This is a genomic window from Sorangiineae bacterium MSr12523, assembly GCA_037157775.1.
In the GTDB taxonomy this organism is placed as follows: domain Bacteria; phylum Myxococcota_A; class Polyangia; order Polyangiales; family Polyangiaceae; genus Pendulispora; species Pendulispora brunnea.
Window position 1 is genome coordinate 10,483,935 of sequence record CP089982.1, and the last position, 57,671, is coordinate 10,541,605.

At 62.8% G+C, this 57,671-nt stretch carries 50 protein-coding genes and 1 tRNA gene (2 of these 51 cut by a window edge); 31 read left to right on the top strand and 20 right to left on the bottom strand.

All coding sequences use genetic code 11. The features are described 5' to 3' along the window. Nucleotides 1-457 carry the 3' portion of a sulfurtransferase gene (locus tag LZC95_41190; protein ID WXA92852.1) on the top strand. 392 nt of this gene lie to the left of the window's left edge, so 457 of the gene's 849 nt are visible here — the last part of the coding sequence; its start codon lies beyond the left edge, outside the window; it ends in the stop codon at nt 455-457. Between the two features lie 176 nt (nt 458-633). On the opposite strand, the gene LZC95_41195 is transcribed toward LZC95_41190, so the two are convergent. The 4 genes from LZC95_41195 to LZC95_41210 form a co-directional block, all read right to left on the bottom strand. After that, on the bottom strand, nt 634-1,023 hold the full coding sequence (locus tag LZC95_41195) for a hypothetical protein (protein ID WXA92853.1): 390 nt from the start codon (nt 1,021-1,023) through the stop codon (nt 634-636). A gap of 78 nt (nt 1,024-1,101) precedes the next feature. Further along, nucleotides 1,102-3,915 (bottom strand): aconitate hydratase AcnA, encoded by a 2,814-nt coding sequence (gene acnA / locus LZC95_41200; GenBank protein ID WXA92854.1) that lies wholly within the window; start codon nt 3,913-3,915, stop codon nt 1,102-1,104. A gap of 111 nt (nt 3,916-4,026) precedes the next feature. Further along, nucleotides 4,027-5,421: a class II fumarate hydratase gene (fumC, locus tag LZC95_41205; protein WXA92855.1), complete on the bottom strand. Its 1,395-nt coding sequence runs from the start codon at nt 5,419-5,421 to the stop codon at nt 4,027-4,029. Nucleotides 5,422-5,808: 387 nt separating this feature from the next. Beyond that, nucleotides 5,809-6,099, bottom strand: coding sequence for a hypothetical protein (locus tag LZC95_41210; GenBank protein ID WXA92856.1), 291 nt, complete (start codon nt 6,097-6,099; stop codon nt 5,809-5,811). Nucleotides 6,100-6,653: 554 nt separating this feature from the next. Between LZC95_41210 and LZC95_41215 the strand changes: the two genes are divergently transcribed. The 6 genes from LZC95_41215 (at nt 6,654) to LZC95_41240 (ending at nt 13,188) form a co-directional block, all read left to right on the top strand. Continuing rightward, a complete protein-coding gene (locus LZC95_41215) occupies nt 6,654-7,238 on the top strand; it encodes a phosphatase PAP2 family protein (protein ID WXA92857.1) in 585 nt (194 codons plus the stop codon). Nucleotides 7,239-7,268: 30 nt separating this feature from the next. Next, nucleotides 7,269-7,670 (top strand): hypothetical protein, encoded by a 402-nt coding sequence (locus tag LZC95_41220; GenBank protein ID WXA92858.1) that lies wholly within the window; start codon nt 7,269-7,271, stop codon nt 7,668-7,670. Nucleotides 7,671-7,942: 272 nt separating this feature from the next. Continuing rightward, nucleotides 7,943-9,958: a thioredoxin domain-containing protein gene (locus LZC95_41225; protein WXA92859.1), complete on the top strand. Its 2,016-nt coding sequence runs from the start codon at nt 7,943-7,945 to the stop codon at nt 9,956-9,958. 130 nt (nt 9,959-10,088) lie between these two features. Then, nucleotides 10,089-12,077, top strand: a complete 1,989-nt coding sequence (locus tag LZC95_41230) for a thioredoxin domain-containing protein (protein WXA92860.1) — start codon at nt 10,089-10,091, stop codon at nt 12,075-12,077. Continuing rightward, nucleotides 12,074-12,634: a porin family protein gene (locus LZC95_41235; protein WXA92861.1), complete on the top strand. Its 561-nt coding sequence runs from the start codon at nt 12,074-12,076 to the stop codon at nt 12,632-12,634. Before LZC95_41230 ends, LZC95_41235 begins: the two co-directional genes overlap by 4 nt. Beyond that, the gene (locus tag LZC95_41240) at nt 12,631-13,188 is read left to right on the top strand and encodes a hypothetical protein (GenBank protein ID WXA92862.1); all 558 of its coding nucleotides are present in this window, start codon (nt 12,631-12,633) and stop codon (nt 13,186-13,188) included. Before LZC95_41235 ends, LZC95_41240 begins: the two co-directional genes overlap by 4 nt. Before the next feature lie 246 nt (nt 13,189-13,434). Here LZC95_41240 and LZC95_41245 read toward each other — a convergent pair whose 3' ends face one another. Then, a complete protein-coding gene (locus LZC95_41245) occupies nt 13,435-13,743 on the bottom strand; it encodes a biopolymer transporter ExbD (GenBank protein WXA92863.1) in 309 nt (102 codons plus the stop codon). A gap of 162 nt (nt 13,744-13,905) precedes the next feature. Here LZC95_41245 and LZC95_41250 point away from each other — a divergent pair, with 162 nt between their 5' ends. Both LZC95_41250 and LZC95_41255 read left to right on the top strand, forming a co-directional pair. After that, complete coding sequence (locus LZC95_41250) at nt 13,906-14,928, top strand: AraC family transcriptional regulator (protein WXA92864.1); 1,023 nt, start codon at nt 13,906-13,908, stop codon at nt 14,926-14,928. A gap of 61 nt (nt 14,929-14,989) precedes the next feature. Further along, nucleotides 14,990-16,027: an AraC family transcriptional regulator gene (locus LZC95_41255; protein ID WXA92865.1), complete on the top strand. Its 1,038-nt coding sequence runs from the start codon at nt 14,990-14,992 to the stop codon at nt 16,025-16,027. Nucleotides 16,028-16,033: 6 nt separating this feature from the next. On the opposite strand, the gene LZC95_41260 is transcribed toward LZC95_41255, so the two are convergent. Further along, a complete protein-coding gene (locus LZC95_41260; protein WXA92866.1) occupies nt 16,034-17,266 on the bottom strand; it encodes an aspartate kinase in 1,233 nt (410 codons plus the stop codon). A 127-nt stretch (nt 17,267-17,393) separates the two neighbouring features. Here LZC95_41260 and LZC95_41265 point away from each other — a divergent pair, with 127 nt between their 5' ends. The 4 genes from LZC95_41265 to LZC95_41280 all read left to right on the top strand — a co-directional run bounded on the left by LZC95_41265 (nt 17,394) and on the right by LZC95_41280 (nt 20,067). Next, the gene (locus tag LZC95_41265; protein ID WXA92867.1) at nt 17,394-17,753 is read left to right on the top strand and encodes a flagellar biosynthetic protein FliO; all 360 of its coding nucleotides are present in this window, start codon (nt 17,394-17,396) and stop codon (nt 17,751-17,753) included. Next, a complete protein-coding gene (gene sctR, locus LZC95_41270; protein WXA92868.1) occupies nt 17,750-18,424 on the top strand; it encodes a type III secretion system export apparatus subunit SctR in 675 nt (224 codons plus the stop codon). Before LZC95_41265 ends, sctR begins: the two co-directional genes overlap by 4 nt. A 120-nt stretch (nt 18,425-18,544) precedes the next feature. Then, a tRNA-Ala gene (locus tag LZC95_41275) sits at nt 18,545-18,617 on the top strand. 337 nt (nt 18,618-18,954) lie between these two features. Continuing rightward, nucleotides 18,955-20,067 carry a hypothetical protein gene (locus LZC95_41280; protein WXA92869.1) on the top strand — a complete coding sequence of 371 codons (1,113 nt, stop codon included), beginning with the start codon at nt 18,955-18,957 and terminating at the stop codon, nt 20,065-20,067. A gap of 719 nt (nt 20,068-20,786) precedes the next feature. On the opposite strand, the gene ppsA is transcribed toward LZC95_41280, so the two are convergent. Further along, nucleotides 20,787-23,396, bottom strand: a complete 2,610-nt coding sequence (gene ppsA, locus LZC95_41285; GenBank protein ID WXA92870.1) for a phosphoenolpyruvate synthase — start codon at nt 23,394-23,396, stop codon at nt 20,787-20,789. 262 nt (nt 23,397-23,658) lie between these two features. On the opposite strand from ppsA, the gene LZC95_41290 reads away from it, so the two are divergent. Further along, nucleotides 23,659-25,668, top strand: coding sequence for a hypothetical protein (locus LZC95_41290; GenBank protein ID WXA92871.1), 2,010 nt, complete (start codon nt 23,659-23,661; stop codon nt 25,666-25,668). Nucleotides 25,669-25,681: 13 nt separating this feature from the next. On the opposite strand, the gene LZC95_41295 is transcribed toward LZC95_41290, so the two are convergent. After that, complete coding sequence (locus LZC95_41295) at nt 25,682-26,308, bottom strand: hypothetical protein (GenBank protein ID WXA92872.1); 627 nt, start codon at nt 26,306-26,308, stop codon at nt 25,682-25,684. Nucleotides 26,309-26,543: 235 nt separating this feature from the next. On the opposite strand from LZC95_41295, the gene LZC95_41300 reads away from it, so the two are divergent. Continuing rightward, a complete protein-coding gene (locus LZC95_41300; protein WXA92873.1) occupies nt 26,544-26,885 on the top strand; it encodes a nuclear transport factor 2 family protein in 342 nt (113 codons plus the stop codon). Nucleotides 26,886-26,906: 21 nt separating this feature from the next. Here LZC95_41300 and LZC95_41305 read toward each other — a convergent pair whose 3' ends face one another. Genes LZC95_41305 through LZC95_41315 form a run of 3 tightly spaced genes read right to left on the bottom strand, consistent with a single transcriptional unit; the run spans nt 26,907 to nt 28,385 of the window. Next, nucleotides 26,907-27,452, bottom strand: coding sequence for a hypothetical protein (locus LZC95_41305; GenBank protein WXA92874.1), 546 nt, complete (start codon nt 27,450-27,452; stop codon nt 26,907-26,909). Further along, a complete protein-coding gene (locus tag LZC95_41310) occupies nt 27,439-27,963 on the bottom strand; it encodes a sigma-70 family RNA polymerase sigma factor (protein WXA92875.1) in 525 nt (174 codons plus the stop codon). The genes LZC95_41305 and LZC95_41310 overlap by 14 nt, the downstream gene beginning before the upstream one ends. Nucleotides 27,964-27,971: 8 nt before the next feature. Next, nucleotides 27,972-28,385: a hypothetical protein gene (locus LZC95_41315; protein ID WXA92876.1), complete on the bottom strand. Its 414-nt coding sequence runs from the start codon at nt 28,383-28,385 to the stop codon at nt 27,972-27,974. Nucleotides 28,386-28,491: 106 nt separating this feature from the next. Here LZC95_41315 and LZC95_41320 point away from each other — a divergent pair, with 106 nt between their 5' ends. Then, nucleotides 28,492-28,686, top strand: coding sequence for a hypothetical protein (locus LZC95_41320; GenBank protein ID WXA92877.1), 195 nt, complete (start codon nt 28,492-28,494; stop codon nt 28,684-28,686). Here LZC95_41320 and LZC95_41325 read toward each other — a convergent pair. The 3 genes from LZC95_41325 to LZC95_41335 all read right to left on the bottom strand — a co-directional run bounded on the left by LZC95_41325 (nt 28,655) and on the right by LZC95_41335 (nt 31,675). Further along, nucleotides 28,655-29,206: a hypothetical protein gene (locus LZC95_41325; GenBank protein WXA92878.1), complete on the bottom strand. Its 552-nt coding sequence runs from the start codon at nt 29,204-29,206 to the stop codon at nt 28,655-28,657. The two genes, LZC95_41320 and LZC95_41325, sit on opposite strands and share 32 nt — an antisense overlap. A 280-nt stretch (nt 29,207-29,486) precedes the next feature. After that, nucleotides 29,487-29,900, bottom strand: coding sequence for a hypothetical protein (locus LZC95_41330; protein WXA92879.1), 414 nt, complete (start codon nt 29,898-29,900; stop codon nt 29,487-29,489). An 86-nt stretch (nt 29,901-29,986) separates the two neighbouring features. Next, nucleotides 29,987-31,675 (bottom strand): ATP-binding protein, encoded by a 1,689-nt coding sequence (locus LZC95_41335; GenBank protein ID WXA92880.1) that lies wholly within the window; start codon nt 31,673-31,675, stop codon nt 29,987-29,989. 191 nt (nt 31,676-31,866) lie between these two features. Between LZC95_41335 and LZC95_41340 the strand changes: the two genes are divergently transcribed. Next, the gene (locus LZC95_41340) at nt 31,867-32,829 is read left to right on the top strand and encodes a VanW family protein (GenBank protein WXA92881.1); all 963 of its coding nucleotides are present in this window, start codon (nt 31,867-31,869) and stop codon (nt 32,827-32,829) included. Next, nucleotides 32,796-33,749: a hypothetical protein gene (locus LZC95_41345; protein ID WXA92882.1), complete on the top strand. Its 954-nt coding sequence runs from the start codon at nt 32,796-32,798 to the stop codon at nt 33,747-33,749. The genes LZC95_41340 and LZC95_41345 overlap by 34 nt, the downstream gene beginning before the upstream one ends. Here the strand turns inward: LZC95_41345 and LZC95_41350 are convergent. After that, nucleotides 33,702-34,406 carry a haloacid dehalogenase-like hydrolase gene (locus LZC95_41350; protein ID WXA92883.1) on the bottom strand — a complete coding sequence of 235 codons (705 nt, stop codon included), beginning with the start codon at nt 34,404-34,406 and terminating at the stop codon, nt 33,702-33,704. The genes LZC95_41345 and LZC95_41350 overlap by 48 nt on opposite strands. A 358-nt stretch (nt 34,407-34,764) precedes the next feature. Between LZC95_41350 and LZC95_41355 the strand changes: the two genes are divergently transcribed. Both LZC95_41355 and LZC95_41360 read left to right on the top strand, forming a co-directional pair. After that, on the top strand, nt 34,765-36,207 hold the full coding sequence (locus LZC95_41355; protein ID WXA92884.1) for a S8 family serine peptidase: 1,443 nt from the start codon (nt 34,765-34,767) through the stop codon (nt 36,205-36,207). 13 nt (nt 36,208-36,220) lie between these two features. Then, nucleotides 36,221-37,318, top strand: a complete 1,098-nt coding sequence (locus LZC95_41360) for a trypsin-like serine protease (protein WXA92885.1) — start codon at nt 36,221-36,223, stop codon at nt 37,316-37,318. 11 nt (nt 37,319-37,329) lie between these two features. On the opposite strand, the gene LZC95_41365 is transcribed toward LZC95_41360, so the two are convergent. Together LZC95_41365 and LZC95_41370 are read right to left on the bottom strand one after the other, a co-directional pair. Then, nucleotides 37,330-38,193, bottom strand: a complete 864-nt coding sequence (locus LZC95_41365) for an alpha/beta hydrolase (protein WXA92886.1) — start codon at nt 38,191-38,193, stop codon at nt 37,330-37,332. A gap of 30 nt (nt 38,194-38,223) precedes the next feature. Next, a complete protein-coding gene (locus LZC95_41370) occupies nt 38,224-39,042 on the bottom strand; it encodes a methyltransferase domain-containing protein (protein ID WXA92887.1) in 819 nt (272 codons plus the stop codon). Between the two features lie 417 nt (nt 39,043-39,459). Between LZC95_41370 and LZC95_41375 the strand changes: the two genes are divergently transcribed. From LZC95_41375 to LZC95_41385, 3 genes are all read left to right on the top strand, one after another. After that, nucleotides 39,460-40,992 carry a M4 family metallopeptidase gene (locus tag LZC95_41375; GenBank protein WXA92888.1) on the top strand — a complete coding sequence of 511 codons (1,533 nt, stop codon included), beginning with the start codon at nt 39,460-39,462 and terminating at the stop codon, nt 40,990-40,992. A gap of 4 nt (nt 40,993-40,996) precedes the next feature. Further along, entirely contained in the window at nt 40,997-42,193 is a 1,197-nt protein-coding gene (locus LZC95_41380) for a M28 family peptidase (GenBank protein ID WXA92889.1), read from the top strand. Between the two features lie 614 nt (nt 42,194-42,807). Then, nucleotides 42,808-44,379: a M4 family metallopeptidase gene (locus LZC95_41385; GenBank protein WXA92890.1), complete on the top strand. Its 1,572-nt coding sequence runs from the start codon at nt 42,808-42,810 to the stop codon at nt 44,377-44,379. An 8-nt stretch (nt 44,380-44,387) separates the two neighbouring features. On the opposite strand, the gene LZC95_41390 is transcribed toward LZC95_41385, so the two are convergent. Continuing rightward, entirely contained in the window at nt 44,388-46,277 is a 1,890-nt protein-coding gene (locus LZC95_41390) for an acyl-CoA synthetase (GenBank protein WXA92891.1), read from the bottom strand. Nucleotides 46,278-46,334: 57 nt separating this feature from the next. Next, the gene (locus LZC95_41395) at nt 46,335-46,733 is read right to left on the bottom strand and encodes a response regulator (protein WXA92892.1); all 399 of its coding nucleotides are present in this window, start codon (nt 46,731-46,733) and stop codon (nt 46,335-46,337) included. Nucleotides 46,734-47,347: 614 nt separating this feature from the next. Between LZC95_41395 and LZC95_41400 the strand changes: the two genes are divergently transcribed. The 4 genes from LZC95_41400 (at nt 47,348) to LZC95_41415 (ending at nt 53,598) form a co-directional block, all read left to right on the top strand. Continuing rightward, on the top strand, nt 47,348-48,673 hold the full coding sequence (locus tag LZC95_41400) for a DUF1906 domain-containing protein (GenBank protein WXA92893.1): 1,326 nt from the start codon (nt 47,348-47,350) through the stop codon (nt 48,671-48,673). A 305-nt stretch (nt 48,674-48,978) separates the two neighbouring features. Beyond that, nucleotides 48,979-51,177 carry a hypothetical protein gene (locus LZC95_41405; protein WXA92894.1) on the top strand — a complete coding sequence of 733 codons (2,199 nt, stop codon included), beginning with the start codon at nt 48,979-48,981 and terminating at the stop codon, nt 51,175-51,177. A gap of 109 nt (nt 51,178-51,286) precedes the next feature. Further along, nucleotides 51,287-52,600 carry a serine/threonine protein kinase gene (locus LZC95_41410; GenBank protein WXA92895.1) on the top strand — a complete coding sequence of 438 codons (1,314 nt, stop codon included), beginning with the start codon at nt 51,287-51,289 and terminating at the stop codon, nt 52,598-52,600. Between the two features lie 2 nt (nt 52,601-52,602). Continuing rightward, on the top strand, nt 52,603-53,598 hold the full coding sequence (locus LZC95_41415) for a tetratricopeptide repeat protein (protein ID WXA92896.1): 996 nt from the start codon (nt 52,603-52,605) through the stop codon (nt 53,596-53,598). Here LZC95_41415 and LZC95_41420 read toward each other — a convergent pair whose 3' ends face one another. Continuing rightward, the gene (locus tag LZC95_41420; protein WXA92897.1) at nt 53,599-54,573 is read right to left on the bottom strand and encodes a hypothetical protein; all 975 of its coding nucleotides are present in this window, start codon (nt 54,571-54,573) and stop codon (nt 53,599-53,601) included. 99 nt (nt 54,574-54,672) lie between these two features. On the opposite strand from LZC95_41420, the gene LZC95_41425 reads away from it, so the two are divergent. The 4 genes from LZC95_41425 to LZC95_41440 all read left to right on the top strand — a co-directional run. After that, nucleotides 54,673-55,950: a hypothetical protein gene (locus tag LZC95_41425; protein ID WXA92898.1), complete on the top strand. Its 1,278-nt coding sequence runs from the start codon at nt 54,673-54,675 to the stop codon at nt 55,948-55,950. Between the two features lie 121 nt (nt 55,951-56,071). After that, entirely contained in the window at nt 56,072-56,362 is a 291-nt protein-coding gene (locus LZC95_41430; GenBank protein ID WXA92899.1) for a hypothetical protein, read from the top strand. 61 nt (nt 56,363-56,423) lie between these two features. Next, a complete protein-coding gene (locus LZC95_41435; GenBank protein ID WXA92900.1) occupies nt 56,424-57,038 on the top strand; it encodes a TetR/AcrR family transcriptional regulator in 615 nt (204 codons plus the stop codon). A 220-nt stretch (nt 57,039-57,258) separates the two neighbouring features. Further along, nucleotides 57,259-57,671: the 5' end (the start) of a glycosyl hydrolase family 18 protein gene (locus LZC95_41440; protein ID WXA92901.1), read on the top strand. The gene runs 517 nt beyond the window's last position; the window shows 413 of its 930 coding nt (coding positions 1-413); its start codon is at nt 57,259-57,261; the stop codon falls past the right edge of the window.

Sequence of the window (57,671 nt, forward strand, 5' to 3'; positions counted from 1 at the left end):
GCATTCGCTGACCACCGAGGTGCCATCCATCGCGCGCGGTGACTTCGAAGCGAAGCCCGATCCGCGCATCGTGTCCGTGAACAAGTCGCACGTGGACGCGGCGCGTGAGCGTGGGGATTCGCTCATTCTGGATGCCCGCGCGGCCGAGCGTTACCGCGGCGACCTCGAGCCGATCGATGCGCGCCCCGGGCACATTCCGGGCGCGAAGAGCGCGCCGTGGTCGCTCAACGTGCGCGACGGTCGCTTCCGCAGCAATGCGGAATTGCGATCGCACTACGAGGCATTGGGCGCGGACCGCGCAAAAGAGATCATCGTGTATTGCGGCTCCGGCGTCACCGCATGCCACGATTGGCTTGCGCTCGAATTGGCGGGATTCGATCGGGTGAAGCTCTACGAAGGAAGCTGGAGCGACTGGGCCCGCGACCCGAGCTTGCCGGCGCAAAAGGGCGACGGCTGAAGCACCGTCGAGTCCGCTGGGATATGTCACTTGCACACTGCAAGTGACATATCTACATCGGGTTTCTCCACAGGAAGCGCATATCCTGTGGATAACTAGTGTGGAGAATTGCCACGCATGGACTTACTTGAAGCGTATTAATCAACGAAAATCGCAACCGGAGTGGAAAAAGCTACTCAGCGGCACTGCGTAGGGGGCGGACTCCAGCTGCAGGAGCTGTCGTCGTAGCAGTGGCCAACGCCGCTCGCGTCGCGGCAGCACGCCTCCCCGCGGAATCCACATGCAAATTCGCACGTCCGTGTAGATGGGTGGCATCGCGCGCCGGAGTCGGCATCGCATGACCAATCGCAGCAGGGCTGGCCAAGCTGCCCGCAGGTCGGATCAGGGTCTTCCGCCGCCGTAGCCTGAGCACCCGGCGTGGGGCTCTCGTGCGACGGCTCCTCGCTGCGCAGCGAGTCGCTCGCGCGATCCTCCGGTGCTGCACCCGACTCGCCCGAACTACACGCGACGGTCCCGGCGACGCCGATGAGGATCAGCGTCGCGGTCCATTTGAATCCATGTTGCATCTCGACCTCCTTGCTCTCCTTCGAATTGGGAGCAAGGAGGTCCATCCATCACACGCGCCGTCGATTGGCGCGATGGGCTTAGTTCTTCGTCGCGAGAAGCTGCCGCAGCACGAACGGGAGGATGCCGCCGTGTTGGTAGTAGTGGATCTCTTGCGGCGTATCGATGCGCACCGTGGCGACGAACTCGCGGACGATGCCGTCGGCGCGCTTGGCCTTCACGGTGAGCTCGCGGCCGTTCGCGAAGCCCGTGGCCAATAGGGCGGCGAGGCCGTCGATGTCGAAGACCTCTTCGCCGGTGAGGCCGAGGGACTGCGCGCTGTCGCCTGCGCCGAACTGCAGCGGCAGGATGCCCATGCCCACCAGGTTGCTGCGGTGGATGCGCTCGTAGCTCTCGGCAATGACCGCGCGAACGCCGAGGAGCTTCGGCCCCTTGGCGGCCCAGTCACGCGAGGAGCCCGACCCGTATTCCTTGCCCGCGAGGACGATGAGCGGGGTGCCCTCTTTCTGGTAGCGCACCGAGGCATCGTAGATGCTCATCGGCTCGCCGTCGGGCAGGTGACGCGTCACGCCGCCTTCGGTGCCGGGCGCCAATTGATTGCGCAGACGGATGTTCGCGAAGGTGCCGCGCACCATGACCTCGTGGTTGCCGCGGCGGGCGCCGTACGAGTTGAAGTCCTTCGGGGCGACGCCGTGCTCGATGAGGTACTTGCCCGCAGGGCCATCCTTGCGGATGCTGCCGGCGGGGGAGATGTGGTCCGTCGTGATGCTGTCGCCGAGGAGCGCCAGCACGCGCGCGCCGCGGATGTCGATCACCGGTGCCGGCTTCTCCGGCAGGTCGACGAAGTACGGCGGGTGCTTCACGTAGGTCGACTTGTCGTCCCAGCCATAGAGATCACCCTCGGGGATCTTGAGGCCCTGCCAATGCTCGTCGCCGGCGAAGACCTCGGCGTACACCTTCTGGAACGATCCCGACTTCACGGCGCCGAGCACCGTGTCCTGAATCTCCTTCTGCGACGGCCAGATGTCCGCGAGGAACACCGGCTTGCCCTGCAGATCTTCGCCGATGGGCTCGTGCGTCAGGTCGATGTCCATGCGGCCGGCCAAGGCGTAGGCCACGACGAGGGGCGGCGATGCGAGGTAGTTCGCGCGGACCTCCGGGTGCACGCGGCCCTCGAAGTTGCGGTTGCCGCTGAGGACCGCCGCCACCATGAGATTCCCCTCCTCGATGGCCTTGGAGACCGGAGGCGGGAGCGGACCGCTGTTGCCGATGCACGTGGTGCAGCCGTAGCCGACGACGTTGAAGCGCAGCTTCTCCAGGTACGGAAGCAAACCGGCCTGCGTCAGGTATTCGGTGACGACCTTGGAGCCTGGCGCGAGGCTCGACTTGACCCACGGCTGCACGGTGAGGCCGCGTTCGACGGCCTTTTTCGCGAGCAGACCCGCGGCCATGAGCACCGACGGGTTCGAGGTGTTCGTGCAGCTCGTGATGGCCGCGATGACCACCGCGCCGTGCTGCAGCTCCTGCACCGCCTGCTCGATTTCCGTCTTGCTCTCGGGCGGCAAGGGAATGGCCGGTTCGGTGGCCGAGACCTTCGCACCGACCGCGGCACCACCGCCACCTTCCGTCTTGAGCGCGGCCATCTGCTTGTCCGGCACCGTCGGCTGCGTGCGGGCGAGCATGACCTTGAGCGCGTCGTCGAACGACTTTTTGGCGTCGCTCAGGCGCACGCGATCCTGCGGGCGCGTGGGGCCGGCGAGGCTGGCTTCCACCGTGCGCAAGTCGAGCTCCAACGTGTCCGTGTACTGCGCGGCGGGGGTGTCCTTCGTGTGAAAGAGCCCCTGCTCCTTGGTGTACGCCTCGACGAGCGCGATGAGCGACTCGGGGCGGCCCGAGAGGCGCAGGTAGCGCAGCGTCTCTTCATCGACGGGGAAGATGCCGCAGGTGGCGCCGTACTCGGGCGCCATGTTGGCGATGGTCGCGCGATCGGCGAGCGGCAGTGCCGCCAGGCCTTCGCCGTAGAACTCGACGAACTTGCCGACGACGCCTTTGCGGCGGAGCATCTGCGTGACGGTGAGCACCAGGTCGGTCGCCGTCGTTCCCTCGGGCAGCTGGCCATGGAGGCGGAAGCCGATGACCTGCGGAATGAGCATCGACACGGGCTGGCCGAGCATCGCGGCTTCGGCCTCGATACCGCCGACGCCCCACCCGAGCACGCCCAGGCCGTTGATCATCGTGGTGTGCGAGTCGGTGCCGACGAGCGTATCCGGATAGGCCGCGGGGCGCTTGCTGCCGTCCTTGCCTACGTCCTTCGTGGTGAACACCACGCGGGCGAGGTACTCGAGGTTCACTTGGTGCACGATGCCGGTGTCCGGCGGCACCACGCGGAAGTTCGAGAACGCCGTCTGGCCCCAACGCAAAAACTGATAGCGCTCGTGGTTGCGATCGAACTCCAAGTCGGCATTCTGCTTGAGCGCCAGGTTCGTACCGAACGAGTCGACCTGCACGGAGTGGTCGATGACCAACTCGACGGCCTGGAGCGGGTTGATCTTCTTGGGATCGCCGCCCATCTTGCGCATGGCATCGCGCATGGCCGCGAGGTCGACGATGGCGGGAACGCCGGTGAAGTCCTGAAGGAGCACGCGGCTCGGGGTGAAGGCAATCTCCCGATTGGGTTCGGCCTTCGCCTTCCACGTGGCCAGCGCCTCGATGTCCTCGGCCCGGACGGCGATTCCATCTTCCGTGCGGAGCAGGTTCTCGAGGAGGATCTTGAGCGCGTACGGGAGCTGTTGCCACGACGGGAATTTCGCGTCGAGTGCGCTCAAACGGTAAATCGTGAATTCCTCGTCGTGGACCTTGAGTATCGATTGACTGCCAAAGCTGTTCGCTGACATCGCCTGCTCCTTCAAATCCGTAATTTGTAAGGTACGCTCCCGTGATTCGTTCTTAGGGCCACTTCGTGTCTTTGTCGGGTGGTGGCCCTGCGGAAATGACCATTGCGCGGCTTATGGAGAAACCATCTTCTCCGGGCGCACCTTTTCGTCGAACTCGGCGGCCGTGAGCAATTTCAGCTCGACCACGGCCTCGCGCAGCGTGGTTCCCTTTTGGTGCGCCAGCTTGGCAACCTTGGCGGCATTGTCGTAGCCGATATGCTGGTTGAGCGCGGTCACCAGCATGAGCGAATTGGACAGATGGCGCGCAATCGCCTCGCGGTTCGGTTCGATGCCAATCGCGCAATTGTCGTTGAAGCTATGGAGCGCATCGGAGATCAAACGGATCGATTCGAGCAAGTTGTGAATCATCACCGGCTTGAAGACGTTCAACTCGAAGTGCCCCTGGCTGCCCGCGAAGGCCACCGCGGCGTCGTTGCCGAAGACCTGCGTGCACACCATGGTCATGGCCTCGGCCTGCGTCGGATTGACCTTGCCCGGCATGATGCTGCTTCCCGGCTCGTTCTCGGGGATGCGGATCTCGCCGATGCCACAGCGCGGGCCGCTCGCGAGGAGGCGCACGTCGTTGGCGATCTTGAAGCATGCGACGGCCAGGTTGCGCGTGGCGGCACTGGCCGCGACAATCGCATCGTGGGCCGCGAGGCCCGCGAACTTGTTCGGCGCCGTACGGAACGGAAGGCCGGTCAGCGTCGCGATTTCCTGCGCAACAGTGACGGCGTAATCCGGGTGCGTGTTGAGGCCCGTACCGACCGCGCTCCCACCCAGGGCCAGTTCGAAGAGGCCATCCTCGGCGAGCGTGATGACCTTTTCGGCATACGCGAGTTGCGCGGCGTAACCCGAGAGCTCCTGCCCCAGGGTGAGCGGCGTGGCATCCATCAAGTGCGTACGGCCAATCTTGACGATGTCCGAGAAGGCCTTCGACTTGGCCTCCAACGTGGCGCGCAGCTTCTGCACGGCCGGTAGAAGTGTGTTGCGCACCTCCCACGCGGCGGCGACGTGCATCACCGTCGGAAAGACATCGTTCGACGACTGCGACTTGTTGACATCATCGTTTGGGTGAATGGGCTTCTTCGATCCAATGACGCCCCCCGCCAACTCGATGGCGCGGTTCGAGATAACCTCGTTGGCGTTCATGTTGGACTGGGTGCCGCTGCCCGTCTGCCAGACGACGAGCGGGAAGTGGTCATCGAACTTGCCGTCGATCACTTCATCGCAAGCCCGCACAATCAGTGATGTTTTCTCGTCATCGAGCTTTTTCAGCTTTCGATTGGCGAGCGCAGCGCCTTTCTTCACGATCCCGAAGGCGCGAATGACGGCGCGCGGAAATTTGTGTCCGCCGATCTTGAAGTTTTGCAAGGATCGCTGGGTTTGCGCGCCCCAGTAACGATCGGCCTGCACTTCGATGGGCCCCATGCTGTCGGTTTCGACGCGAACACCGCTGTCTTGCATGCTTTTCCTCCGATTGGCGCCCCGGACATACCACCGATGACGCGTGCGCGCATCCCGGCTAGTACGCGGGTGGTACGTGGGTGGTACGAGCAGGGTCCGAGGGCGGTGATGTGGGGTCCGCATAGCGGCGTCGGGGCCGCCTAAGCCGCGGCGTCTCGGCCGCTTCGCACACGCACCGACCTTGGTCGGCGGGGCGTCTTCGGCGACGACCGGGTGCCCGGAGATGCCGCTCCACGAGGGAGCGGTGGGCGTTTTCGGGCACCTTAAATGCCAGCGGGGCGTGATGGCTTGCACCACGCCCCGCGACGTTTTCGCACGTTCCGCCGCTCGCTCACTAATCTGGAGAGCGGGCGGGCAGCGGAGACACGCGAGGAAGATTAGATGGCGTTAGTTGCTCCCAGCCGCCTTGGCGCGGCGCTTGGCCCCTGTAGCCTGTCCCCCTTTGCGACCTGCAACACGTGCTTCTTCACTGTTGAAACGATGGGCGGTCCCTGCGCGCTGTGCGGCTTTTCCCCCGCGACTCGCAAGCTCGCTCACGAGTTTCGGATCCATCGCGGCAAATCCACGACGACGACGCGGCGGCTCGCCGTTCGTCTGCACCTCGGAAGACGGTGCGACGGCGGCTTCCGTCGTGGTGGTCGTGGTTTCGCGAGTGGCGTTGTCGTCGTCGTGAATCATGGGCAATGCTCCTCCTGAAGATGGCGTCCCCCCCTTTGCAGGGGATGCTCGACCGTAAGCAGAGACCGCGCCAGGTCCGTTCGAGAGCTGAAGAACGCCGAGATACCCCTGCTTTAGGCCGATTCTGGAGCGTGACCGTCCCGGAGCTGATGTGTAGCGTTTCGCCCCACGGGTCAAAATGCGTCAGCTTCGATTGCCCCAATGCGGCGTACGATCCCAACCGATTGAACGGGCTAACTAAGCGCTGGAAACTGCACGCAGTTCGAGCGTGTGCGACAGCAAGTGGGAAAATGACGCACACAGCCGAAGGCTAAAAGTCGACTTTGGCAGACCAGTCATGGAAAGCGAATGTTTCCCGACGGTTACCAATGGTTGTGGCAAATGGCCACAATATGCCCATGAGCTGGGTAACGGCTGACCCACCCCCTTCAGCTTTGCTGTCGCCAGCGGTGGGTCGAGTGACCAGCCCGAGCGACCAGGTCAAGCTTGGGGAATTGTAAGGTTGAGGGAGTTGCAGGGGGATGGCGTGGGGTGCACCGTAAGAGTGCCCCGACATGCTGCCGATTCTGACCCTCGACGAACGAATCTTCCGGTTCTGCTATGACGCAACTGGAGCGGGACAGCTGCTCCCCGTGATGATTGCGGCGTCCATCCTTGGGAGTGGCTGGACCATGTTTGCGCTGGTGCCGCTTCTTGCGCGGGTGAACACCCGAAAGTGGGCGCTCGCGCTGACGGTCACTTTGCTGGCCACCGCGGTGATGGTGTTTTCGCTCAAGGCGGCCGTGGGGCGGCCTCGACCAATCGTAGCTCTGGCGGGCGTGCACCCGCTGTATGGCGCACCGACGGACTTCTCTTTCCCAAGCGGGCACTCGGCTGGGTCGTTTGCAACGGCCGCGTTCGTTTCCACCGTGGCGTGGTTCCGGGCGCGGAGGGAGCCCGCGGTTGCGATGGCGATGTACGGGATTTCCGCGGCGATGATGACGTTGGCCGTCCTGATCGGCTACTCGCGCGTGTACCTGGGGGTGCACTTTCCCGGGGACGTGCTGATGGGCGCGGTACTCGGCGGTAGCTTGGGCGGCGTAGGGGGGTACGTCTACGCGACGAAGCTTGCGCGTGATGACGTGCCCGGTGCAGATTAGGAGGCAATGCATCCGGGGTTGAGAACCGTCATGGCCATCGTCGTCGCGCTCGCGACGTGGCTGGTGGCCGCCCCGGTTTTCGCAGCGACTGCGCAATCAGGCCCAGGCGAGCCGGCAGCGCCCTCGCGATCGGCCCCCCAGTGCGACCAGAGGGGGGCGACGACGTTCGCGCCGACGCCGACCTTGGACGCGCCCAATGCGTCGATTGATTTGGGCGAGGCCGACGATTGCGATTGCCTGCGGGTGCTCTGGAGCGCCTACGAGCAAGGGCGCGCGCCGATGCCCGAGTCGGGGGCAGCAGGGACGGAAGCGGTGCTGGCGCGAGGGGTACGCGTAAAAAAGGCGGCCTTCGTGCGGGTGGAAGCGGTGATTGCGGTCGAGGAGACCGAGCATCGCGGGGTACGCGTAGAGATCGAGCGGCCGCCTCGGTAACGCTTCGAGCACGAGCGCGTGCGCGATCACGAAGACGATCACGAACACGATCACGTGAGACGATCACGAACACGAGATCGGTGTCCGTGACCTTGTGAGCGCGCCTGTGCACGTGATCGTTTGCGTGATCGTGATCGTTCACGTGATCGTGATCGTGATCGTGCACGCGCACGCGCTCGTGCTCGAAGCGCCCCAACGCAAACTGGGCGAATCGCCGTCTCCGGCGATCCGCCCGTCACAGACTTCGTTGCAACTTGGAAAAGGAATGAATCATGGCAAAAGAGAGCAAGGATAAAGCGCCGGAGAGCAAGGCGCAGCCAGCCGCCCCCGAAGGCGGCGGCATGAACACGGGGGTCGCCGTCATCGGCTTCGTCCTGTGCTTCTTGGCGGGAGCGGCCCTCATGTGGGGCTACGACACGCACCGCTTCAAGAGTGGCGAAATCACCGCCGACAACTCGGCGGCCGGAGGAGCGTGGAGCGATTCCGATTCTCCCGTTCCGGTCGACAGCAAGGATCCGGTTTGGGGCAATCGCGCGGCCCCCGTCACCATCGTGGAGTTCTCCGACTTCCAGTGCCCGTACTGCGGACGCGTGGAGCCGACCATCGAGCAGATCAAGACCACGTACGGCCCGGACAAGGTCCGTATCGTTTGGAAGAACGAGCCTCTGCCCTTCCACCAGAATGCGAAGCCCTCGGCCGAAGCCGGCCAAGGCGTGTTCGAACTGAAAGGCAACGACGCGTTCTGGAAGTTCCACGACCTCGCGTTCAAGAATCAGCAGCAGCTCACCCAAGAGAACTACGAGAAGTGGGCGCAGCAGGCCGGCGTGACCGACATGGCCAAGTACAAGGCCGGTCTCTCGTCGCACAAGTGGGCCGACAAGGTCGAGAAGGACCACGCGATTGCCAAGCAGGTCGGCATCAACGGAACGCCGGGCTTCATGATCAACGGCGTCTCGCTCTCGGGCGCGCAGCCGTTCGAGAAGTTCAAGTCCGTCATCGATCAGGAGCTGCAGAAGGCCCAGGCGAAGATCGCGTCCGGCACCGCCAAGGACAAGGTCTACGTGGCGATGTCGCAGGAGAACAAGAAGGCTGCGCCTCCGCCGGCCGACGACGAAGACGAGAAGGAAGACAAGTCGATCTGGAAGCTGCCCGTCGGCAAGAGCCCCGTGCTCGGAAGCGACAAGGCGCTCGTCACGATCGTGGAGTTTTCCGACTTCCAGTGCCCCTACTGCAAGCGCGGTGAGGAGAGCCTGAAGAAGGTGCGCGAGACCTACGGTGACAAGGTTCGCATCGTGTGGAAGCACGAGCCGCTTCCGATGCACCCGCGCGCCGAGCCGGCCGCCGAGGTCGCGCTCGAGGCCCGCGCCCAGAAGGGCGACAAGGGCTTCTGGGATGCGCACGACAAGCTGTTCGAGTCGGCGCCGAAGCTCGAAGACGCCGACCTCGAGTCGGTGGCCAAGGACCTTGGCCTGAACGTCGACAAGGTCAAGTCGGCCATCAAGGAGCACAAGTACAAGAAGGAGATCGACGCCGATCAGGATCAGGCGGACGACTTCCAGGCCTCGGGCACCCCGCACTTCTTCATCAACGGCCGCCGCCTCGTGGGCGCGCAGCCCTTCGAGAAGTTCAAGGGCATGATCGACGAGGAGATCACCAAGGCGAACGCGCTGCTCGCCAAGGGCACGAAGCCGAACGAGGTCTACGACACGCTGGTGAAGGACGGCAAAGGCGTTCCCGAACCGGAGAAGAAGAACGTCGCGCTTCCGACCAACGCCCCGGTGAAGGGCAACCCGAGCGCGAAGGTGACGATCCTCGAGATCAGCGACTTCCAGTGCCCGTTCTGCAAGCGCGTGAACGATTCGGTGAAGGAAGTGATGAAGAACTACGGCGACAAGGTGAAGATCACCTGGCGCCACCTCCCGCTGCCGATGCACCCCGATGCACCGCTGGCTGCGCAGGCTGCCCAAGAGGCCTTCAAGCAGAAGGGCTCCGAGGCGTTCTGGAAGATGCACGACCTGCTCTTCGAGAACCAGGGCACCGAGGGCGGTCTGAAGCGCGAGGCGCTCGACAAGTACGCCCAGCAGATTGGCCTCGATATGGCGAAGTTCAAGTTGGCGCTCGACAACCAGGTCCACAAGGCCGAGGTCGACGCGGACATGAAGGTCGCCAACGACGCCGGCATCAACGGCACGCCGGCGTTCATCATCAACGGCTACTACGTGAACGGCGCCCAGCCGTACGCGAAGTTCCGTAAGGTGATCGACCGCGCCCTCGCCGAGGCGAAGTGAGTTAGAGCGCTCGCGGCTTCCCGTACACGTTCCCGTTCCCGTTCCCGTTCCCGATCTCTCGGGCTACGGGAATGGATCGGGGACGGGAACGGGAACGTGGACGTGGACGGGAAGAGAGAAGAAATTTCGTATGAAAGCTTTGCTTGGACTTTGCGCGACTCTGTTGCTTTTGCTCGGATGCGGGAGCGCGCCTTATCAAACTACGCAGCCTGCGCCGGCGAAGACCGATGCCCCGAAGGCGCCCGACGTGGAGGCCACGTCGCAGGTGAGCGAGAACGAGGGCCCCGTTCCGATTGGGCCGGACGATCCCGTGTGGGGCAGCCGTTGGGCGCCGGTCACGATCGTCGAGATTGGCGATTTTCAGTGCCCGTTTTGTGAGCGGGCCGAACACACCGTCGAGCAGTTGAAGGCCGACTACGGCAAGGACAAGCTCCGGGTCGTGTGGAAGAACTTTCCCCTGCCCTTTCATGCCGATGCGCAGGTGCTCGCCGAGGCGGGGCAAGGCGTTTTCGCGCTGGGCGGCAATGCCGCGTTTTGGAAGTTCCACGCCGTGGCGTTCGCGCGCATGAAGCAGCGCAACCCCGACGTGCGTGCAACGTCGGCCGAGCTCTCGTCGTGGGCGCAAGAGGCCGGCGTGGACGGAAAGAAGATCCTCGTCGGGCTCGACAAGCATACCTGGGGTGAGAAGGTCCGCCGCGACATGGACTTGATGGCCGAACTCAAGGTCAATGGCACCCCGGCCTTCTTCATCAACGGCGTTCTCGTTTCCGGCGCGCAGCCGAAAGAGTCGTTCACGAAGGTCATCGACGAAGAGATGATCAAGGCCGCCGCCCAGGCGAAGACCGGCACGGTGCGCGATCGCATTTACTTGGAGATGACCGCGGCCAATCGCAAGTATGCGAAAGACGCGGACGACGACGAACGAGACGATCCGTCGGCCGACAAGACGATTTTCAAGGTGCCGCTGGCCGCGAGCCCGACCTTGGGACCGGCGAATGCACCGGTGACCATCGTCGAGTTCAGCGACTTCGAGTGCCCCTTCTGCAAGCGCGCCGAGGATACGGTCAAAGCAATCACGGAGAAGTACCCGAAGGACGTGCGCATCGTTTGGAAGAACAACCCGCTGCCCTTCCACAAGCGCGCCATGCCGGCGGCGGAGCTCGCGGTGGAGGCGCAGACCCAAAAGGGTGTACGCGGTTTCTGGGCGGCGCACGACAAGCTGTTCGAAAAGGCGCCGGCGCTGGACGAGGCGGATTTGCTGGCCATTGCCAGCGACGTGAAGCTCGATGCGAGCAAGGTAAAGTCCGCTTTCGCGTCGCACCGGCACAAGGCGAAGATCGAAGCGGACCAATTCTTGGCCGACGATTTGGGCGCAACGGGAACGCCGACCTTCTTCGTCAATGGGCGGCGGGTCGTCGGGGCGCAGCCGATCGAGGTGTTCGACAAGGTCATCGAGCAGGAGCTGCAGCGAGCACGTGATCTTCTCGCGAAGGGAACGGCGCCGGCAAAGCTTTACGAGGCCTTGGTCAAAGACGGAAAGAGTGCGCCGGAGCCGGAGAAGAAAACCGTGCCCCCGTCGAAGGATGCACCGACGCGCGGAAATGCGGCGGCCAAGGTCACCATCGTGGAGTTCTCGGACTTCCAGTGCCCCTTCTGCCAGCGTGTGACGGGCACCGTCGAACAGATCATGAAGGACTACGACGGACGCGTAAAGCTGGTGTTCCGTCACCTGCCCCTTCCTTTCCACAAGGATGCCCATCTCGCAGCGGAGGCGGCGACGGAAGCCTATCGGCAAAAAGGAAGCGCAGGCTTCTTCAAGATGCATGATTTGCTATTTGCCAATCAGACGCAGCTCGATCGCGCTTCGCTCGAAGGGTATGCCGGCCAGGTGGGATTGGACGTGGCGAAGTTCGGGCAATCGCTCGATGCGCACACCCATGGTGCGGACGTGGATGCCGATGCCAAGGTGGCCACCGAATCGGGCATCAACGGAACACCGGCGTTCCTCATCAATGGGTATTACCTGTCGGGCGCCCAGCCGTATCGGAGCTTCAAACGCCTCGTGGAGCGCGCCCTCGCCGAGGCGGGGAAGCCCGCCGCCGCCGGAAAAGCGCGTTGACTCGTTGGCTCGGTGCCTCGTGCGCCGCCCTGGCGCTCGCCATCGCCCCACGCGATGCGAGCGCCCTGGAACGGGAGCACCATTTGGGACTGGGAGGCGGCGTTTCCATCCTCAAGGTGGACGACAAGAGCACGCACTCCATCGGGCCGATTTTCACGCTGCACTACACGTATCAAATCACGGACGCGTTTCGCTTCATCAGCGAGGCCTCGTCGGCCATCGTGGCCAAGGAGGAGACGCCCGCGCCGGACGTGCCACGCACGCGACCCACGGGCGTGGATACGCTGGGTGTCGGCGTGGGCTACGTGCTCGATGTCCTGCAAAAGTGGGCGCCCTACGGCGGTGTGATGGCCAGTGGCTCGGCGCTCACGGGCGGTACGTTGGACAAGACGCTTTTCACTTTCGGAATCCAGTTGGCCGTAGGAGTCGATTACATGGTTACTCCCCATTTTGCGCTCGGCGTTGCCATTCGGCAGCATCTCTTGCTCACCGAAATGAAGCAGTATCCCTCTTACTATTCGGGCTTTCTCCGGGCCGAAATCGTGTGGGGCCGATGAAACCGCGCATCGCCATGGTCGCAGCCGCGGTGGTCGCACTCGCGGGCGCGCGGGAAGCGCACGCGTTCGAGCGGCAGCATCACCTGGGGTTCGGCGGCGGATTCAGCCTTCTCAAGGCGGAGAATACGTCGCTCGCGCCGGGGGGCGGGGGCGCGCTCCATTACAGTTATGGGCTGAAAGACAACCTCAATTTGCTCGTCGAGGGGGGAACGTCGGTGCTGTCGATTCCGGCGACCGAAGGCTTCGCCGGGGCCTCGGGGAGCCGCACGCTCCTCCTGTCGCACGCCGCCGCGGGCATCGGCTACAGCTTCGATGTCGTGCAATGGGTCCCTTACGTCGGTCTTCTCGGCGGCGGGTACCTCGTTCATGGCCCGGCGAGCGACGGGGTCGTGGGGGCCGCAGGCGCGCAGGCTGCCCTGGGCATCGATTACCAAGTCTCGCGCAGCTTCTCCGTCGGGTTGGCCCTGCGGCAGCACTTTCTCCTGTCGAAGATCTCGACCTACCCGAGCTACACGACCGCGTTCCTGCGCGCCGAATACGTGTGGGGCTGGTAACCCCCGCTCCATCGACTAATCGACGGCGAAGGTCACCTCGAAGGCTCCCCTAAATCCATTTGCGGAGAGGAGAGAGGGAACCGCCAAGACGCCAAGAACGCCAAGGGTTGGGGATGACGCTCCTCGGGGCTTCAGCCACATCCATCCATCTTGGCGTCCTTGGCGTCTTGGCGGTTTTCCTCTTCTGTTCGAGGGCCACGGGCGTCGGCGAGCGTTTGACGCTGTGCAGCGCGTCGAGCACGGGCATCATGTCGGCGCAAAGCGGCGAGAAATTTCTGTGCGCGTGATCACTTTTTTCTCGTGCCGCCAACTTAGAATAAATAAATCGTCCTTGATTTCGAGGTGAAGGACCTTCTCTGCCACGGGTGTCGTCATCGGATCACCTGGCGCAGGAACGTTGGCCGCGACGTCCATACGCGCCATGTGCGACCACACCGCGGTGATGAGCAGAAACGAAATCATCACCATCATCAGATCGATCATTGGGATTGGCTCGATGTCTACGATGACATTTCGACGCACCCCACCGCGATGCCCCAGGTCGAGACCTGCCATGATTCACCTCCGATCATTTGGAGTGATGGCCTGGGGGGAAGTTCCCGGACACGCTAGAGCTCACGGGTCGTTTTGGCGCCTTGGGCGCATGGGGGAGGGAAGCTCCATGTGGTGGCCAACGTACCCAGATACATGCATTCTTTAGGGCATGGTATCGGTACCATGTTGATTCGGTCACCCTTCCTTCCTCTCCTCTTCGAATCCATGCGCGCCAATGGACATGAAGCGATAGCCGACGGCATCCAGCGCGAGCTCGAGCTCCCAGCGCCGACGGCGGGGCTCGTGAGCGAGATGACGGTTCCGCTTCCGACGTTCCGCGCAGCGGTTTCCCTCGCCGCCGAGCGGCTTGGAGACGAGTGTCTCGGTCTTCATCTCGCCCAGCGCGTGCCGCATGGCAGTTATGGGCTCCTCGAATACGCCGCGCGCAATGCCCCCGATGTCGGGGAGGTGCTGAACCGCATTGCGCGTTACTTGCCGTTGGTCTCGGACACCACCCGCATCGAATTGCGAAAGCTCGAGCAAGAGTGCTCTCTCGTGCACTTCGTGCCCGAGGAGCCCGGGGCCATGGGTCGGCACGCCAATGAGTTCAGCCTCGCCATCATCCTGCGCGTCGTGCGCGAGGCGAGCCAGGTCGCCGTCTCCGCGCGGCGTGTGGAGTTCGCACATAGCGCCCCGGCCGACATCACGGAGCTGGAGCGCTTCTTCGGCACGTCGAACATCGTCTTCGACGCAGGCCACAACCTCCTCGCCTTCGAGGAGCGCACGCTGTCGCTGCCCATCAATGGGAGCGATCGCGCGCTGCTGCCTTGGCTCGACAGCTACGCCGCCACGATGCTCCCGCACGAGTCGGCGCTCGCCGCACGCATCCCCGGTTTGCACGAGCAGATTCGTCTCTGTCTGCAGACCAAAGAAGCACCCACGCTGGCCGAGGTCGCGCGCCGCATGCAACTCAGCGGACGCACCTTGCAGCGCCGCCTCCAAGATGCGCGCACCTCGTTTCAGGACGTACTGGACGCCGTCCGGCGCGAGCTGGCCGAGTCGTACCTGTCCGACCCGAAGCTGACCGTTTACGAAATTGCATTGCTGCTCGGTTATTCGCATCGCAGCGGGTTCGAACGCGCCTTCATGAAATGGTGCGGAACCACCCCGCGCGAATTCCGACTCCGCCGCGCACGTGCATCGTGATTCTCCGCGCCTCGTGCGCTCGTTTTTTTAGGCCCACACCGATTTCGTCAGGTTCAAAAACATGCTTTTTCGATCTTCGTTCCTACCAACTCTCTTCGACTGGCTCGTGAAGAAGGGTGCGACCGACACGGTGGCCACCATCCAGCGCGAGCTCGAACTGCCCGAGCCCACGGGCGAGGTGCTCAAGGTCATGACCATTCCGTTGACCGCATTTCGCGAAGCAACGGATCGCGCCGCCGCCGCGTTGGGCGACGACTACCTCGGCCTGCACATGGCCATGGAGCGGCAGCCGGGGAGCTACGGGCTCGTCGAATACGCCGCACGCAATGCGGCCGATATCGAGGACGCGGTGAGCCGCGTCTCGCAATACATGACGCTCCTCTCGGATTCGGCGCGCATCGAGCTGCGCAAGGGCCCGAACGAGGCGTCCATCGTGCACCGCATCCCCGGCGAACCCGGATGCATGGGCCGCCATGCGAGCGAGTTCGTGCTGGCCACGTGCCTCAGCGTCATGCAGGAGAGCACGGCGAAGCCGGTCAAGCTGCTGCGCGTGGAGTTCGCGCACCCGGCGCCCGCCGACGTGACGCCGCTCGAGCAGTTCTTCGGAACGACGCAGCTGCACTTCGAGGCGGGCCGCAACGAGCTCACGTTCGATCGCGAGGTGCTCTCTTACCCCATGGTCGAGGGCGATCCGCAACTGCTGCCCTGGCTGGAGAAGTACGCGGACTCACTCATGGTGCCGGAGTCGGGCATCATCCAGCGCATTCCGGGCCTGCACGAGCAGATCCGCCAATGCCTGCAGGCGCGCGTGACCCCCACCCTGGCCGAGATTGCAAAGCGGCTGCAATTCAGCGGGCGCACGTTGCAGCGGCGCCTGCAGGAGGCCCACACCTCGTTCCAAGAGGAGCTCGACGAGGTGCGGCGCGACTTGGCCGAGATGTACCTGCGCGATCCGAAGCTGACGATCTACGAGATTGCGCTGCTCCTCGGCTATTCGGACCGCAGCGGCTTCGAGCGCGCCTTCATGAAATGGCGCGGCGCCACCCCCGGCGGTTTCCGCCGGAAGATGGCGCAGGCTGCGACGCAACAGGTTGCCTGAGACCGATCAGGTCTTGTCCGAGAGGCCGAATCCCGCGTGCAATGCGCGGACGGCCAGCTCGGTGTACTTGTCGGCAACGAGACAGGAGACCTTGATCTCGCTGGTCGAGATGGCCGAGATGTTGATGCCCTCCTGCGCGAGGATGCGGAACATCTTGGCCGCGACGCCGGCGTGCGAGCGCATGCCCAGGCCGACGATGGAAACTTTGACGATACCCTCGTCGTAGCGGACCGACTGGGCCTTCAGCGACTTGGCCACTTCCTCGATGAACGGCTTGGCCCGGGGCAAGTCGGTCTTGAGGACGGTGAAGGCCACGTCCGTGCGGCTCTCGCCATTGTTACCGACGGCGGGGCTCTGGATGATCATGTCGACGGAGACGTTCTTCTCCGCGATGGTGCCGAAAAGCTCCGCCACGACGCCGGGCTTGTCTTCGACGCCCGCAACCACCACGCGTGCTTCGTTCTTGTCGTACGCCACGCCGGTGACGACCACCTCTTCCAGCGATTTGTCTTCTTTAGTCACCCAGGTACCCTCCGCGTCGGAAAACGAACTTCGAACGTGGATCGGCACGCCATACTTCATGGCGATTTCCACGCTCCGGATCTGGAGAACTTTGGCGCCGAGCGAGGCCAGCTCCAGCATTTCTTCGAACGAGATTTTCGGGATTTTGCGGGCCTCGGGGCACACGCCCGGGTCCGTCGTGTAGACGCCGTCGACGTCCGTGTAGATCTCGCAGACGTCGGCCCCGATGGCCGCGGCCACGGCGACGGCGGTGGTGTCCGAGCCGCCGCGTCCCAACGTGGTGATGTCGCCGTTCTCGTCGACACCCTGGAAGCCGGCCACGACCGCGATCGCGCCCTTCTTGTGGGTGGAGAAGATCTTCGAGCCCTCGATGGCCTTGATGCGCGCCTTGCTGTAGGCGCCGTCGGTCAGGATCTTCACCTGGTGGCCAAGCAGCGAGCGGGCCTTGCCGCCTTCCTGCTGGATGGCCAACGCGGTGAGCGCCGCCGAGACCTGTTCGCCGGTGGCCGCGATGACGTCCATCTCGCGCGCATCGGGAATTTCGGTCACTTCGTGGGCGAGCTTGAGCAGGCGATTGGTTTCGCCACTCATCGCACTCACGATGACCACGACTTGATGGCCCTGGGCAGCGGTTGCCAAACAGCGGCGGGCCACGTTGCGAATCCGGTCGATTGATCCGACCGAGGTGCCACCGAACTTCTGCACGATGAGCGCCACGTTGTCCCCTTACTTGAGTGTCACATGTAGGTTGAAAAACAGGTACTCTCGCGGGGCCACGACCCTTCGAAAGCGGGTCCCTGTTTAGGTTAAATGACGCAAACTGGCAACGGACGGACGCAAGACATTGAGCGCTTATGGCAGCTACATCGTCGAAACATTCGTCACATTGGTGGCCGTGTGCGCCATTGCCTTCGTCGTGCTCTACGGTGCGAAGCGGTTGGGCATGGGAAAATCCAGTGGCGCGATTCAACTCGTGGGGCAATTGCCCCTCGACGCCCGCCGCTGCATTTACCTGGTGAAGGTCGGCGGCCAAGTGCTCGTGGTCGGCGTGGGCGAAGGCGGCTTCACCAAGCTGGCCGAAATGCCTGAAAGCGCCTTTCCCGGGTTGCCCGAAGCGGGGGCGGCGGCGCCGAGCGGCTTTGCGGACGTACTGGCAAGGTTGCGGCGCGCGAAGGGCGAGGACGCGAAGGAGGAGGACTCGTGAATCCGGCGGTGGACGATGCGCTTGGCCGGCCGCTCGCGTTGGTGGTCGCACTCGCGCTCGTGTCGTTGATTCCGTTCGCCTTCATGAGCGTGACCGCGTTCGTGAAGATCTCCACGGTGCTGCAGATCGTGCGCAGCGCCATCGGTGCGGCCTCGGTGCCATCGAACACCGTGATTTTGGCGCTGGCGAGCGCGCTCACGTTGCTGGCCATGGCGCCGGTGGGGCAGAAGATTGTCGATAGGGCGGAGCCCCTTTGGTCGGGTAAAGGACCGAAGGACACGATGTCCCTGGTTTCCCAGGGCCTCGAGGCCGTGCGCGAACCCATGCGCGATTTTTTGGCGGCGAATGCGTCGGAGCGTGAGAAGACGCGCTTCCTGGACGTCGCGCGCAAGACGCGCGCGGAGCCGGATCGGGCGGCGGTGACGGACAGGGACCTGCCGATCCTGATTCCGGCGTTCGTGGTGACGGAGCTGACGGAGGCCTTTGCGATCGGGTTTCTCTTGTTCCTGCCCTTCCTGGTCATCGACCTGGTCGTGTCGAACGTGCTGCTGGCGCTCGGGATGCAAATGCTGAGTCCGACGCAGGTGAGCCTTCCGTTCAAGCTGCTCCTTTTCGTGGCGATCGACGGCTGGGGGCTGCTGGCGCAGTCGCTCGTCTCGGGTTACCGGTGAGGGCGTGGATACGGAAAAGGGGCCAATTTGGCGAGATCTCGGGCGATCTCGGGCAGCTAAGCAACGAGGTGCTTGACTTCTAAACCGCGGCGCGTAGAGTCCGCGCCCGTCGCTGATGTTGGGGCAATAGCTCAGCTGGGAGAGCGCCGCGTTCGCAATGCGGAGGTCAGGGGTTCGATCCCCCTTTGCTCCACGAAGTACTCGAGGGATTTCGGCTACTTGAGAGAGTGGCCGAAGCCAAAACGCCGAAACTGGCGCCAAAGCCTCCCGTGAGTTCAGCCGGGAGAACAGGGATGGGTCGCCGAACCCGACGGAGAGGTTTTCCGCTTCGCGGATGTAGCCCTCCGTGGTTCGAGGACGAGATCGCGGAATAGGCCTCACGGGTCGCGCTGGCAGCGCGAGCGGCCACGACGGGTCAGGTCAGATGAAGTAGAAGTGACACGTGATCGAGCGCGTGTGCATTCATATCGGAGAGCCGAGAGTACTGAAAAGACGACCAATCGAGCACGCGCGCCACAAGGAGAGCGCCGATGAGCGAGTACCAGTGCTACGAGTTCGTCGCCATTGATCAGCCGCTCACGCCGAAGCAGATGGCGGAGCTTCGCGCGATCTCCACGCGCGCGGAGATTACATCGACCCGCTTCTGGAACGAGTACCAGTGGGGTGACCTGAAAGCCGACCCTGCGAAGCTCGTCGAGCGTTATTTCGACGCGCACATGTACTTCGCCAATTGGGGAACGCACCGACTGATCCTGCGCGTCCCGCTGGCACGGATGGATGCGAAGATGTTCAAGGCATATTTCGTCGGCGATACCGTGAGCGTGAAGGTCGCCGGCAAACACCTGATCTTCGACCTGCACAGCGAGGACGAAGAGCCCGACTATGACGAAGAAAGCCAAGGATCTCTCGCCGCGCTCACGCAGCTCCGCGCGGAGCTGCTGCGCGGCGATCTGCGCGTCGCGTACCTCGCGTGGCTGCTCGCCGTTCAAGCGGCCGATGTCCCCGAGACGGACACGGAACCTCCGGTGCCCGCAGGCCTCGCCGCGCTCACGGCCGCGCAGGCGACGATGGCCGAGTTCCTCCGCATCGACGGGGATCTGATCTCGGCAGCCGCGGAGGCAAGCGAACAAGATTCCGTCGATGGGCGCGCGCTCCGGAATTGGGTTCGTGAGCTCGCGCCTCGTGCAAAGGATGAATGGCTCCTCCGAGCGGCGAGCGATCCCAATCTCGCGCTCGGCGGCGAGCTGCTGCGCGCGTTTCGCGGGAATGCGAAACCGGCGCAGAAGGTCGGACGCCGCACCGTCGCCGACCTTCTCGTCAAGGCCGAGGCGCATCGCGAACGGCGCGAGCGTACGCAAGCCCAGCGAGCAGCAAAGGCGCAGAGGGCCGCGGAGACCGCGAGAACCAAGCGGCTCGATCGGCTCGCCACGCGCGTCGAGGCGGCGTGGAAAGAGCTCGAAGCGCTGGTCGAGAAAAGTGCTTACGACGATGCGATTGCGCTCGCGATCGATCTGCGTGACCTCGCCAAGCGCGACGGCATGTCCGTGCAGTTTGCGGAGCGGTTCGAGGCGACGCGAAAGCGTCAGCTCCGACGGCGCGCGTTCTTTGCTCGATGGAAACGCGAGAACGAGGCGAGGCGATAGTGAACGCGCGCGTGACGGTCGACGATTTTCGCGGCGATCAATTCCGTCCGGGCGACACCACGGAAACGGGCAAGCAACCACCAGCGATTGCGAAGCCGCCTACGTCGGACGACGCCCATGCAAGGGAGGCCACCGAACGAGATTTCAGAAGCCAATCGGAGTGAACGTCTCGGCTAGTTTCGTTCCGCGGTCCGCGCGCACGTTTTGCATCTCGACGCAAAGGCCGGAGCCCATCTACCTCCCATCAGCGCCATCGGCCCGCGGCCCACGTTCGTGGAAGGGGCGCCCCGCTCCGAATCGCATGGAGGGGGGCGTCGAGGAAGGCGCGGACGCCGGCGATAACCGCCGGCAGAGTGAGCCCCTTCTCCGTCACGCCAGCTCGGTTGAGAAAACCTTTCCACTGGGCGGTCTTCTGCGGGTCCTCGCGGAAGGCGGAGGTGAAGGCCACTGGCTCTTCGGTCTCCTCGCTCGTCGCAAGCTCCGATGCACTCGAAGACGCGGCTCGGCCACCCTCACCATTTTCCCATGCAATATCAACAGCTTGACCCCTACTTTCCTCGCCCTCCGCCAAGGTGTTCGATCCCCCTTTTGCTTAGATTGAAGAGGGTTTCGGGCACTTGGGGAGTGCCCGAGGCTGAGACGGCGCGGGGTCGCGCCGACGAGAAGCAAGTGCGTCCGTAGCAGGGCCGGGCGCCCGCGCTCGGTTGCTAGGGAGCACCCTAGTTCTCGTCCAGGAGCTCTACGTACCCTTCCGTTCCGTTCACGCGAATTCGCTGGCCGTTTTTTATCCGTTTGGTGGCGTTCTCGATGCCGACGACGGCGGGCAAGCCGTATTCGCGTGCGATCACGGCGCCGTGGGTCATTAGACCGCCGACTTCGGTGACCAGGCCTTTGATGGATACGAACAAGGGTGTCCAGCTGGGGTCCGTAAAGGCGGTGACCAAGATGTCGTCTTCTCCCAGGGCGGCATCTTCCATCTTCAAGATGACGTGCGCGCGGCCCTCGATGACTCCGGACGAAACAGGAAGACCGACGATGGCGTTGGCCGGGAGGTTCTCTCGCTTGTACTTGCCCACGACGATTTCGCCATCCGATGTGATGACGCGGGGTGGAGTTAGCTTCTCGTAAGACGAATGCTCATTTTTGCGCTCGTCGATGATCTGGCGGTTCAGTTCCTTCGTGCGCACGACTTCGCGGAGCTCTTGAAAGGTGAGATAGTAGATATCCTCCTTTTCATCGATAACGCCGGCTTGTACGAGTCGTTCGGCTTCCTTCAGCAAAGCCTGCCTATACACGAAATAGCGACTAACCTTGCCATATTTCGGATATTCACGATAGCCGATGAAGCTCCGAACGAGGCCGATCATTCGCTTCGTCTCTTTGGCTTTCTCTTCACCATCGGGCAATTGCTTCAAGCGCGCCAACAACTCTTGTTCTTTTTTCAGGGCCTCCTCTCGACCTTGCTCGAACTTTCGGCTGGCGGCGTTGGGCTCGAAGTTTTTGATGTTGCTGAGAATCAAGGGAACGAGCGCCGTCGGGGTTTCACTCCAACGAGCTCGCGTGATGTCGATTTCGCCCGCACATCGCATTCCGTACTTGTCGAGATAATCGTTGATGGCGTCTCGAACTTCTCGTCCACCGTCGAACGCGAGCAGGCCATTCAAGAGGCCATCGTCTTTTGCATGCCGGAGATATTCGATCACTTCTGGATAAGGACGAATCACATCGGCAAGATCCAGCAGTGCCAGGCCCATTTCCGAAGTGATGTTATTTGGCACGGATTGAGAAAGCACGTCTGCAACGTTTTTCTCGTCCAGCCATTCCTTCATTTTTTCATTGAGCCACACGGACGCATTGATGGCAGCCAGGAATACGGCCGAACTCTTCGGATCGAACAGAATCCTTTTCAGCTCCTTGAGATCCTCCAGGATGAAGTCGATCAAATCCGTACCTGACTTGGTCTGAATGGACCTTTTCAGCTCTTCTATCGATGCCTGACACTGCTCAATCAGTTCAGAAACGATTTTCGGATCGTTTTCGATCTGGGTACGAGAGGGCGAAAACAATGCATTTTCGTTGCCTTTCTTCTCATCATTCGGCAGCGGTTCGATGAAGTCGCCTCGTTCCGTGATGGTCACGAGTGCATCTTTCATGAGGGGATCGTGTTGCCCCATGGCATTCAGCAAAACTTCTCGACTGGCAGGCGAGGCTAGACGCTGTGTGACATCGACGAACAATCTTCCAGCAGCTTTGAACATTGATCCAAACGCGGTCAGCTGGAACAAGGATATCCCCAATGGCTTCATGGGGTCGGTCATCATTTGTTGATGGGCGACCGACACATAAACGTGATTGCCGCCGTCATTCCCTTCAGGAATGGGGTACAAAGTCGTGATCGGTCGGCTTTGGACAATGTAAATTACCTCGTCGACCAAGCACCATTCGATATCTTGGGGGCACCCGAAATGTTTTTCGATTTTCCTACCCAGGTGCTCGAGCTGCAAGATCTGCTCATCCATCAACGTTTGGCTATTCTGCCGTTCGGGCTCAATCGCCTCTTCTTTCGTACCGCCACCTTCCAGGGCAAGAATCGCTAGCTTCTTGGAAGATACCTTCTTGTCGATGATCTTGCCGTTGCGCACACGGTAGACATCCGCATTGACTCGGCCGGAGACCAGGGCCTCCCCAAGTCCGAAGCTGGCATCGATGGATACCACTTTCCGATTGGACGTGATGGGATCGGCCGTGAAGAGAATTCCCGCGGCTTGCGGGAAGATCATCTTCTGAACGACGACGGACAGGTGGACCTTTCGGTGATCGAAGCCGTTCTGAAGGCGGTAAATGATGGCCCTGTCGGTAAATAAGGATGCCCAGCACTTGCTGATATGCCTCAGGATCGCTTCTTTTCCGATGATGTTCAGATACGTGTCCTGCTGTCCTGCGAAGGAGGCAGTCGGCAGATCTTCCGCTGTAGCGCTGGAGCGTACGGCATAGGCATCGTTGTCGCCAAGGCGTGCAAGATGCCGATAAATTTCATCGACGATTTTCTGTGGAATGGCTATTCCTTCGATGACGTTTCGAATCCTTGCGCCAATTTCACCGATGGCGTTGCCGTCGTCTGCTTTTAGAAGGGACAACCGATCCAGTAGAGAACGGACCTCATCGTGATTCGCAACGACTTCCTTGTAGGCTTCGGTCGTGACGCAAAAGCCGTCCGGTACTTTTATTCCTTCAATCCTGGCGAGTTCCCCCAGGTTGGCTCCCTTGCCTCCGGCCGTCGCAAGCTTTGCTTTATCGATTTCGTGAAAACCAAGCGTATACGAATCCATGCGCGCCTTCCTTTCTGCTTGCAATCTCGGAAACGGTCAGGTAAGATGGTTGTAGATTCGTAATTCGGAGCTCCTGTAAATGCCATTCATGGGGTGGCAATTTATGAGATTTGATTCGCTCCGTCCAGTCGATTGTCTGGATTGTCTGTCATCGTAGTGCCTTGACGCGCTCGATACCGATCGCATAAGAAGGACACAGATGCGGTCGACGAGCCGACGGCGGTTCTGCGCGCGTACCGAATAAAGCGGGTACGCTCGAACGATGACCAGCTTTCATGTTGCGCATCCGCCGCGGCGGAATGCTCATTGGGAGAGCGCGCGGGAGCACGGTAAGGCGTGGGCGCTCGCGATGGGCATGCTCGGTGGGCGGCCGTGGAGCGAGGATGCGTTCGACGCGATGGAGATCGCTCGGATGTGCGCCCTTGGTTTTCCAGATGCACCGAGCCTCGCGCTGAATCTTTTGAACGACTGGTTCGTCTGGGCTCTCTTCGTGGACGACCATTGCGTCATGGCCTTCAAGCGCTCGCGCAACGTGGACGGCGCCACGCAGTACGTGGAGCGCCTGGTTGCCGTGATGGCTGGCGAGCGACCCGCGAAAGCGAATCCCGCGGAGCTCGGCCTGGCCGACGTGTGGGCGCGGACCGCTGACGTCATGTCCGCCGACTTCATGAAACGGTTGGCTCGGAGTACGACCGAGTTGCTCCGAGGTAATTCGTGGGAGCTTGCTCATATGGCACGGGAGCGTACGCCCGATCCATTCGAATACGTGGGCTTCCGCCGGCATGGGGGCCGTCATCTCTGGGCAACGAACCTCGTCGAGATATCGCAAGGAACGGAGCTGCCCGACGAATTGAGAGCCACGCCTCCGCTGCGCACACTCGAGGAGGCATTCGCCGATGGTCTCGCGCTGCTGAACGACATTCACTCGTACGAGCGGGAGATCGCGAGCGAACGCGAGACCAGCAATGCCGTACGGGTCGCGGCCACGTTTCTCGATTGCGGCGCCGGGGAAGCCGTCCGACACGTGGAGACGCTGCGGGCGGCCAGACTGCAGCGATTCGAACATGCCGCGCTCACGGAGCTGATTCCCTATTTGGAAGAACGCGGCGCGAATGCGAGCGTGCATGCCCGAGCCATCGAATACGTGAATGCTCTTCGAGATTACCAATCGGGCATCGCCGAAGCACACCGCCACTCGAGCCGTTATACGAGCGGGCCTCGCGATGCGTCTTCGCGCCCGACGAGGTATCGAGAGCGGCATTCACTCCGGAAAAATAGCGCGGGCTATCCTTTCGCGCTGCCCTCGTTCTACATGCCGTGGAAACCCACGGTGAATCCGCACCTGGCCGAAGCGCGTTTCTACGGGAGGCGATGGGCGCAGGAGATGGGCATCGTGGGTGAGGCACCGGGGTGCGTTTGGGATGCGCGCCGCTACGATTCCCTCGAGCTCGTCCTATTTGCTGCGTTGACGCATCCTCGTGCGCCCCGGGCGAAGTTGGAGCATTTGGGCATATGGGATATCTGGGCTTTTGCGCTCGATGACCATTTCGTTCGAGCCTACAAGGCGACACACGATCTCGCGGGGGCGAAGGCGTTCGTCGAGCGGCTGCCGGCGTTCATGCCGCAGGGCAGCGCAGCCGCCCCGCACCCCACCAGTCCCGTGGAGCGAGGCCTCGCGGACGTATGGACGCGAACGGCGCCCGGCATGCGCGATGAAGTCCGATCCCGATTTCCGGATTACGTCATGGCCTTTGCGGAAGGGAACCTGTGGGAGCTCGGCAACGACGTTCAAAAGCGCATTGCCGATCCCATCGACTACGTCGAAATGCGCCGCAAGACGTCGGGGACGGAGTTGTCGACGCAACTCGGATTTCTGAGCATGGCCGAGCCGCTGCCCATCGAGCTCGCGAATTCCACGCAGCTTCGGAATCTCGTCCATGCCTTCGCGGACAATGTCGGCTTTCGCAATGACATTTTTTCCTACCGAAAGGAAATCGAGGACGAACGCGACGTCAACAACGGCGTCCTGGTCCTTCAGCACTTTTTCCAGTGCGAGTTGCAGCAAGCCGTGGAGGTGGCCAACGCGGTCATGACCTGCAGTGTGCAGCGATTCGAACGGATCGTGACCACCGATCTGCACTCGCTGTTCGACGAGCTTCGCCTGAATGCGCGCGATCGCCAGGCCGTTCGCGAGCATGCAGGCGCGCTCGCCTCGTGGCTGGCCGGCGATCTCGCATGGTACGGAGAGACCGGCCGCTACGCTGCACGCTAACCGCGTGAGGCCATCAGGGATTCAAGTTTTCGTCAGGGGGCGGGGGCGGCACGTTGCAGCCATACACTTCGCAAGGGGGCGAGAGGGCGGGCACGGCGAACGTGTCACGCGTGGGGTCCACGCCGGGCACTTTGTCGAGAGGACCGTACCCAAGGACCACCTCGACGTCCGAACACGCATGGGCGTAGCTCGTACTTTGGTCCGAGCATTCGATGCGAGACACGGAGGTAGTGCAGATTCCCGCGCCATTCACGGTGCCATCTACACATTGCGCGGCATCGACGACGACGGGCGATGCGAGGTCGGCGATGCGACGTATGCGCCCCAGGTGAATCAGAGCGCCCGTGGTGGTCAGGGAAAATGCCGAATCCGTTCGGTTTCCCCGGGGAAACACGATACGCGCACGGCCCCGATCCGTTTCGATACTTAGATGGTACGTATGGGGCTCAGGCAACTCGATGCGAAATCGATGTCCTGGGTCGAGTGGGACGGATAGCTCCCGGCCCGTCTCGTCCGTGGCGACGAGCGCGCGCGGCTGCCCGGCGAAGGATGCGGCTTCAATCGTCCCGTCGGCGACGGTCGGTGTTGGGCCAGGGACGTCGTCCGAGCTGCTGCAGCCCAAAGCCGAGAGAGTAAACATGGCACCAAAAGCGTATCGTGCGATTGTCATGGTATGGCCTTCCGAGCGAACGTGTCGCTCGCAACGCAGGCCCCGTGCCACGGCATTTCTCTCGAGTATTCGAGAAAATGTCACGCCTTCGAGGATTGGAATTTCTCCAACTCGAATTGGATTTTTTCCAAGCTTGACATCGTTGGGGTCCCTCCCATACAGCGGCACAATCGCCGCGAACAATGACCTGCAAGAGGCCCATCCCATGCTTTCGCCGTTAGAAGTCGTCCAACGTCAGTTTGACGCATACAATCGTCGCAACCTCGAAGACTTCTTGGCCAACTTCAGCGAGAACATCAAAGTCTTCCGACCGCCGTCGCCCGAGCCGGCCATCGTCGGCAAACGCCAGCTGGCAGAGTTCTACGCGAAAGAGCGATTCAATCGGGACGCGCTGAGGGCGGAGCTGGTAAGCCGCACCGTGCTTGGGAACAAGGTGTTCGACTTTGAGCGAATTTGGGGCGTCCGAGAGACACCCTTCGAAATGATGGCCGTCTTCGAGGTGCAAGACGGCGCGATTCAGACAATCTGGGGGTTCGTCGCGGACTAGCGGTGCACGTCCGCCACGGTCTCAGGCGCTGAACATTTTCCGCAGCAGGCTGGGGACGATGCCCGCGGCATAGCCAATGGCCACGCCGACAACGCCCGCGTAGCCGATGCAGCTGCACCCCATCGCGCCCACCAACACCGCCATCGCCGAAGCACCGAGCCAGAAGCCCGCGCCTGCCTGACGGCGGTGGCCGATGGCGGCGACGGCAAGGCCTGCGACGATGCCGCCCACGACGCATGCCGGCATGCACAAGGTCATGCAGCTGCTGCCCGTGCACACGTGGTTGACGTGGTTGGCGCAGAGCGCGAAAAGAAGCGGCACCATGCCGGCGGCCAACCCGGGAAGCACTCCGCGCTTCACGTCGCGTCCGTACCAGAGCATGACCGCACCCATCACGAAGGCGGCCAGCCCGAAGGAGATGGCCAACGACGGACGGTGCGTGAAGGCACACGCCAAGCCGATGATGATCCATATGGGGGCCAATCCGAGGAGTGCGCGCCATGTGCGGGCCCACTCGTAACGCAGGCGTGCGCGGCGCTCGATGCGATGGAGATCAATCGAGTCCATAGAGCCTCCTAAATGTGCCTCGAAGGCGGTCGAGCGCACGCTCGCGTCGTTTGCGGAGCGTACTTCCACCTACGGCCGGCGCCTCGTCCCAAAACGTGGCCACCAGCGCATCGCGATCCATGTCCGAGAGCTCGCCCAGCGCGGACAATGCGGCTTGCGCCAGGTCGCGTTGAACGAACTCGTCCTCCCCGTGCGCGCCGGCCGGCTCCGGCGACGCCTCCGGAGGGACTTCCTTGCGGCGGAAATGCCGCCGTTGCAGCGTCTTGCACTCCCACGCTGCAATGGCGAAGGCCCACGGCATGGCGCGCCGGCGCCGATCGTAATCCGACGCGCGCTCGAGAATCTTTTGCATGGCCTGCTGCGCAGCGTCTGCGGCGTCGGCCTCGCTCTTCAGCATACTCGTGCAAAAGCGCAGGACCGGTCCCCAGAGTTGTTTGAACACGGATGAAAACGCAGAACGGTCGCCGTCGGCGAGGCGAGCCATGAGCGCATCGAGCTCTCCTCCGTCCATCGTTGGGATTATCCGACGAGCCGGCGCGCACGACGAAGGATCTCCTCTCCCGTTTTCGACTCGGGCGCGCTGAGGGTCACCCAAAAGCCGGGACCGGCCGATTGGACATCGACTTTGAGGCCGTCCACGTCCAGGGCGCAGTCGGAGGACTGCTGGGCCGCGATATGGCGGGCCAAGGAATGGCGCAACCACTCCGCGGTGAGGCCGGGCTCGGCTTGCACATAGAGGCGGGCGCCCCGAAGCACGGGGAAGGTAGCGCGACCGACGTGCTCCTCCGGGCGGTACGGCTCCACGGAAACGACGTGGCGTTCCCGCAGCTCGCATGACGGCGATGTCGCGGCCGTCGCCGCCAAAGAAACCGTGGGGATGCCGAGCACGCTGCCGGCGAGGACGAGAACGGTAAGGGCTTTTCGAGCGAACATGAAACCTCCTTGCGACGTCTAGGCAGGAGGTCGCGCGAGCGTGACCGAAAAAAAAGAGGTCACGGGCGGCGGTGTCGCCGCCTAATCGCTCGAAAGGACGAACGACATGAACATGGGAAAGAAGCTCTCAATCGCGGCGGTCATGGGAATCATCGGCGCGGCGGCCGCTTTCGGTAGCGCGCAGGCCGCAGCCAAACTCGGAACCGACGAGTCGGCCGCGAGCGACAAGGCGGCGTGCGGGAATCACGACGGAGGCAAGTGCGGCTCGATCAAGGAGCCACGCACGTCGCTTCCCCGTTGATCACCGTGCAAATCTGGCCGGCGAGGCAGAGCACGGCGGCGCACGCGGAGGGCACGATCCCGTCTCGAACGAGAACGCTCGTCGTGTCCCCGCGCACCAGTTCGAGCACTCCGCGCTCGAGGGTGACCGAGGAGGTGCGCACCGACCCACTCGCGGGGCGAAGTTGGAGCTCTCCAGCCGACTCGTCGGCGCACCATTTGCCGCTCTCGGGCACGGTGCAGGGAGCGACGACACAGCGGATGTCCGGGTCGACCAACGCCGCTTCCACCTTGGCGGTGTAGCTGCCGTCGGCATCGAGGAAGAGCGTTTCATACTCGCCGAAGTCGCTCGATCCATCGCGGCGCCATGTAAAGGAGCCTACGAATGCAGGCGCCACGCTGCAGAGTTCCCCTTCCGAGACCTTGCTCGCACCGCGATCTCCGCCGGCGGTCCCACCGGATTCGGCGGAGCACGCGGTGATGGCTACGGAAGCAGGAACGATGAGAAGAATGGCAAACAGGGATACTCTAGCGGTGGTCATGGTGATAACGCACTAGCGAGAACCGTGCTAGCAATTCAATATTTCACTCTGGCGTTGGCAGCTTCGCATCGCATCGGAGGGCCCGCAGTTTTTAGCGCGCGCAGCGTGACGATTTGCGCATGTAGCTCGTCCATGCGCACCCGATCCATTCGGCCGGCCCCGTTGAATGTCGAAGGCGGCACGTTCGCCCAGTCGGTTGTGCAGCGCCCACGTCGCCGAAGACCTCGCCATCCCTTGCCACGCCAAGATAATTCGAATTATCGAATTACCAAATAACCAATTACCACGATACCTGAATGACCGAGGTGTAGCCGGTGGGTTTGATCGTCGTGCCGCCGACATTGCCGCCGACCTCCTCGAGGTCGACGGTGGAGAGCGTCTCCAAGAGACAATGGCGCATGGTGGGATCGAGCGATACGTCCGGCGCGAAGCCCAGATGGATGGAGTTGTCGACGCGCGTGACCATGACGTTGACCTTGCCGCTGCTTCCCGCGAGGCACGAGCGGAGCATGTCACGCCGCGACTCCAGCGAAATGCTCAGCGGCTTCGAAGGGTCCTCCGCCTTTCTCTGCGGGAGGCGCACGAGGGACGGATCTTCGGCCGCAGCGCTCGAGGGCGGTGGGGCCGTGGCCGTCGTGCTTGCGCATGCACTGCAGAGCAACACGGAAATCATGACAACGCCGGCGCGACTCATGATGGTTGTTAGGAAGCATGACCCACGCGGCGCCTTCGTGCACGGACGGCGCACGTTACCTTGCAGTAAAGTGCCGCGCGGGCAGGTCACATCGGCGGGCGACGTACGCCGGTCACCTTGATGAGGTTGTCGACGGCGCGGAGCAGATCCTCGTGGTTCACCGGCTTGGCCAGGTGGTAGTTGAACCCGGCTGCGAGAGCACGGCGCCGGTCCTCCTGGTACGCGTATGCGGTGAGCGCGATGGCGGGAAGCGCACCGCCCTTGTCTTTCGGCAGAGCGCGCACACTTTGCATCAATTGATATCCGTCCTCGCCGGGCATCCCGATGTCGCTGATGATGATATCCGGCTCGAAGGATGACAGCGCCTCACGCGCTTCGGAAGCCGAGCCGGCCAATCGGATGACCGCGCCTCGCGTCCGGAAGAGCGCCTGCAAAATCTCGCGGGCATCCGGATCATCGTCCACCGCGAGGACGCGCACCCCCTCGAGGCGGGACCCCGTTTCGGAGCGCGCGGGCCCGGCCGCCGCAGGCTGCCCGCGGGCCGCGCCAATCTGCGTGGGTGCAACCGCACGAATGGGGAAACTTGCTGTAAATGCTGCGCCTTGACCGGGTCCGTCGCTCGTGGCCGACACGCTACCTCCATGAAGCTCGACGATGTGTTTCACAATCGCAAGACCGAGACCAATGCCCCCCACCCGGCGCGCGGGCCCGTGCTCGGCTTGATGAAATGGTTCGAAAACGTACGGAAGAAAATCGCGCGCGATGCCGCGACCATTGTCCTCCACGCGAAGCTCCGCGGCCGAATCACGCCGCGATAGCTGCACGCGGACCGTTCCCCCTCGATTGGAGAACTTCACCGCATTGGACAAGAAGTTCCATGCGATCTGTTGCAGGCGCACGGCATCGCCCACGAGCGCGAAGGGCCGATCGAGCCCCTCGGATTCGAGGGAGATCTCCCGGGCCTCGGCCGCGGGGCGGACAACCTCGAGGGCGTCGCCAACGATTTGGGCAAAGTCCACTTGGGATACTTCGATACGCAACTTGCCCGTGACGATCCGCGACATATCGAGCATATCGTCCACGATGGTGATCTGCGCCTCGGCATTGCGCACGATGGTATCGGCTGCTTTCTCGACGGTGGCTGGATCGTCGGCGGCGGTTTTCAAAAGAGAAGCCCACCCGAAGATGGCATTGAGCGGCGTTCGAATCTCGTGCGAAATGGTGGCGAGGAATTGATCCTTCAGCCTGCTGGCCTCCTGCATACGCGCCAGCTCGAGCCGATCGTGTTCGGCCTTGCGGCGTTCGGTCAAATCTCGGGTCACCTTGGCGAAGCCCACGAGAGCGCCTGTCTCATCGCGCAGTGCGGTGATGACCACGTTGGCCCAGAAGTGCGAGCCGTCTTTGCGCAAACGCCAGCCCTCGTCTTCGAAGCGGCCATCGCGGGCGGCGACCTCGAGCTCCATCTCGCACACGCCCTGGGCGGCGACCTCCGGCGGATAGAAGGTGGAGAAATGCCGGCCGATGATCTCATGAGAAGCGTAGCCTTTGATGCGAGCGGCCCCCGCGTTCCACGTGGCCACGTAGCCGCGGGGATCGAGCATGAAGATCGCGTAGTCCTTGATGCTCTCGATGAGGACGCGGAATGTCGTCGGAATGACTCCGCTTCCAACGTCCGCATCCAGGGAGTGAATGCGATCTTCGAGATCCCCCGGGGGGGAGGCCTTCTCGAGATCTGCTCTGCTTGGGTCAGCTAGATCTTCACGGCCGTTGTTCATGGAGTACGTCCTCGAAACTTAGGAATAGCCCCCCGCTACGGCACTGCTTCGCTTGGAAAAACGGCCTGTATCGCACGTTCTAGACCGTTCCTGACTGTGTAGCGCCAATGCGCAAATCGCACAAATGCCGGATGAAGGCTGACAAAAATGCCTCAGTGTGCGGTTTGGCCGCGGCTGGATTGAACACGTTCATGTCCACCCCGGACCTCGACAAAGACGACGCAACGGGATCGCGTCGCGCGCCGATGGATGAGGGAGAGATGCAACGTTCGACAGCTTCGTACGGGGGGAATGTGGCCACGCCATCGCGCGTACGACGGAGCGTGCTCGAGCCAATTCGCCGTCTTCGTCTGGTGCTGCGCCAGGCCGAGCGTGTGGCACGCTGGTCCACCGCTCCGTCCAAATGGGCCCGCCCGGGCCTGGCTTCCGCGGACGACGGCGTCACGTACCCGTATCGGGTTTACGAGCGCGCCGTGCGCATTGCGCGGATGGATCCGGATGCCGACCTGCGGTTCGAGGCCGGAAAGAGGACGAACTTGGCGCTGGCCGCCCCGTACTTCGATGGCCTCATCGTGGCGCCGCATGCCCCACTTTCGTTCTGGCGCGCCCTCGGTCGCACATCGAGGCGACGCGGCTTCGTGGAGGGCATGGAGCTTCACGGGGGTTGCGTCGTTCCAGCCATCGGCGGCGGGCTTTGCCTCTTGTCGAACGCGCTCTTCGACATGGCCCTCACCCTGGGCTGGGTGGTCCTCGAGCGCCATGGGCACTCCTTGGAAGCCATCCCTCCCGCCTCGGGCACCTTGTGGGGCATCGATGCGACCGTGTTCTGGCCCCATGTGGACCTGCGCATTGCACCGCGCGAAGGCGACGCGCGGCTGGGTGTGCGCGTCGCGCACGGAGTGCTCCGCCTGACGGTGCATGCGCGGTCGCCTGCGGCGTACGATTGCAAATTGCACACGTTGGACGATCGCACCTACCTGCGGCGCGCCGGCGTATTCCGCGAGAACCGCGTCGTGCGCGACGTCGTTCATCGGGCGACCGGCGAATGCATCGAGAGCACCGTGATCGCGCACAATCGCAAACGGCTGCTCACCCGGGATGAACGAGGCGGCTGCAGCTCGTGCAAGGTTCACGATTGCGCGAGACGCGGGTGACGGCATTGCATTCGAAATGGGAGCGCGCGCTTCGTGTTCTCGCGGGCACCGACGCGGGACGGCGGATGTCCGCCCGCTTTGCTGCGCGGCTCGGCGCCGACGCGTGGATCGCGCGCAGGCTCGACGATGCGTCCGCCGAGGTGACCGCCCCCACGTGCGGCGCGCTGGCCACCTTCGCAGAAGCGCGCCGGCGGGGCATTCGCACCGTGCTCCTGCACGACCTGCCGCTGCTCCGGCCGATGCACGCGGACCTCGATCGGGCGGCGCTCGTGCACCCTGAGTGCGCGTTCTTGCGACGCTACCGCGCGCCCGCATCCATCGTGGCGCGGCAAGAAGCCGAATACGTGCTGGCGGATACCATTTGCGTGCGCGGTCACTTCGCCCGCGAGCAGTTGATGGCGCGGGGCATTCCAGCGACGCGCCTTCGCGAACTCCCTTCGAAGGAGGGGCCCATCCCAGCAGCCGCGGCCCGCCGCGGAGGTCCTGATCGCGTGTTGCTCCTGGCCGGATTGGCGACCGCACGGCATGGCACGATGGAGCTGCGTGCCGCGTTGGCGGCGCAGCCTCGTTGGACCGCCGTCGTACGTGCCGGCGAGGGGCTCGATCCGCCCGATCTGCTGGCGCACCCGCGCATTCGCGTCGCCACGCGCGCCGAGCTCGAGCGGCTCGATGGCATCGATGCGGTGGTCGCGCCTTCCTGGTGCGAGAGCCACGCGCCCGAGGTTCTTCGCGCCGCCCGGCTGGGTGTGCCCGTGGTGGCCACGCAGCGCGCGGCCGGCTTCGTCCATCTCGCCGCGGCGGGCGTGGAGATCGCCCCCGGCGATGCGGCAGGCCTCGCTGCCGCATTGGACATGCTCCAGCGGGCGCGCGGCCTACGTCTGACGGAGAATCGCGGCCAACACGGCCTTCGTGTCCGATAGCTCGGGAAAGGTCACATGGGCGCCCGCCGCGCGCAGCTCCTCCTCGGAGAAGACCCCCGTGGCCACCGCAACGGCAAGGGCGCCGTGCTCCAGCGCCGCCGCCACGTCGTGAGGGGTATCCCCAATAACAACTACCGATTCGGCGGCGAACGGCACCCCATGTTTTTGCGTCGCATTGCGCATCGCTGCGCCAACCAGATCCGGTCGGTGCGCCGACAAAGATCCGTAGGCGCCTATTTCGAAATCCAAATGGACGTGCAGACCGAATGGAACCAGCTTGTGCCCGGCGATCGACGGCAGGTTGCCGGTCACCAGTGATTGCACCACATTGGGCAACGCACCCAATGCCGCCAAGGCCTCCCCTGCCCCCGGGAATACGCGCCCTCGCTGGGCGAGGGTACCGCTGTCCTCGGCCACCACGGCCTCCAATGCGGCGAACATCTGCGCGATGAATTCCTCGGTCTGCTCCACGCCGTGCGAGGCGAGAAGCTCCATCGTGATGGACCTCTCCGTCCGACCCGACAAGGTGGGATGGTGCCGCAATTCACTGCCAATGGCTTTGAGCCACGCCCGCTCGTACCAGCTGCGGCCGAGGCCCGGCAGCTCGATGAGCGTCATATCGATGTCCCAGAGGACCAATGTCGTTGGTGAGTTCACGCCGTACATACTGCCATGCGTCGTAACTCATCACTAGGCCTTCGCTAAAAAAGATTTCGCGTCCAGAAAAATAGTTCGTAATACCACTTTGCCCATGCTATTGACTCCGCGACCACGAGTTCGCTCGGGGACCTTCGCGGCGGGTGAGATATGAGCACCCCGGAGCGCTGCGGATGTTCTTGCGGATGACGTGCTCGCATTCGAATCCGGGCAACAGGTGCCGCCTCGGCAGTTCCGAGCCGGCGGCTGTTTAGGCGCATTTCCACATAAGCCATTTGCGAGGCTATCCATGAAACGACTCCACCTCGGTGCTAGTTTGATATCCATCGTCGCGGGATTCATTGGATGCAGTGATCCGATGAATGAGAGCAACGATACAGCGACCGCTGAATTGAGTGACGGGGTCCAATCGGCCATGGTCGATGGATATGGTCCTTCGTCGGTTCTCGTCTTTTTGAAAGACTCGGCGGATCTCACGCCCATGGAAGGCCTGGCCACCAAGGCCGAACGCGTGGGCGCCGTGCACAGAACCTTGGTGGAGCACGCGGCGGCCACGCAGGCTCCTTTGCTGCGATGGCTGGCGGGGGAGGGCGCCACGGTGCGCTCCTTCCACATCGTCAATGCCGTACTCGTGGAGAACGCGAGCCCGAGTCTTCTGCGGAAAATCGCCGCGCGGCCCGACGTGAAAAGGCTCATGCTCGACCGTCCCATACGGCGCGAGGAGCTCCCCGCCGGCGATCCCATCGACCAAGAGGGCCCACAGGCGAGCCTCGCCATCGAAGCGAACATCACCTACACCGGCGCGCCGCGCGTGTGGAGCGAGCTGGGTGTGAAAGGCGCGGGCGTCGTCGTGGGTAGCTCCGATACGGGCGTGAGCTGGACCCACCCGACATTGAAACCGCATTACCGCGGATGGAATGGCACGACGGCGGATCACACCTACAGCTGGCACGATGCCATTCACAAAGGCTCGAGCACAGGCAATTCGTGCGGATACGACGTCGCTGCACCTTGCGACGATCAAGGCCACGGCACGCACACCGTCGGGACGATGGTGGGCGACGATGGCGCGGGAAATCAGATTGGCATGGCGCCGGGCGCGAAATGGATCGGCTGCCGGAACATGGACGAGAACGTCGGAAAAGCCTCGACGTACATCGAATGCACGGAATGGTTCATGGCCCCCTACCCGCCGGGCCAGCCCGACAAGGCGGATCCGTCGAAGGCCGCGGATATCATCAACAATTCATGGGGCTGCACCTCGAGCGAAGGTTGCCGAGGCAGCGAGCTGGTCGACGTATTGAAATCGGTCCGATCGGCGGGCATCGTCTTCGTGGCGGCGGCCGGCAACTCGGGCTCCGGGTGTGGAACGATCATCGATCAACCTGCGACCATCAGCCCCGAGGTACTCGCCGTGGGCGCCGTGGACCATCGCAATGGGTCCATTACGTCCTTTTCGAGCCGCGGGCCCTCGAAGTGGGATCAAAAGCTCGGACCGGACGTCTCCGCACCGGGGAATTCCATCCGCTCGGCCTACCCGGGCAACGGATACTCGAGCATGAGCGGCACGTCCATGGCTTCACCGCACGTGGTCGGCGAAATCGCATTGATGCTTTCCGCCGTACCGAGTTTGCGCGGCAAAGTCGACCGGATCACCCAGCTCGTGACCTCCACCGCCACGCGAAAGACGTCGAGCCAGACGTGCGGCGGAGTTTCGGGGTCCCAGGTTCCGAACAATACGTACGGATATGGCATCATCGACGCCTACAAGGCCGTCACCACCGCGAAGAATTCGCAATGAGAGGAGGCCTGCCATGAAACTTCGAATCGAAATTCGTCTTTTGTTGGGCGCGATCGCTATTTCGAGCTTGGGCGCGGGATGTGGTTCCGAGCCGGCCTCCGAGGAGAGTGTCAGCCAATCGGACCAAGAATTTCGCGGTGGCACGAAGGTGGCCGTCAAGGACTACCCTTTCATCATCGCCGGGCTTCGCGAGGGCGGCTCCCGTCCTCAGGGCCAGTCGTGCACGGGTTCCATCGTGGCCCCGCGCAAGATTTTGACGGCAGCTCACTGCAAAGATGCGGCGGGCGACAAAAGCTACCTTTACGGGCTGGACGACTTGAACAGCAGCGGGGGCTTTCGCACGGCCGTCGTCGATTACAAAAAGCACCCCAAATACGTGAACTTCGACCAGGGTTATGACGTGGCCATCGCTACGGTGGCCGACGATATTCCGGTCCCGCCGGGATTCGTGTACCCCAAAGTGGCCACGTCGGCGGACACGGATTTGAACAAGCCGGGCAAGGAAGGGTACGGCCTCGGTTATGGCATGAAGGACGAGAACGACACCAGCCGCGACGTTACCCTGGAAAAGGCCGTTCTTCCCATCGTGCAACCGGACAACTGCAATGGCGTGGGGGCAGGCTTCAAAGAGGCCACCATGATTTGCACCGGCTACAACGATGGCCGGATCAGCATTCTCAAAGGGGACAGCGGCGGGCCCTTCATCGTCGACAACGTGATTGTCGGGGTGGCCTCCTGGAGCCGCAGTGACTTCTTCTGGTACAGCGTGTACGGCAGGTTGAACAACGATATGGGCGATTGGGTAAAGGCTCAGATCAACAACGAGCCCGACCCCATGACCGCTTCGTTCAAGGTCACCTGCGCCAACTTCGGAAAGCCGTGCGCCTTCGATGGGTCGAGCTCCACCGGGACGATTACCTCGTACGCGTGGGACTTCGGAGATGGCAAAAAGGCGAGCGGCGTAACCACGTCGCACGCCTATTCCGTATCCTCCGTCACCACGTTCAATGCCAAGCTGACCGTATCCGATGGCGCAGGCCATTCGGACACCGCGTCCCGCTCGATTCAGTGCTTCCCGGGCAGCGGCGGCGCCCTCTGCTTTGCACAATAGGAAACTGTCTTTTACCGATGCACCCGGCCTAGGAAATCCCGCATGAGGGATGCGATTTCGGCAAGGTGCGTCTCGAGTGCCCAGTGCCCGGTGTCGAGCAAGTGCAGCTCGGCATCGGGAAGATCACGAAGGTAGGCGCGTGCGGAGCCCTCGGGCATGTACCCATCCTGAGGGCCCCACACGATCAACGTCGGCGGGCGATGCTCGCGCAGGTAAGCCTGGTACTTGGGAAACCAGCCGAGATTCTCCTTCAGCCCTTCCATCAAGCCGACCATGATTTCGCGGCGCCGCGGTGTCTGCATCAGCGACCAGGACAGCTTCCACATATCGGGGCTGATGCGATCCACGAGGTGGGGCGCCACCTCACCGACGAATTCGTCGCGAAAGCCTGCCTCGCTCACGGCCTCGATCAGCTTCGCGCGGCCCTCGGGCGTCGGGTTCTTCCAATACGACGCGAGGACATCGTACTTCGGACCGAGTTGGTCTTCGTAGATGTCGCCATTTTGGATGATGAGTGCGGCAATGCGATGTGGCGCGCGGATGGCCAAACGCAACCCGATCTGCGAACCGTAATCGTGCAGGTAAAGCGCATAGCGCGTGAGCTGCAGCCGCGCGGCGAACTGCTCCAGCAACTGCGCATACCCGTCGAACGTGTACGAAAAGCGCCCCGGATCTGGCGTGTCGCTGTAACCGAAGCCCGGGTAATCTGGCGCGATGAGACGCCATCTGTCAGCGAGCGCGGGTAGGAGGTGACGGTATTGAAAGGACGACGATGGATAGCCGTGCGGCAACAGAAGAACCGGTGCTCCCTCCGGTCCGGCTTCACGATAGAAGATGCGGATTCCATCGATGTGAACCTCACGATGCGCGACCATGGGCAGCACATAGGGCACTCGGTTCGAGCGTCAACGCTTGCGACCCGCAACGGAAAACAGAACCCAAGGGACGTCGAGCGCCTCCGACGCCGACAGGGCCCGGTACGCCGCGACTTGCTCGACCGTGAGAAGCTGCTTTTCGACCATGTACGGGAAGAATTGCTCGAGAGCGATGCGCCACAGATCCTCGCACGGTCCCGGTAACCCGATCGTGATCGGCGTCATCGTCAGCTTGATATCGTGTATGCCCAATTCCGCGAGCTTGTTCGGGATACGACGGCCCCAGTGGATGTCGCTCTCTTGCGTGACGAACGTTCGGGCGAGGGCACTGAATACCGTCTTGATTTCCTCGTAGGGGAAATGGTCCAGGGACAAGATGTAATAGTCTTCGACGAGGATCGCGCCACCCGGCTTGAGCCAGGAGATGGCACGGCGCAAAATGTCGTCTCGCTGCGGAATGTGGGATAGCACGAGCCGCGTGTGAATCCAGTCGAACGACGCGGCGGGAAAGTCGTGTTTCGTGAGGTCCACCCGCGCCACTTCCAAATTTGGCGCCCGCCCCGTATCGAGGTAACGCGGATCGATGTCCGCCGCGACGACCCGCCCCGCGGGACACTGCTCCGCGAACCAGTAGGCCATCGAGCCTGCACCCGCGCCCATTTCGAGGCAGCGCGCGTTCGGCGCAATTCCGAATTTCCACACCAGGGCCCTGGACATCGGATCACTCCATCGTTCCAGCGCTTGCAGACGAGGCAATTCCGAGGGCATGTCCTTGTTGAGGATTCCCGTGCTGTATGCATCGGTAAGTCCCTGACGTGCCGTGCTCGCTTCCGTCGAGTCGTGGTTCATGAATTCGAGTTCTCCTCTCGGACAAACATTGCCGTGGAGAGCTGAATTCAACGGGACACCAAGGGATGCATTCCGAGAGACGTCTTACGTTGAACGTCTTCGTCGTACCTCGGAAATATTTCCAAAGTTGATAAATTGGGTACGTATCGCGCACCATCTATGGTACGCGTTTACTGGCTGTTCCGGATGAGTGGTTTTGCAGCGGCGCAAGGTACACGAGGCGCCAGCCAAGCTGCGAATACGCTTGCGGGATGATGCGACGCACTTGAGGTCTGTCACGTTTGTCGCCTGGTTTTGCCCGGCCGCAAGTGCACGGCCGCCCCGCACGTATCGCTTGGCTTTCTTCGACAAGGCTCCCGAGGATTCGGCGAGCGAAGACCATCCCCCCCGACCCCCATTCGGAATGCGAGGTTTTCCATGACGCGAGGTATCCTGTTTTCGAAACGTCGTTTGGCCGCTCTTCTGGCATTGCCGGTGATGGCATGCCTTCCTGCCGCATGCTCCAGCACTTCAGGGGACGCGCGGGATACAGGATCGACGGGCGACGCGCCGGCGGGTGTGCGCGTCCTTGCGGCGGAAAGCAGATCGCTGGTTCCCACCTTCGTGCGCGGGAATCTGAGCGCGCTACCCAACGTCGCGGCGGTGCTGCATGCCGATGGCGAATTTAGCCTCAAGAGCACGGTGACCGACTCGTCGGGCGAGGTTCACTCCCGCTACACGCAAAAGAAGAATGGGCTCGACGTGTTGGGCGGCGATATCGCAGTACACGCGAAGAATGGCGTGATTTACGCGGCCAACGGAAATGCGCGGACGGATCTGGTGGCGGCGACGACGGCCGCGATTTCCGCGAAGATTGCCTCGCTGAAGGCCGTGGCCTCGTACCCGATCGATGCGCAGGTATCCGCCGATGCGAACAGCGATTTGGCGTATTGGCGCGAGCCCGAGGGTGACGCACTGCGGCTCGTGCATCGCCTCACAGTGCGCGGTGTCGATGCCGAGGGCGAGATCGTGGACACCGTTCTGGTGGATGCGCAAGACGGCTCCATCGTCGATCGCATTCCCACGATCATGACGGCGAAGGCCCGCAAGATCTACGACGCGAACCAGAGTTTGAACCGCGGCACGCTCAAGCGGAGCGAGGGCGAGGCGGAGGTTTCCGACGGCGCCGTAAACATCAGCTACGACAACCTCGGACTGGTGTACGACGCGTACAAGACGCTGTACGACCGCGATTCGCTCGATGGAAATGGGCTCACGCTCATCAGCTCCGTGCATGCCATTTTCCGCACCACCACCGGGACGACGAAGAACAATGCCTCGTGGGACGGTTCGCAGATGCGCTATGGCGATGGCGACGGAACGACGTTCTCGAATTTGGCGAACTCGCTCGACGTCACCGGCCACGAGCTCACGCACGGCGTGACCAGCTCCACGTCGAACCTCACCTACTCGGGTCAATCGGGCGGCTTGAACGAAGGCATGTCGGACATCTTCGGCGCCGTCATCCAGTGGTTCCACGACGGCAAGGTCGTCAACGACACCACTTGGTTGGTCGGCGACGATGTGTACACGCCCAACAAGGCCGGCGATGCACTCCGCTACATGAATGATCCCGCGAAGGACGGAAAGTCCATCGACTACGGCCCCGATTACAACGGCCAGAACGTGCATTACACGTCGGGCGTGCCGAACCTCGCGTTCTATCTCTTGTCGCAGGGCGGAACGCACCCGCGCAACAAGACGACGGTCAACGTGACGGGCATTGGCATCGAGAAGGCCGCATCGGTCTTCTACCGCGCCAATACGACGATCTTCACCTCGTCGACGAATTATGCGCAGGCGCGCACGGGTACCGAACAGGCGGCGCAACAGCTCGGGCTCACGGACGAGGAGATCAAATCGGTCAGCAATGCCTGGGCGGCCGTTGGCGTGGGTTCGGCGGTGGAGTGAAATCATGACGAAACGAACGACACTGCTCTTGGCATTGGGCATCGGCGCGGGGGTGTGGGCATGCAGCGAGGCAGGCTCCCGCGAGGAAGCCGGCACGCGCACACTCGCTCTGGCGGACGACTCGGATCCGATGGAGCACATCACGTACCTGTCGTCGGATGCCATGAAGGGGCGCAATAGCCCTTCGGCACAGTTCGACGAGGCGGCAAAGTACGTGACGGATCGACTCGTCAAGTACGGCCTCAAAGGACCGAACGAGGGGGACGCGAACGGTGCCTATGCGCAAACGTTCACGCAAAGCTCGTTCGCGGAAAATTCGCTTGCAGGGGCGAGCCCGCACGACGAGGCCGCGCACGCACGTACGTTCGGGACCAGCTTGTTCGAGCGAAGCTTCTACCTCCACGAGCGCATGGAGCCCGAAGCCTTTCGCGTCATTGCTGGAAAATCGGGGCGCGGCGAGAATGCGTCCTTCTCCGACGTTCGCTCCGCCGCCGTCGACGCGGCCGGCAACACCCACAATGTGTTGGGCCTCCTGGAGGGCACGGGTGCCAAGAAGCAGGAGGTCATCGTGGTGATGGCCCACCTGGATCACATTGGCACGACGTCCAGCGGCCAAGTGAACAATGGCGCCGACGACAATGCGTCCGGCAGCGGGACGATTTTGGCGGCGGTCCCCGCATTGGCGCAGGCCAAGGCCAATGGGGAGTTGAATCGCTCGGTGCTCTTCGTCTGGACGGCCGCCGAGGAAGATGGCCTGGTCGGCTCCAAGTACTTCGTCGACCATCCCATCGCCGGCGTCGGCCTGGGCGACATTGTCGGGGTCATCAATTCCGACATGGTGGGGCGCTGGGATGCGCAGCGCATCAGCGTCATCGACAAGAAGTCCGATGGCACCACGAGCTACCTCGCGGGGCTCCTCACGCAAGCCAATGCCAAGTTGGCCGCTCCCTTCGAGCGGATCAATCACGACATCAACCAATACGCGCGCCGGCAGGATGGCGCGTCATTCTATGACAAGGGAGAGGACGTCCTCTTCTTGTTCGAAGGGTTGAGCAATCCGGCCGGGGGCGGAGACCTCAATCCGGATTACCATGCGCCGGGCGACGACGTGTCGAAGATCCTCGACGACAACAACGGCGACAAACCGCGAAAAGTCAGGGATTTGGTCATCGAGCTGGTGAAGCTCGCGTCCAATCGCTGAAGCATTTCGGCGAAGGGGATCGGGAAAAGTTGACCGAGGATGCGCGTCGCATCCCCTTCGTCATGCACCCCCCGCGAAGCGCGGCGCGCAACCTCGGACCATTGGCGCAAAATGGGACTTATGTACTTATGTGCCCACAGAGGCTCCTGACTTCGACCTCGCATCGGGCTCGAGTCCGCGCCGCAATCGAGGTGCGGCAGCGGGACAGTCCCGGCGGGGCCGCCAAGATGCCCGATTTGCCTGGCAAGAAACGCAGGAACCTTCGGCGATTCTCGTATTTCGTAGCGAAAAGGCGCCGGCCTCGCCGGGATAGTTCCGCTGCCGCTGCTCGGCTTCTACGAAGGGTCGAGACAGGAAGGTAACCTCGACCCCCAACGCATAGGTCCCGCACGCCCGGTCGGGGTGCGTAAAAGATTTCGAAGTTCATAAATTGATGACTCCTCGGAGCACTAGGCGTGGTACCCATTTTTCCTAGCTGATCCGGATGAGCGGGTTTGCAGGCGGCGCACGTGCGCGTGGCGCCCACCCCACTGCGAATTCCCTTGCGGGCCGCGACCTATCTCCTAGCCCGGCTTCGCCGCAGGGCGAGCCCCATTGGAACGCGAGGTTTCATCATGAAATCAGGCATTGTGTTCTCGAGTCGTCGTTTGGCCGGCGTATTGGCATTGCCGATTTTGGCGTGCGTCCCCGCTGCATGCTCGAGCAATTCGGGCGGTGATACCGGTGCGGCCGCGGACGTTCCTGCCGGCGTGACGGTGCTCTCGGCCGAGCGAGCGTCGCTCGTTCCGACGTTCGTGCGCGGAAATCTGCACGGCGCGAAGGTGACCTCGGAGAGCGCGGTGCGCGCCGCACTGCCCACGGTGGCCGCCGTGCTGCACGGCGACGGCGATTTCGATTTGACGAATGTCCAAACCGATGAATCGGGCGGGACGCACTATCGATATGCGCAAAAGAAGAATGGGCTCGAGGTACTCGGCGGCGATATCGCAGTTCACGTGAAGGACGGCGCCATTTACGCGGCCAATGGAAATGTCCGCAGCGATTTGCCGGCCCCCACGGCGGCGACCGTGCCGGCCAAGGTGGCCGCGGCCAAAGCGCTGGCCGGGTACGGCGCCAATGCGCAGGTGGCGGCCGACGCGGCGAGCGATCTGGCCTACTGGCGCGCGCCGGAGGGCGATGCTTTGAAGCTCGTTCACCGGGTCACCGTGCGCGGGGTGGACGAGGACGGCGACCTCGTAGATACGGTGCTCGTGGACGCGCAGGACGGCTCCATCGTGGACCGCATTCCCACGATCATGACGGTGAAGACGCGCAAGATTTATGACGCGGCGCAGAGCACGAGCCAAGGCACGCTCAAGCGAAGTGAAGGCCAGGCGGAGGTGTCCGATGGCGCCGTCAACGTGAGCTACGACAATTTGGGGGTCGTGTACGACGCGTACAAGGCACTGTACAACCGCGATTCCTTGGACGGCCGCGGGCTGACCTTGATCAGCTCCGTGCACGCGGTGTTCTGCACGGACATCTTCTGCTTCGGCAAGACGAAGAACAATGCGTCGTGGGACGGCAAGCAGATGCGCTACGGCGATGGCGACGGGAGCACGTTCACGAACCTGGCCTACTCGCTCGATGTCACCGGCCACGAGCTCACGCACGGCGTGACCAGCTCCACGTCGAACCTCACCTACTCGGGTCAATCGGGCGGCTTGAACGAGGGCTGGTCGGACATCTTCGGCGCCGTCGTGCAGTGGTACAACGACGGAAAGGTCGTCAAGGACAGCACCTGGCTCGTGGGCGACGACGTGTACACGCCGAACAAGGCCGGCGACGCGCTCCGCTACATGAACAATCCGACGAAGGACGGCAAGTCGATTGACTACGCGCCGGACTACAACAACCAGAACGTGCACTACACGTCGGGTGTGCCGAACCTCGCGTTCTATCTCTTGTCGCAGGGCGGGACGCATCCGCGCGGCAAGACGACGGTCAACGTGACCGGCATTGGCATGGAGAAGGCGGCCGCCGTCTTCTACCGCGCCAATACGACGATTTTCACCTCATCGACGAACTACGCACAGGCACGCACGGGCACCGAGCAGGCGGCCCAGCAGCTGGAGCTCACGGCCGACGAGATCAAGTCGGTCAGCAATGCGTGGGCAGCCGTCGGCGTGGGTTCGGCGGTGCAGTGATCGCGCCGTCATGAGACGAATTCGAACGGCAATGTGAATCGACCCAGGATGTCCGCAGCCTCCGTCGTGTCTTCGGCACGGCGGAGGGCGGCGCGCACCAGGGTGCCGCGGGCCGGGTCATCGATCGCTTCGACGCTGGATGCATCGATGCCCGCTTGGGCCAAGGCGGCAGATAGCGCGTCGGCGATCTCGCGCCGGCGCAGGGCAGGTTTGAAGATTTTGCCAACCACCGTCAGCGGAATGGCGTCGATGACGTGGATGGCCTTGGGCAGCGCGGCCCGTTCGGAGATTTCCCCGCGCAGAAACTCGAGAATCTCGGCCTCGGTGGCCGAGGCCCCCGGGCGCAGCTGCACGTAGGCCACGGGAAGCTCGCCCGCGTGCACGTCAGGCCGGCCCACGGCGGCCGCGATCTGCACCGCCGGATGGCGATGAAGCGGCTCCTCGATGGTCGCGGGATCGATGTTGTGGCCTCCGCGGATGATGAGCTCCTTCTTGCGGCCCGTGAGCCAGAAATAGCCGTCGGCATCGCAGTAGCCGAGATCGCCCGTGTCGAACCAACGGCGACCGGCGATATCCACCCAGCGATTTTGCTCGGCAATCATGTAGCCGCGAAACACATTGGGGCCGGCGATGACGATGGCGCCGACCTCGTTTGGCTCGGCATCGCGCACGTAGGTGCCTCGAGCATCGAGGATGACCACGGCCATGTCCTGCCAGGGCAGTCGCAATCCGATCGAGCCGACGCGGCGCTCACCGCGCGGGGGGTTGACGCTGCTGATGCAGACTCCCTCGGTGAGGCCGTAGCCCTCGAGGATCTTCAAGCCAGTGCGCTCCTCGAAGTTGCGAAAGACTTGCACCGGCATGGGCGCCGCACCGCATATGGCGTAGGTGAGCGAGCTTACGTCCCTGCCCGCCACGGGGACCTGCAGAAGCGACGCATAGAGCGTGGGCACGCCGCTGAAGAAGTGGATGCGGTGCCGCTCCACGATCTCCCAGAAGCGCGTGATGACGCCCTCGCCGCGGTAGCCCTGCGGTGTGCCGATCACGACGTGTGCCCCCAGCGAGAACGGGAGCAACCCGGTGACCAGCACGGCATTCACGTGAAAGAGCGGCAGGCCGCAGAACAGGTTTTTTCCCGGCCGGATCTCGCTTCCCAGCATATGGCCCGCGCTCCATACGTTGGCGACCTCGTTGCCGTGCCGGCGCATCGCAATCTTCGGCAGCCCGGTGGTGCCGCCGGTGCAGAAGTACGACGAGTCGTCCTCCGGCGCGATACGCCGGCCGCTCAGCAGGCGATCGCTCGGCTGCGCGCGCATCAGCGTGTGAAAGTCGTGCACCTGCACGGAAGATGGCGCCGGGACGGCCTCGGCGCGAGGCACGCCGGATACGTGCTCGGCGAGGTCCACGAGAACGAGGTGGCGCAAGGTCGGAACCTGGGGCGCGGCCGCCTGGATTTTGGCCCAGAGATCCGTGCCCGGAAAGGGGCCGAGCGTCACGAGCACGGAGACGCGAGCGACGTTCATCAACTCGGCCATCGTCTTTGGCTCGAGCAGCGGATTCACGCCGAAGACAATGCCCGTCGCCTGGGCGCCCCAGAGAACGAAATGCGTTTCCGGCAGATTGGGCAGCACGTAGGCGATGACCGAATCCTTCGTGGCCCCGAGGCCGTGAAAGAGGTTCGCCGTTTGCGTGATGCGCGCGAAAAGCTCCTCGTAGGTCCACGTCTCCGGCGTGCGATGCGCATCGACGCGCATGAAGAAGGACAGCGCGAGCGCCTTGGGGTCGATGCGCATTCCGTGCGCAATCAGGTCGTAGGTGCTCGCCGGGAGCGAGGCGGGAAGGCCCTCCGCCTCGACGGACTGGATATCCTGCTGAGACGCAATGCCTCGGATCTGCATGCGCCGAGGATATCGCAACTCCTTCGGCGCAAGCGCGCTTCGATTGCGAGGAGGCCGTCAGCGTGCGACGGCTTGGCGCGCGGGCTCGACGAGGCTGTCTTTGAGGCGGCGACCGATCTCGCTCATGGAGAGGCTCTTGGAAAGCCAGCCGTGCACATTGGTGCCGGTGGCGCGGAGACGTAATTCCGACTCGGTGTAGGCTGATATGAGGAAATACTTCGTTTCGGGATCGGCCACGCCGCGAACCAATTCGACGATGCGATCGCCGCGCAGGGTCGGAATGTAAACGTCCACCAGGACGATGGCGGGCCGGAACGTGCGGATCAAGTTGGTAAGCCCGATGGGCCCCTCGCGCGTTTCGACCTCGAATCCCTCGATGGTGAGCCCGCGCTCCAAGAGTCCGAGCTGCGTGGGATCATCATCCACCACGACGAGACGTGGACGCTTTCTCTTCATACCGAACCCCTCCCGAATACCTCGTGAACCAGGCGACGCTCGTAAGCGTAGCCAATCTCGATCCCCTCCGACAACACAACGATGTGTCAAAATCATCCGTCGTTGCGTCTCGCCACACCATGAGCGCGCTCGAGGGGCAAAGCTGCGGAAAATGGCCCGATGACGTCTTTGTCGGCATTCGTAAGGGCATGTCGCCTTAGTTGCGGCAGGGTAACGATGACTCCTTCCATCTATGCGGGGGGATCCTGGTCTCTGTGGTCTTCGCGCACGGGGCACGATCACGGTCACGTGTCACGACCACGACCTCGTGACCGTTCGCGTGATCGTGATCGTGCCCCGTGCGACGTGCGCGTGCGCGAAGACCACAACGAGAAGGCTCCACCATACGGCCTCGGATCATTCACGCCAAAGGCACCATCGGACGCAGCGGCATGCGCAAAAGTGGCTCACGAAGAGCAGATCCTGCGCGAGGCGATTTCGATATGCGTCCAATTTGATACGGGCATAAAACAGAGCCGATATTTAAGAATTTGCCATTTGACCTACCGCCTCGAAAAGGCGTTTCGTTGCGCACACACGAATCTTCTTCTCCGTTTACGAAAAGGAAACGCGTCATGCAAATTCGCTCCGTTTTCGTTTTCTTCGGGTGGACCGTATTCACGGCAGCGGGGTTCTCGATGAGCGGTTGCGCGAGTGACGCGGACACGGGCGATGTCGGCTCGTCCAGTCAGGAAATCGCGCTGCAGAGAGGGGTCGACTACTCGTGGTCGCGGCCATCTCCTTCCGGCCTTCGCAGCGCAGGCTACACGTTCGCGGTTCGATATCTGAGCTACGACACGTCGGGCTCCCACGGGAAGATTCTTTTCAAGCCCGAGGCCGAGGCGCTCACGGCTGCGGGTGTCGACATCGTGGCCAATTGGGAATGGGGCGCGGACGACGCGCTCGATGGCTACAACGGCGGCGTGGAGGACGCCCGCGAGGCGTTGCGCGTGGCCAACAACGCAGGCATGCCCGCGGGCCGGCCCATTTATTTCAGTGTCGACTTCGACGCCACACCGGGGCAGCAGGCGACCATCAATTCGTACTTCGACGGCGTCATTTCGGTTCTCGGCAGAGACCGGGTCGGTGGCTATGGTGGGTATTACGTCATCAAGCGCTTGTTCGATGCCGGGAAAATCACCTGGGGCTGGCAAACCTACGCATGGTCGGGCGGCCAGTGGGATTCCCGCGCGCAGCTGCGACAAGTTCAAAATGGCGTGGTGGTCGCCGGCGGCGAGGTGGACATCGACGAAGCGTTCACCGAGGACTTCGGGCAATGGCACTACACGGGCGGGGGCGGCGGTGGTGGCGGGGGCGATTGCAGCGTGCACGACGACCATCGGCTCTATTGCGGCAATACGAGCGGCGCGGCCATGCGTGCAACCATGAGCGGCTCGGCAGCGGTGGTGAACCATTTGCAGACGTCGCCGAGCTGGTTCGATTGCTGGGGAACCGGCGAGCAGCACGCCGGCGGCAACACGACCTGGTACCACACGCTGGGCGATGACACGTCCACCTGGGGATGGTTGCCCGGCGTCAACTTGAACACTACGAGCGCATTCGATGCCGATCCGAGTGCGCATGGCCTTCCGCGTTGCAGCCTGCCGCCGTCGAACTGTGCGGTGCAAGGCGATGGCAAACTGCATTGCGGAAACACGGGAGGCGCAGCCATGTACGCCTCGACGTCCTCGTCCAGCAGCGTGGTCAATCATCTGCGTACGACCACGAGCTGGTTCGATTGCTGGGGAACCGGCGAGCAGCACGCCGGCGGCAACACGACCTGGTACCACACGCTCGGAGACGACAATGGCAATTGGGGCTGGGTACCCGCCGTCAATTTGAATACGTCCAGCGCCTTCGACGGGAATCCGAGCTACAACGCACTAAAAAAGTGCAACTAACGTGGCCGCGGCCCCGTCGCTGACGCGTGCCTACCAGAGCAATTCCCCACGATTGCGCGCTCAGGTGGAATCGACGCAGCCATAAGGCATCTAGTTGCGCCAAGTGAAGAGGCATTTCTCACGATGATCGAGCGGATCATGCCAAATGCCATAAGTGAGAGTGAAATGTTCCTCTGCGAAGCGCGACGCGGCGCTTCATCGCATCATGCTCGATGAGGGAACGACTTTTCGCGCCTTGAGCGCGCCCTCGAATGTTGATACGGACTGACGGTTGGCAAACCTTCCAGCCTACCAGGGATGTGCTCATGAATAAAGTACTTAGAAAGTCCTTCGGGCTTCTCGCAGGAGCGTTCATTCTGCCGGTCGTGGCGTGCAGCGACGACTCAGACAACGGCGGGAACAAGCCGCCGCCCGATGACAACAACAAGACGCTCCTGGGGTTCCTTGGAGTGACGCAATCGGCCGAGTCGGTCGACTATGTCAACGGCAAGACGCAATTTCAGCTTCACAGCCTGCTCACCGAGCAGCGGCACGAGAAGACGTACAACCTGAGCGACGTGCTCCCGACGGACACGCCCGCCGGATTGGCCCAGTTGTTCTCGGTGGACGACGACATCAGCGCAAAGCTCGATGCCTACGCGCAGAACCTCGGCCCCGTGCAAACCATGTCGGACGCCATGTACGAGGCGCTCAAGGCCAAGATGAAGATCTTCGTCTACGGCACCGGCGCGACGGGACGTCTGGCCAAGGAAATGGAGAGCACCTTCTGGCGACCGTTCTGGAAGGCCGTGCAGGCCGCCAACAACGGCGCCATCTGGACCAAGATCAAGGACAAGGTCGAAACCCCGCAGCGGCCCATCGGCGATTCGCTGATTGGCGAGATGACCGGCGCCGATCGCGCGCTCATTGCATCGCTGGAGGGCTTCGAAGATCTTCCGCTCATCGGCAAGATGCAGCTCGAAGATCATGCCGTCAACAAGGGTGACGTGGTCATCGAAGTGACCGAAGGCGGCGAGACCTCGGCAGGCATCGGTGCGGTGCTCGCAGGCCACGCGCAATGGAAGAACGACGCCGGATACGATCCTGCGGTCTCGGCGAAGAACGTCTTTTTCGTCTACAACAACCCGGACGACAAGCTTTTGCCGTTCGACCGCAGCCGCAGCGTGATCCAGGAGGCGGGTATCACCAAGGTCAATCTGACCACGGGTCCCCAAGCGATCACGGGCTCGACGCGCATGCAGGCCACGACGATCGAGACCTTCGTCATTGCGCACGCGCTCCAGCACGCGATTGCGCGATTCCTCAAGACGGACTGTGCCCTCGATGCCACCGAATTGGCCGCACTCGGATTCGAGCAGGAGCTGGCGCTCAAAGATCGCCTGCTGCGGTTCAAGGACGTTTTGGCCGAGGTGAAGAAGGCGGGCCCCACCCTGGCCAAGCTCACCGATCTCGAGGCGGACACGTATCGGCAGAGTCATTTTTCGACGTACTTCGCCAACAAGGGAATCATCACGGTCTTCATCGATGGCACCGAGCGGGCGCCGACGTTCCGTCTCGCGAAGCTCGACACCATCGTCGATCCGAAGAATCCGGGCGGGGGAGTGCCGCCGCGCCAATCGTGGTTCCAGGTCTGGACCTCGGCGAAGGACATTGGGGCCGCGTGGAAGGCATTCCTCGGGCGTGATTTCCTCGGACTCAACCAACCGCGCTACGATGCGGCCTTCAAGGCCGGTGTCACCGACCAGTATCTGCTCGCGGCGGCGATGCGCGGCCTGGCAGATGCGGGCACCGAGCAGCAGAATTACTACGACTTCTCCTTCTCGGACGCGAACATCGAACGCCGCGGACCGAACAAGGGCGACTTGGGCGTGGTGATCGCCGTCGACGACGAGTCGGCGCAGGTCAACAACCCGAACCTCGACTTCGACAAGTTCGCGTACCTGTTCCAGCAAAAGGAAGCGAAGTTGGCGCTGGTCACCGTCGGCACACAAGCCGACACGCCCTGGCGCGGATCCCAGTCGGGCGCCCCCAGTGTCCACGTGCAGGTGGATGACAAGAACGACCCGATGCACGTCGATCAACAGATCGCGCTCAAGGTGCTGCTCAATGCACACTCGACCGCGGTGATGACCAAGTTGGACAAGGTCGTCGGTAATACGATGACCAATGTGAGCCCGTCCAACTTGAAGCTCATTGGACGCGCAACGTATCTATCGTTGTTGCATATCAACGATGTCTTGCACAACGCACATTGGATCCAAGCGCACGGTCAGCGGGCGGACATTACGTACCAAGAGGCCAATGCGGTGCTCTACGACGTGATGCCCTATGTCGCGAAGAAGCGCGAGGAGAAGGACCAGGCCGCCGCCGAGGTCTCCATCGTCATCGTGCGGGTGCTCGAGTCGTTGCGGCAGAAGAAGTCGGTCAGCCTGGATGACTGCCTCAACTTGTTGAAGCAACAAGGCGGCTTGAACGGCTACTTGAAGGACGTGAAGACGCGCTGAAATCGACGCCACTCGTTTGGCGGTGAACGGGGTGGATGCCTAGGCGACATCCACCCCGTTTGCGTTTTGCGGCGGGTCCGAGCGTCCGCCGTGTATCCTTTGGAGTTCGGTGGAAGCCCCTGTTCAGAATGGCGAAATTCTGGCCTCGAAGTACCGCGTGGAGACGGTGCTCGGGGCAGGTGCGATGGGCGTCGTGGTGGCCGCGCGGCACGTGCAGCTGGGCTCGCGGGTCGCGCTGAAGTTCATGTCGCGCGAGGCGCTGCGCGTGCCGGAGGCGGCGACGCGGTTCATGCGGGAAGCGCGCGCGGCGGCCGCGCTGAAGAGCGAGTACGTGGCCCGTGTGAGCGATTTCGGGACGCTCGACACGGGTGCGCCCTACATCGTCATGGAGCTGCTCGAAGGGTGCGATCTCGACGAGCTGCGAAAAAAGCGCGGCCCGCTGCCGATTCCCGAGGCGGTCGGCTACGTGCTCGATGCGTGCAAGGCCATGGACGAGGCACACGCGGCCGGCATCGTTCATCGCGATTTGAAGCCGAAGAACATGTTTCTTACGCATCGCGCCGATGGAACGCCCATCGTCAAAGTGCTCGATTTCGGCATTTCGAAGATCGCGCACGACGAAGAGATGGGGGCGAGTGCGACCCACAGTGGTGCGATTTTGGGATCGCCCGCATTCATGTCGCCGGAGCAAATTCGAAGTGCCAAACACGTCGATGCGCGCGCGGACATTTACGCGCTCGGTGCGGTGCTTTTTCAGCTGCTCACCAATGAATCGCCCTATGGCACGCAATCGTTGGGCGAATTGTTCTCGGCCATTTTGACCAAGGAACCGCTCACGCTGCGTGAATTCCGTCCCGACGCGCCAGTGTCGCTGGAGGCCACCGTCGCGCGCTGTTTGAGCAAAGATCCCGCGGGGCGCTTTTCCAGCGTTCGCGAGCTCGCCGCGGCCTTGCAGCCTTTTTTCGCGCCCGCGTCGTTTGCGAGCACGATGGCATCGGCGGGTGTGCAGCCGCTGTCGTCCAATGCGGCCGCCGCGCAGAGCACATTGGGCCCGGCATCGAGCACCTCGGTCGACGGTCGAACCGGCCCGCGTGCGACCGCGGGTCTGGCTGTGCTCATCGGCGGATTCGGCGCCATTGCGCTGGTGGTGCTTCTGTTCGTGGGGGGTCTGGCCTTGCGCAAGCTCCGTCCGCACGAGGATGCGCCGGCCGCGGACAAGATGGCGGCGCCGCCTCCGCCGGTGGTGGCGGAGAGCGCGAGTGCACCGCCGCTTTCACCCCTTTCGGCGCCGTCGGCAAGTGCGATACCGTCGCCTGCGGAGAGCGCGAGTGCCCCGGCGCCAAAGGCCAGTGCGCCCAAGGCAAAGCCCACGCACTCGCCCACACGCCCGAAGAAGTCGGACCTCTTCTCCACCCCGGATTGATCATGCACCGCAAGCACGCCATCTTCGTCGCTACATTGGCCGCGACCATGTTTTGCGCCTCGGCAGCCTCCGCGCAAACGGGGGAATCGCAAGCTGCGGGTCGCGCGCTGTTCGACGAAGGGATACGCCTGTTCGAACGGGGACGTTACGAGGAAGCATGCCCCAAGTTCGAGGCGAGCCTGGCGCGCTATGCGGGAATTGGAACACGCGGCAAGTTGGCCGAATGCTACGAGAAAATCGGCCGCACGGCGAGCGCGTGGGCCTTGTACCGCGAGGTGGCTGCGCTCGCAGGCCGCGCCGGCGACAGCGACCGGCAAGCACTGGCCGAGGAGCGCTCGAAGGCATTGGAGCCAAAGCTTGCGCGCATCACGGTCACGGTGGCCGCGGGTGGCTCGGTGCCGGGCCTGGTGGTGAAGCGCAATGGCGTGGCATTGGTCGCGGGGGAGCTGGGCTCGGCCATCGCGGTCGACCCCGGAGAAGTCGTCATCGAGGCTTCGGCGCCCCAGCGCAAGGCGTGGAGCCAGCGCGTTCCGATTCAGGCCGCACGGGCTGCCCGTGTCGAGGTCCCCGTGCTCGGGCCGGAGGAAGCGGCGGCGCCGGCGATCGGGCAACACCCCATCGAGAAGGATACGGGGTCACCGTCGTCGCATTACGGATGGCAGCGCCCTGCGGGGCTCGTCGTGGGCGGTGTGGGCGTGGCGACGATGCTCGTCGGCGGCTATTTCGGATTATCGGCCAAGTCGACCTACGACGATGCGCTCAATGGCAATTGCAACGATGGCACCAAGACATGCAACGAGGCGGGCCTCGAGGACACGGATAGGGCGAAGGACAAGGCGCTGGTCTCGACCATCCTCGTGGGCGCGGGCGCCGCGATGACCATCACCGGCGCCGTGCTCTTTTTCACGGCGCCAAAGCGCACCTCGGCAACGGCGCTGCGCGTGGCCCCCGATACTGGGGTGGGACGTGTGGGGGTCGTGCTGTCGGGCCGCTTCTGATCAGCGCTTTCGCTCGCCAACGTAGATGGCCCCAACCGTCCCCTCGAGCGAGTGCATGTACAGGTGACAGCCATCGGGGGACAACCACGACGGATACTCGATACCTTTGGTGCCAAGCTCCGTCACGTGGCGGCGCTTTTGGAACGGCAGATTCGTGGCCTCGCGACGTGCCTCCCAGATGTCGTTGGCATCGGTTGCATCGTTCTCTCCGTTGCCTGAGTAGAACAAGATCGTCCCGTCGGCGCTGAGCACGGGGCTCTCCTGCCGCGAGGACGTCGGGTCGGGAGGCGCAACGCTCACCGGATTGTCGAAAGCTCCCGCACTCGCTTTGGCCATGAACATGTGAGGGGTCGCTGAACTTGCATCGCGATCGGACGAAAACCAAAGTTCCTGACCGTCCAAGGCGATGAATGGATTCACATCGGACACATCACTGTTAACGCGGTTGTTGAAGCGTACGGCGTTCCCGAACTCGTCCGTTTTTCTCGGCCGCGAGGCAAAAAAGAGATCGGTCGACGTCACTTGTCGCGAGAAAACGAGCGTCTTCTCGTCGGAAGATAGAGAAGGACTCAGATTCGGTACCGACAAATCATTCACGTTCGGCAGCAGCTCGACATCCTTGAAGTCCTCCGCCCGAGCATTGCGCTTCGCCCTGTAGATATTCGAACGGCCCCCGTCGGGTGACCCGTTGAAATAGATGGTCAACTCGTCGGGGGACAAGGTTGCCGCGCGCATCGAGCGCCAACCCAAATCGGTAAGCCCCGGGACGGGCAACTTGGTGAACTGCGCGTCCGGGTCACACGGCCCGCCTGCGTCGACCGGGCCGGGCCCACCTTCGGTCAAAGAGACATCGCCCCCGGCGTCCTTTCCCTCGAGGGAGAAGTCGTCCATGCCCAAGATGGAGGCGCACGCGGCGGCACAAAATGAAAGGGCCACGGCCAGAGCGACGACTCGGCGACGGATCCGAGAGGACATTGTGCTCTTTTATCATCGATGAAACAGGTATGCCGAAACGGCTTTTGGGCTGGGATGGCTCTTTGGCTGAATGCAGCGTGTGCGCACGACCATGCACCGGTGCGCGCTATCGTTACTGCGGCCGACGCTCGAGAGGGTCCCGCGGTGCGCGTCGTGCACCATGATGTGCACCTCGAGCTGCAACTCGAACCGCCGGCCCTCTCGGGGAGCGAAGTGCTGCGCGTGCGGGCCACGCAGCCGACGCACACGTTGGTGCTCGATGCCAAGGACCTGCGCGTGACCCAGGTCTCACGCGACGCGACGCCCCTGCCCTTTCGGCAGGAAGGCGAGCGGCTCCTGATCCAGTTTTCCACGCCCCTCGTGGGCGACGTCTCCTTGCAGCTCGCCTGGCATGCGTCCGTCAGCGGAAAGATGCCGCGCTTTTCGGCCGACCACCAGGAAGTGTGGGACGGCTATCGTTCCTCGGCATGGATGCCCACCTTGCTCGCCCCCGAGCAGCGGGCCACATTGACGTTGCGCATCACGGCGCCGGCCGAGTTGAAGGTCGTCGCCAGCGGGCGCCCCCTCGGAGCGAGTGCCGCAGGTGCAGGCCGCACCTTGCACGCGTTCGCGTTGGAGCAGCCTGCACCGACGTTTCTCTTTGGCTTTGCCGCAGGCCATTTCGCGGAGGCGACGCTGGCCGTCGACGGCGTTACGCTGCGCGCACTCGGGCCCGCAGGGGCCGATCTCGCGGGAGCGCTGGCCATCACGGCGCCGATGTACCGCTTTTTGCGGCAGCGAACGGGCCTCTCGTTTCCGTCCGCGGAGTACACGCAGGTGTTCGTGCAGGGCGATGCCGCGCAAGAGGCGGCGGGACTCGCATTCCTGGCCGCCGAATCGATCGACGACGTGCGCAAGGATCCCACCGAGGATTGGATCTTCTCGCACGAACTCGCCCATCAGTGGTTCGCCTGGCGGGTGGCCTGCGCCGACTTCGGGGACTTCTGGCTCAACGAGGGCTTCGCGACATTTCTCGTCGCCGCTTACAAAGAAGAGCGCTGGGGCCGCGCGGCCTACGAGCGTGAAGTCGCGTTGTGGCGCACGCGCTCGGCGAAGGTGCACGCCGAAGGGCACGATGCGCCGGTGTCGCTGCCGACCCATCCGTCCGAGCCGGCGCCACGGGGCGTGACGTACTCGCGGGGCGCACTCGTCTTGGACAGATTGCGGAGCGAGCTCGGCGATGCTGCGTTCTGGGCGGGGATCCAGCGCTACATCCGTGACCAATCGGGACACGCCGCGCGCACCGAGGAGCTTCGCACTGCGCTCGAGTCCGCAACCGGACGGGATTTGAGGCCGTTTTTTGCCCGCTGGGTCTACGCGTCCGCGCCGGATCTTTAACTGCAAGAAAAAGGTTGGGCTTCCGATTGGTCGAGCACTTTACAAACTAAACGTGCGGTTTACATATCCGAGTGTAACGAAACTAAACGAACAGTTTCCAAAGTAGAACCCGGAGGCTCTCATGATCTCGTCGTTGAAAGGTGCATCGCTCTTCGTTTCCCTCAGCCTCGCTCTCCTGGGTTGCGCAAGCAGCGGCGTCACCGGCCCGCAGAACGCCCAGTCGAACAGCGCTGTTTCCTATGCTTCCATCGATCGATCCACGACGTATGCCCCATCGCCGAACCGCGTCGAGGAGGCCCCGGTGAATGCCACGGCTCAGTCGAACGGCTACCGCGGCGTGGGTTGCAACGAAGCGCCGACCTCGGTGGGCGCAGGCATCATGAGCAGCCCGAACGCGCGTCTCTGCCCCTGAAATTCATTTTTTTGAAGCATGAGCAAACTGAACGTCCAGTTTAAGGTATAGTCGAGATCGCATGACCGAAGCCCGGACCAAGCACGCGACTCGAAGCACGGAACCGAAGCCGCGCGGGCGGCAGCGCAGCGTGGAGGCCGAAGCGGCCATCATGACGGCGACCATCGATCTGCTTCGAAAAAAGTGCCTTCGGGAGGTAACGGCCGATGCGATCGCGCAGCGGGCGGGCGTGAGCAAAGCCACTCTCTATAAGTGGTGGCCGAACAAGAACCTCATCGCGCTGGATGCTTTCACCGCGAAAATGAAGCAGAGCGTTCCTGTCCCCGACACTGGCTCGGCGTGCAAAGACTTCACGGAGCAGATTAAATCGGTCATTCGTTTTTACACGAGCCCGGGCGGGGCATGCATCCGCCACTTCATCGCCGAGGGGCAAAGCGACCCGGCATTTTTGGCGCTGTTTCGCGAGCGGTTCCTGAAAAATAGGCGCAACGAAGTGCGCATCATCTGGGAACGCGGGGTGAAACGCGGCGAAATCCGCGACGGGTTGGACGAGGACACCGTCATGGACCTGATTTACGGGCCAATGATTTACCGCCTATTGGCAGGCCATGCTCCCCTCGACGATGCCCACGCCGAAGCGATGATTGCGGCTGCGTTTCGCGGCCTGCAGCAATAAGTCAGAGCCAAACAGACGGACCTACTGGTCAATCCGGGGGTCCGTTTTGCCATTTCCGCGCCTGTTTGCGTAGGAGTGCTCACACGCACATTCAATTGTTGGGCGTTGTTGCCTAGACAATTGCATCGTCATATCGACTTCAATATCGTCCGCGACCTCGAAGTGCCCACGCCCCGCACCATCTATCGCGTTAATCGCGTCAACCGCACGAAGGGTCGCCATGAAAACTACCGCGCTTTTCCTATTGGGGATTGCACTCGCTAGCACCGCCTGCAGCAGTGGCAGCGCCACCAGCGACGATGCAGCCGATCCGGAATCCAATGTTTCTGCGCTCGAAGCGGATGCGGTGAATGCCGTCCCGAAAACGATGGCGTACGTTGAAGTGAATTCGAACAACTTCAACAACATTGGTTGCTACACCTACGGTTCACCGCCGAAACAATACTTCAACATGGCCTCGATCTTCGCGGCCAACATCAATTACGACAGCGCCAGCGGGAAGCCGATTTTGTACTTCAATCCGCAGGTGGACCAGGTTCTCAATGGGACGAATTACGTCAAGAACCTGCAGTCGCAAGGCATCAAGGTGTTGCTCACGGTGCTCGGCAATCATCAAAATGCCGGCTGGGCATG

Bases quoted from the DNA above. Each gene is read 5' to 3' on its own strand.
- LZC95_41195 (WXA92853.1), bottom strand. From the start codon at position 1,023: ATGCAACATGGATTCAAATGGACCGCGACGCTGATCCTCATCGGCGTC.
- acnA (WXA92854.1), bottom strand. From the start codon at position 3,915: ATGTCAGCGAACAGCTTTGGCAGTCAATCGATACTCAAGGTCCACGAC.
- fumC (WXA92855.1), bottom strand. From the start codon at position 5,421: ATGCAAGACAGCGGTGTTCGCGTCGAAACCGACAGCATGGGGCCCATC.
- LZC95_41210 (WXA92856.1), bottom strand. From the start codon at position 6,099: ATGATTCACGACGACGACAACGCCACTCGCGAAACCACGACCACCACG.
- LZC95_41215 (WXA92857.1), top strand. From the start codon at position 6,654: ATGCTGCCGATTCTGACCCTCGACGAACGAATCTTCCGGTTCTGCTAT.
- LZC95_41220 (WXA92858.1), top strand. From the start codon at position 7,269: ATGGCCATCGTCGTCGCGCTCGCGACGTGGCTGGTGGCCGCCCCGGTT.
- LZC95_41225 (WXA92859.1), top strand. From the start codon at position 7,943: ATGGCAAAAGAGAGCAAGGATAAAGCGCCGGAGAGCAAGGCGCAGCCA.
- LZC95_41230 (WXA92860.1), top strand. From the start codon at position 10,089: ATGAAAGCTTTGCTTGGACTTTGCGCGACTCTGTTGCTTTTGCTCGGA.
- LZC95_41240 (WXA92862.1), top strand. From the start codon at position 12,631: ATGAAACCGCGCATCGCCATGGTCGCAGCCGCGGTGGTCGCACTCGCG.
- LZC95_41245 (WXA92863.1), bottom strand. From the start codon at position 13,743: ATGGCAGGTCTCGACCTGGGGCATCGCGGTGGGGTGCGTCGAAATGTC.
- LZC95_41250 (WXA92864.1), top strand. From the start codon at position 13,906: ATGTTGATTCGGTCACCCTTCCTTCCTCTCCTCTTCGAATCCATGCGC.
- LZC95_41255 (WXA92865.1), top strand. From the start codon at position 14,990: ATGCTTTTTCGATCTTCGTTCCTACCAACTCTCTTCGACTGGCTCGTG.
- LZC95_41280 (WXA92869.1), top strand. From the start codon at position 18,955: ATGAGCGAGTACCAGTGCTACGAGTTCGTCGCCATTGATCAGCCGCTC.
- ppsA (WXA92870.1), bottom strand. From the start codon at position 23,396: ATGGATTCGTATACGCTTGGTTTTCACGAAATCGATAAAGCAAAGCTT.
- LZC95_41290 (WXA92871.1), top strand. From the start codon at position 23,659: ATGACCAGCTTTCATGTTGCGCATCCGCCGCGGCGGAATGCTCATTGG.
- LZC95_41295 (WXA92872.1), bottom strand. From the start codon at position 26,308: ATGTTTACTCTCTCGGCTTTGGGCTGCAGCAGCTCGGACGACGTCCCT.
- LZC95_41300 (WXA92873.1), top strand. From the start codon at position 26,544: ATGCTTTCGCCGTTAGAAGTCGTCCAACGTCAGTTTGACGCATACAAT.
- LZC95_41305 (WXA92874.1), bottom strand. From the start codon at position 27,452: ATGGACTCGATTGATCTCCATCGCATCGAGCGCCGCGCACGCCTGCGT.
- LZC95_41310 (WXA92875.1), bottom strand. From the start codon at position 27,963: ATGGACGGAGGAGAGCTCGATGCGCTCATGGCTCGCCTCGCCGACGGC.
- LZC95_41315 (WXA92876.1), bottom strand. From the start codon at position 28,385: ATGTTCGCTCGAAAAGCCCTTACCGTTCTCGTCCTCGCCGGCAGCGTG.
- LZC95_41320 (WXA92877.1), top strand. From the start codon at position 28,492: ATGAACATGGGAAAGAAGCTCTCAATCGCGGCGGTCATGGGAATCATC.
- LZC95_41325 (WXA92878.1), bottom strand. From the start codon at position 29,206: ATGACCACCGCTAGAGTATCCCTGTTTGCCATTCTTCTCATCGTTCCT.
- LZC95_41330 (WXA92879.1), bottom strand. From the start codon at position 29,900: ATGAGTCGCGCCGGCGTTGTCATGATTTCCGTGTTGCTCTGCAGTGCA.
- LZC95_41335 (WXA92880.1), bottom strand. From the start codon at position 31,675: ATGAACAACGGCCGTGAAGATCTAGCTGACCCAAGCAGAGCAGATCTC.
- LZC95_41340 (WXA92881.1), top strand. From the start codon at position 31,867: ATGTCCACCCCGGACCTCGACAAAGACGACGCAACGGGATCGCGTCGC.
- LZC95_41355 (WXA92884.1), top strand. From the start codon at position 34,765: ATGAATGAGAGCAACGATACAGCGACCGCTGAATTGAGTGACGGGGTC.
- LZC95_41360 (WXA92885.1), top strand. From the start codon at position 36,221: ATGAAACTTCGAATCGAAATTCGTCTTTTGTTGGGCGCGATCGCTATT.
- LZC95_41365 (WXA92886.1), bottom strand. From the start codon at position 38,193: ATGGTCGCGCATCGTGAGGTTCACATCGATGGAATCCGCATCTTCTAT.
- LZC95_41370 (WXA92887.1), bottom strand. From the start codon at position 39,042: ATGAACCACGACTCGACGGAAGCGAGCACGGCACGTCAGGGACTTACC.
- LZC95_41375 (WXA92888.1), top strand. From the start codon at position 39,460: ATGACGCGAGGTATCCTGTTTTCGAAACGTCGTTTGGCCGCTCTTCTG.
- LZC95_41380 (WXA92889.1), top strand. From the start codon at position 40,997: ATGACGAAACGAACGACACTGCTCTTGGCATTGGGCATCGGCGCGGGG.
- LZC95_41385 (WXA92890.1), top strand. From the start codon at position 42,808: ATGAAATCAGGCATTGTGTTCTCGAGTCGTCGTTTGGCCGGCGTATTG.
- LZC95_41390 (WXA92891.1), bottom strand. From the start codon at position 46,277: ATGCAGATCCGAGGCATTGCGTCTCAGCAGGATATCCAGTCCGTCGAG.
- LZC95_41395 (WXA92892.1), bottom strand. From the start codon at position 46,733: ATGAAGAGAAAGCGTCCACGTCTCGTCGTGGTGGATGATGATCCCACG.
- LZC95_41400 (WXA92893.1), top strand. From the start codon at position 47,348: ATGCAAATTCGCTCCGTTTTCGTTTTCTTCGGGTGGACCGTATTCACG.
- LZC95_41405 (WXA92894.1), top strand. From the start codon at position 48,979: ATGAATAAAGTACTTAGAAAGTCCTTCGGGCTTCTCGCAGGAGCGTTC.
- LZC95_41415 (WXA92896.1), top strand. From the start codon at position 52,603: ATGCACCGCAAGCACGCCATCTTCGTCGCTACATTGGCCGCGACCATG.
- LZC95_41420 (WXA92897.1), bottom strand. From the start codon at position 54,573: ATGTCCTCTCGGATCCGTCGCCGAGTCGTCGCTCTGGCCGTGGCCCTT.
- LZC95_41430 (WXA92899.1), top strand. From the start codon at position 56,072: ATGATCTCGTCGTTGAAAGGTGCATCGCTCTTCGTTTCCCTCAGCCTC.
- LZC95_41435 (WXA92900.1), top strand. From the start codon at position 56,424: ATGACCGAAGCCCGGACCAAGCACGCGACTCGAAGCACGGAACCGAAG.